Genomic DNA, 56,903 nt, shown 5'->3' on the forward strand with positions numbered 1-56,903 from the left:
TTTAGTCGCTTCGAGAGCATGGCATTCAATGCCATGCTGTTTGCTCAACCATCGCGCTTTGCCGGTCTCTTAAACGAGCGTGATAGCGCCCTGCCTGACCCTGTAGCCTCGGGATTAACCATGGACTTACGTCATCTGCGTTGCTTCCTGGCCGTAGCCGAAGAACTCCACTTTACGCGTGCGGCGCAGCGGCTCCATATCGAACAGTCCCCACTGTCGCGCACGATAAAAGATTTAGAAACGCACTTTGGCACTCGGCTTTTTGATCGACGGGGCATAAACGGCACACAACTGACAACGGCTGGCCATGCGTTGTTGGAAGCCGCACCGCGAATATTCATCGCCGTTGAACAAGCCAACAATCGGGTGCTCGCAGCACGCTCGGGATTTAGCGCAACGCTGCGCATCGCCTTGTCTGACGGGCTTCTGGTGCAGCGGCTGGCCACCCTGCTCGCGTGCTCTCGAGCACAAGAGCCTGAGGTTGAAATTCAGTTGTCAGAGGTGCCTCTGGCCTTACAAATCAAAGGGCTCAAACACGATCTTTTTGATGCAGGGCTTTCGTGTTCCGCAGCCATTGGCCACGGACTCTGCGCGCAAGCACTCTGGCACACACCGCTGGCCGTCGCCGTTCCATCACGCCATCCTTTGCTGGAGCACAAGCACATACCGCTGGATTTAGTCGTGAGCTATCCCTTGGTGCTGTTCCATTGCGAAGCTCAAGCAGGCTTGTATCAACATGTCGCCACGCTACTGAGCACGATCAATGCTCAGCCAAAAGTGATTGGGCGTGCTGTCAGCCAAGAGATGCTTTTGACCTTGGTTTCAGCGGGCTATGCCGTGGGTTTGGGTTGTGCTGAGAAGCTTGCGATCTACCAATCGAGCGATGTGGTGATACGACCTTTGGCCTGTGCTGTAACGCCCTTCACCACCTATTTATTGCGTGCTGCGCATGAGCCAAAGCCCCATTTGGCACGGTTTATCGCACGCGCATTGGCCCTTGCTGCTCAGCCATGCACTTAGGCTGTTTCCGAGACTTATAAAAGCTGATCTCAGACTTGCAGTATCTAACCCTAAAGCCGTTGATGCCGCTTATTGTGTGCCCGCGCGTGCGCATGCCTGAAAACATCAACAGACCTCTGAGGTCTGACCCCAGACCCAATAGGCACCCTCGCGACAGCATGATCACCCTGTTTGGCAGTCAACCTTATGCGTCTTGCTACCTTGTTTGCTGTCGCGTTCGTATAGGTGAAAACAAGAGTTCTGATTTTTGCGCCTTGGCCTTTGAGTTGTCGCCTCCGTGACGAATATCGGTTGCCAAGGTCGATGGGAGAAAGACCGATGAGCATCCCGCCTGATGAGTTACTCAACAAGGCCGCGCTCACCCGACTGACCGACATACCGTTGGTGGTAACGCTGGAGCAACTTCGCCCTTATGAGCTAAATCCTAGGGTCACTCGTAACCCACTGTACGACGACATCAAACTGTCGATTCGTGAGCGCGGGTTAGATTCACCACCCGCCATTACGCGCCGCCCCGGCGAGGCGTTCTACATCATCCGCAATGGGGGCAATACTCGCTTGGAGATCTTGCACGAACTGTGGGCCGAAACGCGTGACGAGCAGTTTTTCCGCATCGCCTGCAGGTTCAGACCTTGGCCAGCCCGCGGGGAGATTGTGGCGTTAACCGGGCATCTGGCTGAGAACGAACTGCACGGAAGCTTGAGCTTTATTGAGCGGGCACTGGGTGTAGAGAAAGCACGACAACTTTACGAACAGGAAAGCGGCGCTCCTATCTCGCAGGTTGGCCTCGCCCGCCGTCTGAGCCTGGATGGCTACCCGATACAACAATCCCATATCAGCCGCATGCGCGAGGCAGTGCAGTTTTTGCTGCCCGTACTCCCCAATGTGTTGTACAGCGGCCTGGGCCGTCATCAAGTGGAACGCTTGGTGATGCTGCGCAAAGCTGGCGAACGTGCGTGGAGATTACATGCAAAAAACGCCTCACCCAAAACAGCCTTTTCCACCGTGTTTCATGAAGTGCTGCAAACTTTCGACACTGATATGCGTGCGTTCTCTCTGATACGTATTCAGGACGAGTTGATTGGCCAGATGAGTGAATGGCTCGGCGTCGATTACGACTGGCTTGCGCTGGACATGAACACCATAGAACGACGCCAAGCCGCGCTACTGCAACAGCCCGCGGCCACAGGTGCCGCAATCGCGACCCCTGTCAAACCTCAATTAACCTCAAGAACCACTCAAAAGCCTTGCAGCCAGTCACAAGACACACAGGCCACGCGCTCAGTGCCTCGACCTGAACATTGGCATGCCCTATCAGACTTCTGGCATAACGTCGACGCCACCCTCTCTGCCTCTGACCTGCGTGTGCTGATTGCTCAGCTTGCTGCGCAAATCGCAGCCTCAACGCACGAGGCTGACTACATTGAAGCGACACCCACAGGGATTGGCTTTTGCTGTCGACAGAGCAGTGCTCCCAACCTGCAACTGTTGCAAATGCTCAGCGCGGAACACTGCCAGGCCATGACCTCACACACACTGCGCTCACTGCTGGTAGGCGTGTGCTCTACCGACAGTACAAGGCTGAGCGATGACAGTCTGATCAAACTGTTTCGTCTTATTCAACTGGCCCGCCGGTTGTTCGAACTTGAGCGCACCTAACGTCTCACACCTTCCCATCAACTTTGCCCTAAACATCAGGGAGTACCGTATGGCGCTACCTCACCCATTGAATCAAGCGGTGATTGCCCAAGCTTTGCACGACCTACGCACCGGGCAACTACGCCGTTGCAAGGCAATGGGGTTTGACGAGGATGGCTTGGCTGCGCTCAAACAACCTGATTTGGTCAGCGTATTGCTCAATGCGCGCGTCCCTTGGTGCACTGTCAGTGTTAACCGTGATGTTTTGCAGCGCTTGTTAAGTCAGGCGCAAGATGTAGAGCAAGAGATCACCACGATCGACCGCATGTTGCGTCTGGGCGCCAGCACCGAAATGATCAGCAATTTCTATGGGCTGACGCATCAGGAAGTAGCGCTGCGCCGCACGATTTTGGGATTACCCAAGCGCAAGGGCCGTCACCCAGTGCTCACTGAAACACAAGACTCAGGGCTATGGCATCACTGGAAAGCGGCTCTCAAAGCCAAATGGATTGCGCTTGACGATGACATGGCTCTGCTTGAGCGCACCCTTGAACTGGCCGAACAATTGGGGCACCCGGCCTCGGTCATCTGGGCAACGCTGCACAGTTGGATCACCCAAGGCCTGCTCTGACGCGATTAATGCTCAGCCCTCGGAAAATATCCCCGGGGGATAGGCCACCGGATAGCGGAAACAAACCCTGACGCATTGTTTGCTGAGGATGGCGCGTGACGTTGCCACGCTGGGTCGCGAACTTAACCGGAAGCCTACTATGCACGCCTCGCTGCCCTACCTTCTCGTAACAGGTCTCGCCCTGTCAGCCAGCGGCTGTACGACATCCCTCCCTTGCGCCTCGCAACCGGTGGCTAACCCTCCGGCCTTGCGCGTTATTCGGCACGGGCGCTACACCCTTGAGGATGTGCGCGCACAGACCACGGTGCAGGATCAGCCTTACCGTTTCAACGGCCCCTGCGGAGAACCTCATGACTCGTTTATTGCTACTCGCGGCGCTGAGGCTGCTCGTGCCTGACGCCAGCGCACAGACGCAAGGCTTGTGCGAAGGCATCAGCAGGGTGCAGGCCGTGACCACTGCCCCGCTGTCAAATGAGTCGCTGGCCCGCAGTTGGGCGCTCACACCTGAGGAGTGGACGCGTTACCAACAGTTGATGCAAGGCCCGCTCGGCGTTTACTCCCCCCATCTTGACCCGCTCAGCGCGCTAGGCATTGAGGCGCAATCAGACGCTGAGCGTCAGCACTATGCCCAGTTGCAAGTTCAAGCCGAGTCACGTCGAGTACAAAAACTGCTGGTTTACCAGCGCGCCTACGATACGGCCTGGCAAAAGCAGTTTCCGGATCTGCTACCCGTGAGCCTGCCTGACACTGCCCCTGAATTGGACAGTGTTCAACGCTCCCGTCGCACTGACCGACCTGCGTTATTTGTTAAAGCCAACTGCCCGCTCTGCGTGCAAAAAGTCAAAGGCTTGCAGGCGCAAGCCACTGCGTTTGATCTCTATCTGGTAGACAGCGATCAAGACGATTTCAAGGTGCGCCAATGGGCACGTCTGGCCGGTATTGATCCGATCAAGGTTCACGAACGGGTCATCACACTCAACCATGACGACGGTCTTTGGTTGTCCCTTGGTTTGCCGGGGCCACTGCCTGCGCTGGTACGCCAAGTGAGCGGGCAATGGCAACGTCAATAAGAGTGCGCTGGGCACTGGCTTTAATCGTGAGCTTTGCTGTTACCGCATCGTGGGCGCAGATACCCATTGCCTATCAACTGGCGGGCCGTCAGGGCGGTGTTCCCGCCACTGTTCTGTACGCCGTTGCCCTTCAGGAAAGCGGTCTGAGGCTACGCCAACGTCACGCGCCTTGGCCGTGGACGCTCAACGTTGCGGGCACTGCACGTTACTACGCAACCCGCAGGCAGGCCTGCTCTGCACTGCTCATGGCCTTGCGACAACATGCGGCAAAACGCATTGACGTGGGCTTGGCCCAGATAAACCTCGGTCATCAGCGACGCCATTATCAACACCCTTGCGAGTTGCTGAACCCGTATCTCAACCTGACCATTGCCACGACCCTCCTGCGTGAACAGCGCCGGGCCGGTGAAAGCTGGCTCCCTGCCATTGGCCGCTATCATCGCCCAGCAGGCGGTGCCGCCGCGGCCAAGTATCGGCGCAGTGTGCGCAAGCATTTGGCCCGGTTGTACTCACCTTCATCCACCACAGGTAGCCGACCATGAACCCTTTATGCCTCGTTACATTTGTGGCGCTGGCGCTGTCTAGCTTCACGGTTGTTGCAGTTGAGCCCCGGACCACTCGCTATAGCGAAGCCGACATGCTGCCGGTGAACTCAACAACACTGACGCCGGGCCAAGTGCAGGCCCGTTTTCATTCAACACCAGGGCTGCCAGCCATTTTTTTGATCGGCGATGATGCGCGTTCACGCAATTGGCTTAAAAAGCGCTTGCAGGTGCTGCAACGCCTTAGGGCTGTCGGGCTGGTGGTTCACGTTGACTCAATCGCAGGCCTTGAGCACTTACGTAGTTTGGCCACTGGGCTGACACTGGCACCCGTCGCCGCTGATGATCTGGCTGAGCGCATCGGCGTAAAGCACTACCCCGTGCTGATCACCGCCACTGCCATCGAACAATAACGCCGCAAAAGAATCAGGCCAAAGCTGCAATACGCCCAACAACGCGGAGCCCACGGCATTCCGATTGATTGCAGCACCCTGTCATCAAGCAACCCATGATCGGGACATGTCATCACTCTGGACGGCGCGTTCATGAACCCACGATTGATATCTCACTGCTCGTTAGCACTCTGTTTAAGTCTGATGGCAGCCACACCGTTCAACGTGGCCAGAGCCAACGAGCCTGCTCTGGAACGCACCCAATTGGCCCAGCTACTGCGCCAGCTCGACGCGCTTGAACGCCAGAGTGAATACAGCGCCGTGTTGGCCGCACATCCCGCGACTCGTTATCACTTTGATTACGAGCGTTTGCATCAAGACCTGCAGCGCATACGCGCGGGCATTGAGGGCTATCTGACGCCGCAGCGGGCCCAACCTCGCGACCCTGAGCAACTGCTGGGTAATTACCGCGATGAACCTGCCCCATGACTGCCGCTCAGTTAACAGCCTTTGAAGCGCAAGGCGGTTTCAAGCCTGCACAAATGGCCAATTTGCTGCTGTCGCTGCTGTTCGTTCTGCTGCTGCTGTGGGGCACATGGGCAATCCGCTCGACTTACAACGCTTGGGTCGAACAACGGTTAAGCACACGCGAGTTTTTTGAAGTGGTCATGCGTTTTTTCGCTTTGTACCTGCTACTGACGTACTTCCTGCTTTCCTGAACCTCAGAGGTGTCGCTATGAACAAACCTTCACAGCTTCATATTTTTGGCAGCGTTATCGGACTGCTCAGTCTTCCGTTACGTGCCTCTGCCCAAGGCCGATTGCCAACCCTGGAACTTCCCTCACGAGGTCTGGGCACCGGAATCCTGCAAACCCTGCAAAACTACGGCTATGACATCATCCTGCTGATCGCGCTGCTGGTGGTCGCCTCGATGTTTATTGGCGTCAGTTACCACGCTTATGTCCGCTATTCCGACATCCATGCTCGCCGGGCGACGTGGGGCCAGTTTGGCCTGACGGTGGCTGTGGGCGCGAGTCTGTTAATGGTTGGCATCTGGTTGCTGACCAAAGCCACCGAGATTTTGTGATGTCACCCCGCCTCGATGTATCGAACAATGGCACTGTTACATTCCTGCCTCATCGACTGAACCGCCAACCCATCGTGGTGCGTGGTTTAACCGCCGACGAGTTGTGGCTGTGCGCTGGTCTGTCAGCGGGAGTCGGGCTGCTGGCGGGCCTGATTGTGGCGTGGCTATTGAGCAGCATCGCGGTGCTGCCAACACTAATGATTTTCAGCATAGGCGCAGGGGTGTATGGGTCAGGTGGTCAATTGCGCCGTTATAAACGCGGGCGGCCCGAAACGTGGCTGTACCGTCAGTTGCATTGGGCGATGGCACGCCGCTGTCCGTGGTTGATGCGGCGTGGCAATCAAGACGTACTGATTACTCGCTCAGGCTACTGGAGCACTCGTCGGGGGTTGGTATGAGCTGCTTCAAAAACGAGATTCAACACCTGCAGGCGCACGTCAGAACCTTACGTCTGGGCTGCGGGGCCTTGTTCATCATCATGCTGATGCTGGGGATCGGCTGGTGGAGCGCCCCGCATGACCTGACCCTGCATATCCCGCCAGATTTACGCTCAGGCAGCACACGCAAATGGTGGGACATACCGCCCGAGTCGATCTACACCTTCGGGTTTTACATCTTCCAACAACTCAACCGCTGGCCAGGTGATGGCGAACAAGACTACCCCCGCAATCTGCATGCTCTGTCAGCGTATCTAACGCCCCATTGCCAAGCCTTCTTGCAAAAGGATTACGAACATCGTCGCAGCACAGGTGAGTTAAAAAATCGCGTGCGCGGGGTCTATGAGATTCCGGGCAGAGGCTATGGCGATGACCCGCACAACCGGGTACAGGTGATCAGCCGAGACAACTGGGTCGTGCACTTGGATGTCAGTGCCGATGAGTATTACGGTGCCGAACAGGTTAAGCGGGCGTTGGTGCGTTACTCCCTCAAAGTGGTGCGCCATGATGTCGACCCCGAGCACAACCCGTTTGGACTCGCACTGGATTGCTACAGTCAAGCACCGCAGCGTATCGCAGCGGCGACGCCCCCCTCAGCGGAGGCTTCATGAAGCGCTTGGCGGGCGCTGTGCTTGCGGGGTGGCTCGTGAGCTGGGCACCTTTGGGCTCAGCAACCGAGGTCATTAACTGGGAGCGCCTGCCCTTGGCCGTGCCGTTGGTGGTGGGCCAGGAGCGAGTGATATTCGTTGAACGTAATGTGCGTATCGGTGTGCCGGCGTCACTGGCTGAGCGGCTGCGTGTGCAAAGTGCTGCGGGGGCCGTTTATTTGCGGGCATCAGCACCTTTTGAATCTGCTCGGGTGCAGTTGCAAGACGCCGACACGGGGGAGCAAATCCTGCTGGATATAACAGCTAAAGCTGCCACTCAGGGGCAACCCCTACTTGAGCCGATCAAAATCGTAACCCCAGCGCTCAAGCTCTCAACGGATGAATCATCGGACAGCCCGCCGGGGTCTACCCCCGCGCCAGTCGTCTTGACACGTTATGCGGCCCAAAGCTTATACGCACCGTTACGCACCGTCGAAGCACTGCCCGGCGTACGGCGGGTACTCCTGCATCGAGACCTTAATTTGGGCACATTGCTGCCAAATTTGAGCGTCAGTGCTACTGCTTTGGCGGCCTGGCGGTTAGGCGATTACTGGGTGAGCGCCGTTCGCCTGCGTAATAACTCACACCACTGGCTGGCACTTGACCCTCGTGAGTTACAGGGCCATTTCACAACAGCCACCTTCCAGCATCCGTCTCTGGGCCCGCACGGCCGGCCTTCAGATACGACGGTGCTTTACCTGATTACTCAGGGCCATGATTTAAGGCGCTCGCTGTTACCCGCACTCAGCCCCTTCGATGCAGCACTTAACCTGCCCCATCCGGCGAGCGCCGCTCATGAGCAATAACCGCAGGCATAAGTGGTTAATCATTCCCGCGCTGGGACTCTTGATCTTCGTCGGTCTAAAACTGATGGCTGGCCGTGTACCAGATGCAAAGCACGAGTTCGAGCCAGCCTCTTCGCTGACCACAGAAGAAACTAACAGCCTAAACATTGAAGGCGATACGCCCCATGACACCGTTGCCACGCTGGTCGCTCAAGTGAAACAACTGCGCAACGAGCTACAAACCGCCTTGGATGAGCGCAATCAGCAAAAAACCGACAGCGAACGCCAGCAGCGCGAGCAAACCATCGATCTGCGTATTCAACGTGCGCTGGCGGCGGAACATCAACACCTGCTGCAGGAGCGCAACGCAATCGCCAACGACCAACAGCAAACCCGAGGCTTGCTGCTGGATCTGCAGCAGCGACTCGACAAGCTCGTACAACCTAAGGACTCCGTTGATCTGCCTATCGGTTTGGGGTTGCAAGAGGGCGATAACCCGTCCAGCCCAAACGATGACGTGCGCTGGATCGAACCACTGGATACCAAACCACAAGAACGCAACGGCCCAAGCCCTTCTGCGTACAGCTTCGCAAATCACCCAACCATGCCCGACGCCAGCGCCAGCGCCAGCGATGCAACAGCAACAAAACCGGTTTACACCGTGCCTGCCAATGCCACGTTGATGGGCGCTGTAGCAATGACTGCACTGATTGGGCGGGTGCCGGTCGATGGCACGGTTAACGACCCTTATCCATTCAAAGTGTTAATCGGTGCACAGAACCTCACCGCCAACGGCATCGACCTGCCTGGGATTGCTGGCGCCGTGGCCAGCGGTACAGCCACCGCAGACTGGACACTGTCCTGCGTGCGCGGGCAGATCCGCTCAATCACCTTCGTATTTCAGGACGGAACCATCCGTACCTTGCCGGAGCAAAACACCCCTACACAGCTCACTGGCAGTAACGACTCAATTGAGGGCGGGCTGGGGTGGATCAGTGATCCTTATGGGGTTCCCTGTGTCTCGGGGGCCCGGCGTAGCAATGCGCGGCAGTATTTGGGCACGCAAGCGCTGGTGACTGCTGCCGGGGCTGGAGCCGCCTCGTTGATCAAGTCTAGTAGCGGGTCGGCATTTGTCAGTAATGCTAATGGCTCGCTCGGCAGCGTCGGCATTACCGGTAACGAAGCGATGGGCCGCATTCTGGGCAGTGGTGTTCAAGAAATGTCGCAGTGGGTCAACAAGCTCTACGGCCAAGCTTTCGCCGCTGTGTACGTAGCGCCCGGTGCCAAAGTTGCCGTGCACATCGAGCAGCCGTTGGCCTTGGACTACAACCCGATAGGTCGTAAGGTCGATTTCACCCTCAGAGGCTCCCATGTCAAAGAACTGGACTAATACAGGCGCATGGCTGTTGGTGGCTTGCACATTAACGGGATGCGCAACCAGCTCACAAAAACTGCTCAGCCATGATGGGCAGACGATGGATACCCTTTGGTGGCAGCAGACCGGCGACACTGGGCAATGTCAACTGATGGAGGCGCGCCTCACTCTACGACGCCCATTGCTCGATCACAGCGCGACGCTTGATCCTGGCGCTTACACACGCACGGCCCAAAACGAAATTTTGCGTCAGTTTAAGCGCCTGCCCAATCCTGATTTGGTGATGTATGTGTTCCCTCATCTGGCGGGCACTGACCCTGTTCCCGTGCCGGGCTACAGCAGCGTGTTCCCGCTGTACCAGCGCGTGCAATACGCACTGCCAGGTGAGCGCACCGAGGACTATTGACATGCAAAAACCCCTTTCATGGCGACCCAAAGCACCCGCAACCCAAGCCGATGAGCAAGCCCTGTACGATGTCGCCCCCTCGTTTGTAAACCTGCTGCCGTGGGTTGAATACCTGCCCGAATCACAAAGCTTGTTACTCGATGACGGCCAGTCCGTTGCTGCCTTTTTCGATCTCACGCCGGTCGGCACTGAAGGTCGAGAACAGGCATGGTTGCTACACGCACGAGATGCTCTGGAAAATGCCTTGCAAGACAGTTTTGATGAGCTGGACGATCATCCGTGGGTGGTTCAGTTGTATGCGCAGGACGAAACCGATTGGGACAGCTACCTGCACACGCTTCACGATTACGTACAACCGCGGGCACGCGGCAGCGCTTTTAGCGACTATTACCTGCGTAGTTTTGCCCACCACTTATGCGCGATTTCCAAGCCCGGCGGTTTATTCCAAGACACCACCCTCACCCACCTGCCTTGGCGCGGACACAATCGACGTGTGCGCATGGTGGTCTACCGTCGTGTCGCTTTAGCACAGAGCCCGCGCGGCAACCCGCCCTGCGAGCACGCGCTGAACGCTGTTTGTGAGCGTTTGAGCGCAGGGCTTGCCAACGCTGGCGTTCAGACAATGCGCATGCAAGGGGCTGCGATCCACGCCTGGCTGCTGCGTTGGTTCAATCCCCGGCCCACTGCGCTCGGCCCTTGCATCAAAGACCGGGAACGCTTCTATCAGCTAGCTGCCTACCCGGAGCCCAGCGATGAGGAAGCGCTAGCGCTGGCCAGTGGCACCGACTTTTCACAACGTCTTTTCTTCGAACAGCCACGCTCAGATGCCGACACCGGAACGTGGTTTTTTGACGGGCTGCCTCACCGCGTGATCGTGCTTGACCGTTTGCGCACCCCCCCGACCATCGGCCACATGACTGGCGAAACGCACAAAGGTGACGCGATCAATACAGTGTTTGAGCAACTTCCCGAAGACGCTGTGATGTGCTTGACGCTGGTTGCGATACCACAAGACAGTTTGGAATCGCACCTGAACCACCTGAGCAAAAAATCGGTGGGTGAAACCTTGGCCTCGGAACAAACCCGGGCTGATGTGCAGCACGCCCGGACGTTGATCGGCAGCGCGCACAAACTGTATCGCGCCTCACTGGCTTTTTACCTGCGCGGTCAAAACCTGACAGAGCTGGACACTCGTAGCGAGCAGTTGGTCAATGTTTTGCTCAGCGCTGGCTTGCAACCTGTGCGTGAATATCACGAAGTTGCGCCCCTCAACAGCTATCTGCGCTGGCTGCCAGCCGTGTTTAACCCCGAGCTGGACAAACGCCACTGGTATACCCAACTGATGTTCGTCCAGCACGCGGCCAACCTCGCCCCTGTCTGGGGGCGCGGCCAAGGCACTGGGCACCCTGGGATTACCCTCTTCAACCGCGGCGGTGGTCTGATGACCTTCGACCCTCTCAACAGGCTCGACCGACAAATGAATGCTCATTTGTTTTTGTTCGGGCCAACGGGTGCCGGCAAGTCTGCCACCCTCAATACCCTGCTCAACCAGATCACCGCACTGTATCGCCCGCGCTTGTTTATTGTCGAAGCCGGTAATTCGTTTGGCCTGTTTGGCGACTTTGCCAAACGCTTGGGCTTGAGCGTGCACCGAATCAAACTCACCCTCGGCTCAGGGGTGAGCCTGGCACCGTTCGCTGACGCTCACCGTCTGGTGCGCACGCTAGATGCACAAGAAGCTGACGAACAACGCGATGTGCTGGGCGAGCTTGAAATTACGGCTCGCCTGATGATTACCGGAGGCGAAGACAAAGAAGAGGCTCGTCTGAGCCGGGCAGATCGCAGTTTGATTCGCCAGTGCATACTCGATGCAGCCCACTATTGCGCCACGCTCCAGCGCACCGTGTTGACCGAGGATGTGCGTGATGCTTTGCGCGAGCGCAGTAACAACCCCGAGCTGCCACAAACTCGCCGCGCACGTCTTCAAGAAATGAGCGAAGCGATGGACCTGTTCTGCCAGGGACTGGACGGTGAGTTATTCAACCGACCGGGCACGCCGTGGCCAGAAGCAGACATCACCATTGTCGACCTGGCCACCTTCGCCCGCGAGGGCTACAACGCGCAGTTATCCATCGCTTACCTGTCCCTGCTCAACACCGTCAACAATATCGCCGAGCGTGATCAAATGCTCGGCAGGCCGATTATCAACGTCACTGACGAAGGCCACATCATTACCAAAAACCCGCTGTTGGCCCCTTACGTTGTCAAAATCACCAAGATGTGGCGCAAGCTTGGGGCGTGGTTCTGGCTGGCAACCCAAAATCTGGACGACCTGCCCAAGGCCGCCGAGCCGATGCTCAATATGATCGAGTGGTGGATTTGCCTGTCCATGCCGCCCGATGAAGTCGACAAAATCGCACGCTTTCGCGAACTCTCCCCGTCCCAAAAAGCCTTGATGCTCTCTGCACGAAAAGAAGCGGGTAAATACTGCGAAGGCGTGATCCTCTCCAAATCAATGGAGGGGCTGTTCCGAAGTGTTCCGCCGAGCCTGTATCTGGCCATGGCCATGACTGAACCTGAAGAAAAAGCCGCCCGCTTTGCTTTGATGCAAACCCACGGCATCAGCGAGCTGGAGGCCGCAATGCGGGTGGCCGAACAGATTGACCGAGGGCGCGCAATTGAGCCATTGCCCTTTGAGATTCCGGGTAACGATACCGCTCTGAACGACCTTAATTGACGCAACAATCCGGCAACCACGGTGATCCATTTGTTTGCCATTTGACGCCCAATCTGATGATCAACTGCTCGCTTTCTTGCTTGCAGGATCACCTCATGACTGCCTACTTCGGTACCCTGCGCATCAGCCTGTTGGTCGGGCTACTGGCTCTGCCGCTGTCCGCCTTGGCACTTGATAGTGTCGATATCGTCGCCTCTGTCACCTCACTAGATTGCTTGGCCTATCGCATCGTTGGCCTGTGTTTTTGGTTGTTCTGTGACGACATCGAATGCACGGTTCGCCTTTCGCCCAAGATCCGCCACTACGTGCCGGATGCAGTGGTTTCCAGCTACAGCAATACAGGGCAAAACCCTTGGCAAGAACTCAGAATGCTGAGCCCTGCAAATCCCACAGCCCAAGGGGGTGGCAACGCAACGTCGGGCGACAGCCACGAAAACGCCTTGGCCAAGTTCAAAAACGCAGACGTCATTGGCCATCCCGGCGGCTGGTTATTAAGTCAGCTCGCGGGGCAGTCCGGCTACACCTGCCCCGGTGCGGGCATAGCCTTCATGCCTTACCTGTTGAGTGCCTTCGACACGCTGGCCTGGCGCTACAACATCCCGGAGAAGTTTTTTCCTGATGCCTGGATCATCCTGCGCCGCGAGATTGGCAGTCGTTCAAACGAAAATCTATGGGGCACGGTGTATCCGCGAGGTGGCTTTTTACATCAGGTTGACGACTATAAGGCTGGCGCGGTGGTTGCCCAACGAGCGGCCGACATTGTCACGCGGCGCGGCCAGATACACGTCTACCAGCCACTGCTGGCCAAGGCGAAGGACGGCTACTGGCCTGCAGGCGCCGTAGTGGAAGGCGATGCGAGCACAGGAAAGTGGCAAGAGCTGGCACCTGTACGCGCTTCAGACTGCGCGGTATTCCCCAATAATCATCCTCACACACAGGCTCAACGGGGTGATTACGCTTGGGCGCTCTGGCGCCCTTACACCTGCTGCGAACGCCGTGGCCAGATCTTCTTGGGCAGCATCGACTTTCCAAAGCCAGCACCATGAACAGCGCGCCATTCAACACGTTGCTAATAGGCCTATTGCTCGTCACCAGCAACGTTCTGCCCGCCCAAGACCAGGGGAGTAAAAACAACGTCAACGCCCTGAGCGATGAGGTGTTATATCGCATTGGTGGCGGTCAAGCGGTGTCGATGGGCGCAGCGGCGACCATGCACAACCTCGGTATTGGTGCTGGCTGGAATACCCCGTTGATGTGCGGGAACCTGGACCTAAGCACCACCGTACAAAACCAGCTCAATGGTGCGACCAAAGGGTTTCAATCAATCATGGGATCGGTCATTCGAAACGCTAGCCGTTCAGTTGCTTCGTTGCCGGCAATGATCATTCAACGGGCAGACCCCGGGCTTTATAACGTGTTAACCAACGGCATTCTTCAAGCGCGTCTGGATTTCGACAGATCGAAAAAAAGTTGCCTAAACATGGCAAACCGCATGGCCAACATCGCGCAAGGTCAACTCGGCTGGGCCCAACTGGCCCAAGGCATGTCACTGAGCAAATCTGTTACCAGCAAAGATGCGGTGGCGGCTGTCGATAAATCTGAGCAAGAACGTGGTAACAGGGGTGTGCCTTGGATCGGTGGTCAGTATGCAGGCGGGACAGGACAAGCCCCGATCACCCTGATCAGCGATGTCAGTCGCGCGGGTTACAACTTGCTAAATGGTCGCAACGTCGATGATCGCTCACCCATCAGCAGTGTGGCGTGCGGCAATCGCATGAGCTGCCAAATATGGCCCTCCCCTCAAGCCGCTATCGACTTTGCTACACGGGTGCTGGGCGATCGAGAAGAACGCACCTGCGACAGTTGCATCAAAACCCAATCCACCCCCGGCGTCGGGCTATCGCCGCTGATTCAGGTCGAATACGAACTGAAACTCCAAGTGTTTCGAACTCTGGTCGGTAGCAGCTCTCGCCCCGACCAAGGCCCATTACGTGAAGCCAGTAGCCAAATGCTGCCCATCACCCGGGGCGTGATTGAAGCATTGCGTGACGATCCTGACCGCGAGTTGCTGACCCAGCGTCTGGCCTCTGAAGCCGCCTTGGCTGGCGTTCTGGAAAAGGCCCTTATGCTGCAACGCATTCTGCTGACGGGCAGTAAGGAGCCCAATGTCGCAATCAACCAACTGGCCCTGAGTGCTATTCGTCACGAGAGCGATGCATTAGCCCAAGAAATCGACAACCTCAAAACTGAGTTGGAGCTGCGTAAAACCTTGGCAGATAACACAACCATGATGCTGATTGAACGCCGCAACGCCCGCAGCAACGATTCACGCGCAATTTACGAAGGCGACCCGGTGCGCAATCGGCTGGACGACATTCAGCGCTCCCCGAGCGGAGGTGGTCCACCATGAATCTCACATTACTACTCAAGCGCTCACAGCATCACGCAGTGATCCAACAGGAAGCCTGTCGTGCCGCTCTATACCAACGACTACCTTGAGTATTACCTGACGCTGCAAGGCTGGATCATCAGCAATGGTATTTGGGATTTGCTAGTCACCAGTGGCGCCATTGCGTTGCCGTTTTTGGCGATCATCGTGCAAGAGTGGTTCGGCGCACGCAACGAAGGTGCTCACAAAGGCGAAAAAGGGCTGGTGTGCGCACAGCGCATCGAACATCGCGTATGGGTCGCAATCGTCGTGATTATGTTCGCCTGCATGCCCTTGATTCCAATCAACCTGAACACTTTGCACTACGACGCATCCCGCGCGAATCAATGTCAGCTCAGTGTTACCACGCCGCAACAAACGCGCTGGGCGAAGAGTTTTATCACACTCAACAATCAAAGCGCTCAAGTGCCCGTGTGGTGGTTTTTTATGCACTCAATGTCCAAAGCCATCACGGGTGCTGCCGTCGCAGCAATCCCTTGTGGCACAGACCTGCGCCAGATACGCATGGACCTTGATGAGCAGCACATCCGCAATCCGCTGCTGGCTCAGGAAGTCGCAAATTTCAATCAGGCTTGCTATGGGCCGGCGCGGGCCAAACTGTTCATGAAGCAACCAAGCTTGAACGAGTCGCAACTGAATGACGTCAACTGGATTGGTGCACATTTTTTCATGAACACACCCGGTTACTACGACGCCTATCACGCAACAATCCCGCTCAGTGCATGGCCTTATGACCCACTTCGCGATGGTGGGTTAGCGGATCTGAACGCAGCAGGCGGGTACCCCGCTTGCAACCAATGGTGGGCAGACAGTCATAGAGGCTTGCGAGCTCGCCTGCTAAAGCAAGTAGACCCGGACTTGCTGTTACGCATCCGACACTGGGCTGGGTTTCTTACTCAAGAACAAACCGATGATGCCGTCATTCGTCACCTCGTTTCTCCCCGCCAACAACTGATGAACAAGGGTTCGAGGTATACCGATTATGGCGGCCAACTTGCTATGAACCCGCAGACACTTGGCGCAAACAATTCAGGGCAAACGTCAGGTTTGTTTCCGATCGTGGACGTGGTGCGCCAAACGCTGCCCTTGGCGCTATCACTACTAAAAATGGCTCTGATCGTAAGCATTCCACTGATGTTGCTAATCGCGACCTTCGACCTCAAGTCGTTAGTGACGGTCAGTAGCATTCAGTTCGCGCTGTTTTTTACCGATTTTTGGTTTCAATTGGCGCGTTGGGTAGATAGCGCGCTGAACCAGACGCTCTACGGCTGGAACTCGGCGCACAACGACTTCAACCTGCTGATGGGTTTGAACAATTCATTTGGGGACATGTTGCTGAATATAGTCATGCTGACAATGTTTTTGGTGATACCCGCTCTGTGGATGGTCAGCCTGACTTGGTGCGCACTACGAGCTGCACACACGATCCACAGTTGGGCAGACATCACTAAAAAAGCGAAATGAGCAGACGACAAAGGCACCTAAACATAGAGGTGGCTGCGGGTATTTTAAAGAGTCAATAAATAATGAACTGAGCTTTAGAGTAAAGCGAAGGCATCCGACCATGACTTTTCACACTGTTATGTGTGAGTCATATTCGTAAGAAGATAAGAAAATGGCAGGGGCGGCTGGATTCGAACCAACGCATGGCAGGATCAAAACCTGCTGCCTTACCGCTTGGCGACGCCCCTGTATCTGTCCCAAGCCGTTTAAGCACCTGAGTAAGAATGCGCGCAATTTACCAAAACTTTTGTGACATGGGAAGACAAAAAAACAAAAAAACAATTTAAAACAGCTACTTAAGCGCAACAGGGTTATGTGTGCATTCCGAGGGCTGTAACCTGACCGGCAAAAGGGCTTAGGTCAACGACTTAAACCCCCGGTACAGAAACGAGCTTTTCATCACCCCAAGCAAGAGGCCTCCATGACAAACACCCCTACCTTCTTCCCTGATGCAGACCCTGAATCCATCTCCTCCGACGTCGCTGGGTTCGGCGGCCTATTGGTGTCTACTCAAATTCCTACACGAGCAGACGGCAGCCTGGAACTCGGCGGCATTATCGAGCAAAGCGAATGCACCTTGCAGGCGCTCAAAGTAGCACTGGAAAATGCAGGCAGTTCCATGCAACAGGTGTTGCATTTGACCATCTACCTCACCGACATGTCTGACCGCGCAGCCTTCAACGAGGTTTATCAGCGATTCTTCAGCAAGCCTTGGCCAGTTCGTGCTGCCATCGGCGTAGCCGCATTGGCCGTAGAAGGTATGCGCGTTGAAGTCACTGCAATGGCAGCCAAGGGTTAAATTTGAACCCTTGCTCATCAGGCGTCCCCCACCCCTGACCATGTGCATGAACGCTTTTCAGTAGCAGCCAGTGCGTGCGAACACTCGGCTGCGCTGATCAAGCAGGTAATAAAGTGCTGTACTCACAAAACAAACGCACCACACTCGCATGGCACATCGCTATCTCGTCGGATATCCTCCTTGCACTTCAATCCGAACGTTCAAGGACGACTCATGCGTAAGCTGTTTCATGTATGGCTAACACTGACCTTCATTTCGATACTCTTCTACCTCCCCTTCTATATGTTCTCCAATAACGCTTTGGACGCTGTAGAGGAACTCACCCCTCAGGATCTGATCCCGATAACAGGGACACGCTATGACGATCCCGAACGTAAGGCTCAGATCTGGAAATCCCTTGGCATTGATTTATCCAAGGAGTTGGCTGATGCCCTTGAAGACAACGAGCGACTTGAGCATGTCGAATTCAACTACGTCGAGGGGCCACAAGCGCGCAATTTACTGCTTTCCACCGGCCTGCGCATGGTAGAGGCAAAAGCTGACATCAAGGGAGGACATCAACTGGCAATCATCTTTGGCGTTCAACCCAAAGTGTTTCTGCGTAGTGCTGCTCAAGTTCACGGAATTCTTTCCCTTCAAATCAGAGGCGGCGAACGTAGTGCTGACCTCATAGAAGATGACGATGCCGAACTGTATGTGTTCACTCTGTTCGAGGCGTCCGGCAAGGCCGGTGCGCAATCAGTTGATCGCATGGTCAAGCGCTACGAACTGCAACTTGCTCAGCAAACCGCACGCGAACCCGCCCCGCAGGTGACCTCCAACCCTCCAAGTTCGGCACCTGAACCAAGCAAGCAGCAAGCTGCGCAGGAATATTTTCAGAAAGCACTGGAGCAAGGTAACTGGACATCCGAGCCAGTGGCACCCGCGCCAGAAATAGAGGATGCGGCCCGACCCGACCAAACACCACAACCTCAACAAATCCTGAGTGGGACTCCTGCCGGAAACCCTAGCCCAGACAAGATCATCATCTTCCAATACGACGGCCAGCCGGCGTACTGCGCAGATGAAGGCGTTGACGGACCAAACTGTCGCGGAGATGCAGCCAGCTGGATTGGTCAGGGGACCTATAAAGACTACATGGACCCACAAAGCTCTATTTGCATCGCCGCAGAACCAGGTTGCACACTGCCCAAGTACTTTCCAGCCGACATTCGTGGCTGAGTTTTTGACAATCATGCGGCGCACCGCGATCTTGCGCCGCGCTTCGCCGCGTATTAATCCTTAGCATGACCAAAGCTTAATACATGAAAATTTGTAAAGCATAGGCTGGAGATGTCTACGGTGCCGGGGGCAGTCCAAAGTGTACTCCTACGGGCCGCAGCAGCAGTAACCAAAGCAGCTAAACCATTCCTAGCGTCGTTGTAAAATTTACTAACTGAATGAAGGGTCGGCCGCCGTGCCCAGTGGGTATAGCGGCCGACCGTATGGCCGCTACTGTCGGCGTGCGTTTAGCAATGCCTCAATAGCCCGCGGTGGCGAACCGGCTGTGCGCGGATATTCGATCAGGTTTACGCCAAGCATCTGCCCTGCATCGAGTAGCAGCCCGCCCGCGGCAGGTGTCGTGCCCGAGGACGTCGTGCCTTCAAGTACCGCATCGAGGTTGTTGAGCGCTTGCTTATACGAAATGCCTTGGGCCTTATCGAGGAAGGCAATGAAGTCCTTGTAGTCCTTCGAATTGGTGTCCAGGATCGACGCCTTCAGGCCAGTAACGTAGTACTCGTATCTGAAGTTGAAGGTGATTTTCTCCACTGAGGTGCATGGCGACGTGAACGCTTGTTGTGACGAATCAACGGACAAGTAGTAGTACTTGATTTTCGGAAAGTAGACAGTCGTATCTCCAGAGCTGTCCGTGGGAACCGCCTCATGGCACTGCGCGAGGATCGCAGTCTCGTACTCGCGGGATCGATCGTCCCAGCTCGCACGCAGGCTGCTGCCCACTCCCTGGATGAAGGCCGTAACGTCCGCAATCACCGCTTCTGGCACGACGGCTGCATCGAAGACGAGCTTCAGGAACGCTGTGTTGAACTCAGCTATCACCTGGGTGAAGGAGTAGGTTTCGGTTGTGACGCGATAGTTTGTTAAACCGCCAGCCTTAACCAGCATTAACTGCATGTAGTGCGTCACCGCTGCCGACCATTGAGTCGTCGGCTTGATGTCGCCTGGCAGCACTTGCGTAGGATTATTTATCAGGTACTGGAAGACCTTGATGCGCAGCGTAGCGAAGAAGTTGGATACTTTATCGCAGACTGCTCGACCCGTTTTGAACTCCGCATTTGAGTTTACGAATGAGCTCGACAGGTTTACGAACGAGATTAGGCCGTCCGAGTCTTGAAAGGCCGTTTGGTCGTTGTCCCCCAGTGTCGACAGCGATAGCACCGAGTCGAGCATCTCGTGCGGACTGGCCAACTGAGTTTGCACGAGCGAGGATGCCACCACACGCACCGGCGGGTAGGCCGCGGGAGCCTGACAGACTACAGTGTTGGTCGACTCACCAGGGGTGAGGAAAGCGGGAATGCTGCCATTCGGTATCCAAATATATGTGCCCGTAGGACGGAACTCTACGTGGTTTGGATCCACGGGCTGCATTCCGTAAGGCTTAGTACCGGTGACCGGCGTTTCCCCACCCCAAGACTGGGGCGGATTCGTCGACACCGGCACCCACCAGGAGCCATCCGGTAGGGCCAGTACTTCATAGTGTTCGTGATGTTGGTTAGACCAACTCCATTGGGCGGTCACGTCGCCATACTGACCATGATTGCGCTGCCAGACACGAACTTGTGGCCAGTCTTTAATCATTGTTCCAGGAACGTAGAGGGTACGAGGCATGATGAACTCCGTGTAGATCAATAGTTCGATTAGGTATGCCTGCACAGTCCCAGTCTGATCGAGTACCGAAGGAACGCGTTGAGCAGGCCAACTGAGCATCGTACGGCTGCGTCGGACCGACAACGGCACCGATGCCGTATTGACAGAGTTGCTTCCTCAATTTTTTGAGTCGACAACTGCCTTGTCCTGCAGATCTTGCGCTATTAACGGCCAGCACAACGCGATCTGAGTTGTGTCGCTCAGCTCGAGCTTTCTCAATACGTTTTCCCGATGTTTGCGGACAGTCAGGTCGCTAATGCCTAGGACGCGTGCGATGCGCTTGCTGCTCAAGCCTTGAGCGACGAGGCCGGCGACAGTGACCTCGCGAGTCGTTAGCCGAGCGGCCAGCGCCTGCATGATGGGTCCAATGCGGGGGGCACCATTTGCGGTGCAGCCGCCAGTACAAGCGCGATCAGCTCCACAGCATTGCGCGCTTGAAACTTCCGTAGCAAGTTGCCACGGTGTTTCCGCACCGTGTGCTCTCCGATGCCAAGCTCTCGGGCGGTCTGCTTACAGCCTTGTGCTCTCAACATGCAGGAGAGTACGTCTGTCTCTCGGGTTGTGAGGCTCAGTCCTTGAACTGTCGTGTGTCGTCCCTGCTCGATGACCTCTGCTCCTGCAGGAAATTGTTGCTTCATGAAAGGCCGTCTCGCACAGAGTGCGGTCGGGCTGCCGGCGACTGTTCAAGCCACAATGCAGGAGAAACGGGACATCCGCCGTTAGGATCACGAACCGGATGATCACTAGAGTCAGCGATTCAAGCCCGCAGTTGGAGAACAAAAAACAGTAGCTGAATAAAGGTACCTAGAAACTGGATCATTGCTACTGCTCAGCAGTTGACAAATGGAGGAGTGCCGCCAGTGGCGCCGATGGCTTCAGCAATGTGCTCAGAACGAGACTGTCTGAAGGAGTCACAGATATAGAAGCCAGTAGAGTTCGGGCCAGATGCCGCAACAGTTCAATTCCACAGAGCTAGACTGGCTACTGGCTACTGGCTATTGAGTCGCTATTCAAGCGCTTTTCTTGTCCATCAACTTCAGCTGGGGGAGCCATGATGATCTTAGGAGTTCACTCGAGCCGATGAGGCTAGTCGCGGCAAGTCTTTTTGAGAGAGGCGCGGTCCCAGACGTTCATCAGGATTCGTTTGAGGTGAGCGAACAACATTTCGACCTTTTTACGCTCATGGCGAGAGCACACGTATTGCGGTGTTGCCGCAATTCGCCGAGCAACATTGCGTGCCGCCTCATGGACGCTACGGGCGATTGTTCGGAACGAGGTATTTGGGCAGCAGCGCTCTTTCATCGAGCATTTAGAGCAGTCTGTTTGCCGTGATCGAAAGATGATGGTGTCGGCTTTCGTGACATCTGAGCGCTGGTTCTTGAAGGCCCGCCACTCGCTACGCAGGGCGTGCCCCGTGGGACAACGATATTCCTGCGCTTCTTCACTCCATTGAAAATCACTGATCGAGAGGCTCTCGTTCTTACGCTCAGTTTTGTCCCAAACCGGCACATGCGGCTTGATTTCTTTTTCGTCGACCATCCAGACCAACATCGGTGCGATCCAACGAGAAAGCGGATCAGTCAGTGACAGGCGCTTGGACAGTGCTTCGGCCAAGACTTCTTCATCGAGTGCTTCAAAGTACTCACGGACGGCGCGAGTACTCAGCGACGGATCGCTCCAGTTAATCTCTTCATTTCCGGGTACTCACGTTGCCGACTGGCGTCCGCCTTGATGACGCTCGCATCCACAGCAAAACCTTCGCCTTTAACCAAGCCGGCGCCCAGGCAGCAGCACTTCATTGAACAACCATCGAAACAGATCACTGTCCCGAAAACGGCCGTGTCGGTTCTTGGAAAAGGTCGAGTGGTTGGGGGCTTCATCTTCAAGGCTCAATCGGCAGAACCAGCGATATGCCAAGTTCAAATGGGCCTCTTCGCACAACCGCCGTTCTGAGCGAATGCCGTAGCAATAGCCCACGATCAGCATGCGAATTATCAGTTCAGGCTCAATCGACGGACGCTCGATTGGGCTATAAAAGTCGGCAAGGTAATGGCGTAGATCGCTTAGATCGAGGCATCGATCAATGTTGCGCAGGAGGTGATTGGCTGGGATGTGATCTTCAAGGTTGAACGAGTAAAACAGTCGCTCCTGCCCACTCGATAACTGTCCCATCATGCTGCGTGATCGCCCTCTAGCCAATGAAGAGATTTTGCTGGAGGTTAGCCAGAGGAGCTACTTTTTCAACAAAATCGGTCGAAAGCAGACTGCCCGGACTACAAGGCAAGCGACACGCCCTCCTTTCTCAAATGGGGCTCCAGTTTACGAATTAAAAAGGCTACTTGCGGAAGCGATCCCAAAAATTGCGGAAGTGATTGTCAAATCGCAGGCATAAAAAAACCCCGTAGACCTGAATCTACGGGGCTTTTAATATGGAGGCCGAGGCCGGAATCGAACCGGCGTGGGCGGATTTGCAATCCGCTGCATAACCATTTTGCTACTCGGCCATTTATTACCGAAAACCCAAAAGAATTTTCAATAACAAAAAATTTTCTTTCGCGAAACTATCGCTCTAAGCGTTTGATTCTTCAGCCTTTAAGATACTGCCCTTGGCTGATGGCGCGCATTATGTACTAGATGTCGAGAGCTGGCAACCCCCTGAATTCTAATAATTTTTGGTGAATGCAGAATGTCCGTTTCTTGCCATTAATGACAAACCTACAGGCGAATGAAAAAACAACGTGTAATAAGCCTCCCAAAATACGTCCAATGCTAGAGCTCCGCCGCCACTCTCAAAATTCCTACCGCCCCAGACACCTATACCTTCAACCGAGCAAGAAGCAGCCGACATTAAATGCATGAGTCGCCACGTAAAGTCTCGCCGCCGTTAACGAACGGACTGACACAACTATTGGAGCTTTACGATGAAGAAAATATGGATGACTGCCGCTGTTGCTGCAGTAGCTTTAGCGACCAGTGGCTGCATGAGCCACAATGTCAGCCAGCCTACAGCTCCGATTGCCGGTTCTGTCACAGCAGACCTGAAAGCAAACATTGAAGTCGGCGGTAAAATCACTGGCCAATCCTCATCCAACATTCTGTTTGGCGTGCTAAAAATCAGTGGCGACAGTGAGTTCGCCGATGGCGTGACTTACGACGGCGCACCCAGCCCAGCATTCAGCTTGCCGGACCCTGTGTCTGCGACCAAAGCAGCGGCTGCTTTCAATGCTGTCAAAAGCTCTGGAGCTGACCTGATCGTTGCACCACGCTATGCGGTGTCGATCGAGGATTACCTGGTCTTCAAAAAAGTGAATGTCACAGTCACCGGTAACAAAGGCACTATCAAAAACATCCGCTAAGCGCAGAAATGTTCCAGGCTTGTTATATCGCTTAAGTCGCTCGGCCTGATTCCCCAGTCAGGACATACCCAACTGCAGCAGAGCCCCCTAATGATCCGCCGCAGTTGCGAACGACCAAAAGCCATAGCAACCTGGTTCGGCGGGACGCGTGTCGTCCCGCCACCTACTTTCAAATCACAACATTGCGCACAAATCGCACAACTGATTTACCTTCATTTCGGTAAGCATGCGGTTGGTTGCTCGCATACATATAGAACTCCCCCTCGCTGAAGCGTAAGACCTGCCCCCCCATCTCTAAGGTTAAACGGCCTTCAAATACATAGAGCTGCTCGCTCCAGCCTTCAGCATCTGCTTCCGACAGGTATTGCTCTCCCGGCGCAAGGCTCCATTCCCATAACTCAACCTCTCTGGTTGCAACAGCTTTGGCCAACAGCACAGCCTTGCTTCCAGGCAACTCACCGCTCCAGGCCACTTCATTGATCCGGCTTGGGTCGGGCGAGCCTGGTGCTTGGATTAGGTCGCTGAACGCTACATCCAAGGCTTCGGCAATACGGTCAAGGGTGGTCAAACTCACGTTTTTCTCGCCAGCTTCAATTGCCACTAGCATACGTCGGCTAACACCGGACTGTCCCGCCAGCGCACTCTGACTCAAGTGCGCGACCAACCGCAGGCGGCGCACGTTCTGACTCACGTGTTGGAGAACCGAGGCGCGCTGAGAACTTTCTTTGGGCACTATATTGCTCACTCTATGGGGCTGCGCAGTATACTGCTCAGCTTTGGCGCATTGTGCGTCTCTCCTCCAGTAGCGTGCAAGGTCGTGACGCCTTTGAAACCTTCAATTTTTTTGTCTTTGACTTCGCGATTCAGCAAAGCTGAATGCGTACTAATCCTCATCACTATGGTGTGGGGGGTAACTTTCCTATTAGTGCAACATGCACTAACCGCCAGCGGCCCCATGTTTTTCGTTGGACTGCGATTTGCGGCAGCGGCAGGCATTGTTTCACTGTTCTCGATTCGTAGCCTGCGTGGCATGACGCTATTTGAACTCAAGGCTGGCTTTTTCATCGGGGTTGCAATCATGCTCGGCTACGGCTTGCAGACGGTTGGCCTACAGACCATTCCAAGCAGCCAGTCAGCATTCATCACGGCGCTCTATGTTCCTTTCGTTCCGCTCCTGCAATGGCTCGTGCTAGGGCGCAAACCCGGTTTAATGCCGAGCTTGGGCATCATGCTGGCCTTTGCCGGCTTGATGTTGTTATCGGGACCCAATGGTGCCTCTTTGAATTTCAGTCATGGAGAAATCGTCACACTCATCAGCGCTATTGCCATAGCGGCAGAAATAATCTTGATCAGTGCCTATGCAGGCAAAGTTGATGTTCGACGCGTCACTGTCGTACAGCTTAGTACAGCATCAATTCTGGCCTTCTTGATGATTGGACCTACAGGCGAAGCCATTCCCGATTTCTCGTGGCTGTTATTAGTCAGCGCTGTGGGCTTGGGTGCAGCCAGCGCTGTTATTCAAGTCGCCATGAACTGGGCTCAAAAAAGTGTTTCACCTACACGTGCAACCCTTATCTACGCAGGAGAACCCGTATGGGCCGGGATCGCAGGACGCCTTGCAGGCGAGCGATTGCCAGGTATTGCGCTGGTCGGTGCGGTATTGATTGTTGCAGCCGTTATCGTGAGTGAGTTAAAAACAAAAGGTAAAGCACCTGACGCGCCTCAAGAGAAGCAAGGCGACGAAGCATGCAACTGATGCTAAAACTCAACGTTCAACACCCAAACGCACACCCGCGAGCGCTTATATAAGGATGATGCTGAGCAATCCTATTTCTGGTTTGCACACATTTTGTAGGATTCATCTACAGCGTCGCTGTTGGTGATCTACAAGTCGCCACGTATGATCGCTTACAAACTCCTGCAGATTAGAAGCCTATGTCCCTGATAGTTCTACTGCTTCTGCCCTTTATCGGCAGCTGTCTGGCGGCTGTTTTGCCGCACAACGCGCGTAACAGTGCATCCCTGCTAGCTGGTGTGATTGCCTTGGTTGGCACCATTCAAGTTGCATTGCTCTATCCGCAAATCGCCCATGGTGGTGTGATTCGTGAAGAGTTTATGTGGTTGCCCAGTCTCGGCCTGAATTTTGTATTACGCATGGACGGGTTTGCCTGGCTATTCTCAATACTGGTACTTGGCATTGGCACGCTGGTGTCCTTGTATGCGCGCTACTACATGTCTCCCGAAGACCCAGTGCCACGCTTTTTCTCTTTTTTTCTAGCCTTTATGGGCGCGATGCTCGGTTTGGTTATTTCGGGCAACCTGATCCAGATCGTTTTTTTCTGGGAGCTGACCAGTCTTTTTTCATTCCTGCTGATTGGTTATTGGCACCACCGTTCCGACGCCCGACGTGGCGCTTACATGGCGCTGATGGTTACCGGTGCAGGCGGATTATGCTTGCTGGCAGGGGTTATGCTGCTCGGCCATGTCGTGGGCAGCTATGATTTGGATGCCGTGCTCGCCGCTGGCGACCAAATTCGTGCCCACAGTCTCTATCCAATCCTGCTACCGCTTATCTTGCTTGGCGCACTGAGCAAAAGCGCGCAATTCCCGTTTCATTTCTGGCTCCCTCATGCCATGGCCGCACCGACACCGGTGTCGGCTTACTTGCACTCCGCAACCATGGTCAAGGCCGGTGTATTTCTCTTAGCAAGGCTGTGGCCTTCTCTGGCTGGCAGTGAAGAATGGTTCTGGATTGTCAGTGGCGCAGGTGCCTGCACCTTGGTGCTCGGCGCGTATTGCGCAATGTTTCAAAATGACCTCAAAGGCCTGTTGGCTTATTCGACCATTAGCCACTTGGGCTTGATCACACTGCTGCTGGGCCTCAACAGCCCGCTGGCAGCGGTCGCTGCCGTGTTTCATATCCTTAACCATGCAACGTTCAAAGCGTCGCTGTTCATGGCCGCAGGCATCATCGACCACGAAAGTGGCACCCGCGACATCCGCAAGCTAAGCGGTTTATTCAAATTGATGCCTTACACCGCGACGCTGGCGATGGTCGCCAGCGCCTCAATGGCTGGTGTTCCGCTGCTCAACGGTTTTCTGTCCAAAGAGATGTTCTTCGCCGAAACCGTGTTCATCAACTCCACCGCGTGGGTTGAGATTGCCCTGCCTGTGATCGCAACCATTGCAGGCACCTTTAGCGTGGCCTACGCACTTCGGTTTACCGTCGATGTGTTTTTTGGCCCGCCCGCCACTGACCTGCCGCATACCCCGCACGAACCCCCACGCTGGATGCGAGCCCCAGTTGAACTGTTAGTGTTCACCTGCCTGATGGTCGGGATTTTCCCGGCACAAACGGTAGGCCCGCTGCTTGCTGCGGCCGCACAGCCGGTTGTAGGTGGCGAGCTGCCTGAGTACAGCTTGGCGATCTGGCACGGTTTAAATGCTCCGATGATCATGAGCCTGATCGCGATGTCTGGTGGCATCGTGCTCTATGTCTTGTTACGCAAACAGCTCAAACTTGAGCGCTTCCCTCTGCCTCCGCTGATTAAATACTTCAACGGCAAGCGCTTCTTTGAGCGCAGCCTGGTTGTGATCATGCGTGGAGCGCGCCGAATTGAACGGCGCATCGGCACACAACGCTTGCAAACCCAACTGTTCTTATTGATTTTGGCCGCAGTGATTGCAGGCCTGATCCCAATGATTTACAGCGGCTTGAGCTGGGGTGACCGTCCTAAAATCCCCGGATCGATTGTATTCGTGACGCTTTGGCTACTCGCAATCATCTGTGCATTGGGTGCAGCTTGGCAGGCTAAATATCACCGTCTCGCAGCCCTGACGATGGTCAGTGTCTGTGGCCTGATGACCTGTGTGACCTTCGTTTGGTTTTCTGCCCCTGACTTGGCTCTGACCCAATTAGTAGTAGAAGTGGTAACCACGGTGCTAATTCTGCTCGGTTTACGCTGGCTGCCGCGCCGAATCGAAGAGGTTTCACCCCTGCCGGGTAGCTTACGCAAGGCGCGGGTGCGTCGTTTGCGCGACTTGTTGCTGTCAACAGTGGTCGGCGGCGGTATGGCGTTGCTGTCTTACGCGATGCTGACCCGCCAAACCCCCAACGATATCTCTTCGTTCTACCTCAGCCGCGCACTGCCGGAAGGCGGTGGCAATAATGTGGTGAACGTGATGCTGGTGGACTTCCGGGGCTTTGATACCTTGGGTGAAATCACCGTACTGGCCGCTGTCGCACTGACAGTGTTCGCCCTGCTCCGTCGTTTCCGTCCGCCCAAAGAAAGCATGCAGCTACCCGCCCAGCAGCGCTTGCTGGCCAAAGACGTGGTCACAGATTTGATCAACCCGCGTAGCGCCAGTGATACCGCATTGGGTTTCATGATGGTTCCGGCGGTGCTGGTACGTTTGCTGCTGCCGATTGCCTTTGTGGTGTCGATGTATCTGTTCATGCGCGGCCACAACCAACCGGGCGGAGGTTTCGTTGCGGGGCTGGTGATGTCCGTGGCGTTTATTCTTCAATACATGGTCGCGGGCACCCAATGGGTCGAAGCCCAAATGAGCCTGCGCCCGCTACGCTGGATGGGCACAGGCCTGTTGTTCGCGACATTGACCGGTTTGGGGGCCATTGCGTTGGGTTATCCATTCCTGACCACGCACACACTGCACTTCAGCTTGCCGCTGCTGGGTGATATTCACGTGGCCAGCGCGTTGTTCTTTGACATTGGTGTTTACGCTGTCGTTGTGGGGGCCACGCTGCTGATTTTGACCGCATTGGCTCACCAATCGGTTCGTGCCCATCGCCCAAGCAGTCAACCTGCCCTACAACCCAAGACCGGAGCTGCCTGATGGAAGAAGTCATCGCTATCGCTATTGGGGTGTTGGCCGCGTCTGGCACTTGGCTGGTTCTGCGCCCGCGAACCTTTCAGGTAGTCATGGGCCTTTGCCTGCTGTCTTACGGGGTCAACCTGTTCATCTTCAGTATGGGCAGCCTGTTTATCGGCAAAGAGCCTGTGATCAAAGACGGTGTCCCCCAAGACCTGCTCAACTACACCGACCCGCTGCCTCAGGCATTGGTTCTGACCGCTATCGTCATCAGTTTTGCCATGACCGCGCTGTTTCTGGTGGTCTTGCTCGCTTCACGAGGCCTGACCGGCACCGACCACGTAGATGGCCGGGAGCCTAAAGAATGAATTTGATGCCGCATCTGATCGTCGCACCCATTTTGCTGCCGCTGCTGACCGCAGCCTGCATGCTGTTGCTGGGTGAGAAACATCGTCCACTCAAAGCCCGTATCAATCTGATTTCAACCCTGATTGGCCTCGGCATTTCGGTGTTGTTGCTGTTGTGGACTCAACAACAAGCCTTACCGGCCTCAATTGGCGTTTACTTGCCGAGTAACTGGCAAGTGCCGTTTGGTATCGTGCTGGTCGTTGATCGCTTATCCGCGATGATGCTCGTGTTGACCGGCATCATCGCCAGTTGCGCCCTGCTATTTGCTATGGCGCGCTGGGACCGGGCCGGAGCCAGCTTCCACGCGCTGTTTCAAATCCAGCTGATGGGTTTATACGGGGCATTCCTGACCGCAGACCTGTTCAATTTGTTCGTGTTTTTTGAGGTACTGCTAGCGGCTTCCTATGGGTTGATGCTGCACGGTTCTGGCAAGTCTCGGGTTTCTGCGGGCTTGCATTACATCTCGATCAACCTGCTGGCGTCGTCGCTGTTTTTGATTGGCGCTGCCTTGATTTATGGCGTAACCGGCACGCTGAACATGGCCGACCTAGCGCTCAAAATCCCACTGGTGCCAGAAGCAGATCGCGGTTTGCTGCATGCTGGCGCGGCCATTTTAGCGATCGCCTTCCTGGCAAAGGCCGGTATGTGGCCGCTTAACTTTTGGCTGGTGCCGGCTTATTCCTCAGCCAGCGCCCCGGTTGCCGCGCTTTTCGCCATCATGACCAAAGTCGGGATCTACACAGTGCTGCGACTCTGGACACTGCTGTTCTCCGGGCAAGCGGGCGCGTCGGCCTACTTTGCCAGCGACTGGTTAATCTACGGCGGCATGGCGACCATCGTTTGCGCTGCCATTGCCATCCTTGCAGCCCAGCGCCTTGAACGTATGGCCAGTCTGAGCATCCTCGTCTCCGCGGGTATCCTGCTGTCTGCTGTTGGTTTCGCCCAACCTAACCTGACCGCCGCCGCGCTGTTTTATCTGGTCAGCTCCACGCTGGCTTTGAGTGCACTGTTCCTGTTGGCCGAGTTGATTGAACGCTCGCGTTCATCCACAGAAGCCCCTATGGAAGAAGATGTCGAGCCATTGCCGAGCCTGCTTGAGCCTCAGATACCTCCACGCGGCACCAACTTGGACGACGACCAAAAAGTGGTGGTTGGCCAAATCATTCCTTGGGCTATGGCCTTTCTGGGCTTGAGTTTTATCGCTTGCGCCCTGCTGATTATCGGGATGCCACCGCTGTCAGGGTTTATTGGCAAGCTCAGCCTACTCAACGCGCTGCTCAATCCTGCAGGTCTGGGTAATCAAACTGAGCTACCTGTTTCAACAGCATCCTGGAGCCTGTTGGCGCTGCTGATTCTCTCGGGCCTGGCTTCGCTGATTGCCTTTTCGCGCATGGGTATCCAACGCTTCTGGACACCGCTAGAACGCCCATCGCCGATACTGCGGCGCATCGAGTGTGTGCCCATCGTGTTGCTGTTAGGGTTGTGCGTGGTGCTGACCTTTAAAGCCGAGCCTGTGTTGCGTTATACCCAGGCCGCCGCTGACACTTTGAATAACCCCGAGCGTTACGTCATGGCGGTGATGGGCTCACGCCCGGTGCCAAGCCCTGAAGCTAAAGCCGCAATGCAAGAGGTGCAACCATGAAGCGCCTGTTCCCGGCCCCTTGGCTGTCCCTGGCTTTGTGGTTACTTTGGCTGCTGCTCAACCTGTCATTAAGTGCTGGCAATCTCTTGCTGGGTGCGGCGCTGGGCTTCCTGGCCCCGCTCATGTTTGCGCCATTACGGCCGCTGCCCATTCGCATTCATCGCCCGTGGGTAATTATCAAGTTGTTTTTCCTGGTGGGCCGTGACGTGGTGATGTCCAATATCGCCGTGGCGTGGGGGGTGCTCAGCGCTGGCAAAAATCCGCCGCGCTCAAAGTTCATCAAGATCCCTCTGGACTTACGAGACGCCAACGGGCTGGCAGCATTGTCGATGATTACCACGGTGGTGCCCGGCACCATTTGGTCAGAGTTGGCGCTTGATCGCAGTGTGTTGCTGCTACATGTGTTCGATCTGGCGGACGAAGCGCAATTTATTGAGCACTTCAAGTCAGCCTATGAACGGCCTTTAATGGAGATCTTTGAATGAGCCCCCTCCTCTCCAATGCCATCTTGCTCAGCCTGTTTATTTTCAGCTTGGCGATGGTGCTTACCGTACTCAGGCTGTTCAAGGGGCCATCAGCACAGGACCGGGTTTTAGCACTGGACTACCTCTACATCGTAGCCATGCTGATGATGCTGGTACTGGGGATTCGATATGCCAGTGACACCTACTTCGAAGCCGCACTGTTGATTGCTCTGTTCGGCTTTGTCGGCTCATTTGCGCTGGCCAAATTTCTATTGCGTGGCGAGGTGATCGAATGAATTCAATCAGCGAGTTATCGCTTTGGATCGAAATTCCAGTGGCCGTGCTGCTCGTTGTCAGCAGCCTGTTTGCCTTGTGTGGTGCCGTGGGGTTACTGCGCCTTAAAGACTTCTTTCAACGCATGCACCCGCCGGCACTGGCCTCAACCATTGGCGCTTGGGGCGTAGCACTGGCGTCGATCCTTTACTTCTCGGCGCTCAAGTCAACACCGGTATTACACGCCTGGTTGATCCCTATTTTGCTGGCGATCACGGTGCCAGTAACCACCTTGCTGCTGGCTCGTACGTCTTTGTTTCGTAAACGCATGGCAGGCGAAAACGTCCCGGCTGAAGTCAGCAGCGGTGGACGTAGCGAGAATGGCAGCTGATACAGCAAGGCAGTGCGTTTTGGTAAACCTTGCTTGCTCGCGGCTGTTGCGAGCAAGCAACTACCTGTCGTACTTACATCCAGCCCAACCAACTCCAATACGTCGCCCCAAATAGCAACATCAGCCCATAGCCTACCGCCGTCACAATCAGCCCGACCTTGGCGAACTGTTTGGCCGTGAAGGTTTGGGTGCCCAGACACACCATGTTCTGCGGCGCGTTAATCGGCAGGATAAACCCGTAGCTGACAACAAAACCCAGCAGCATGGTCATCCCCAGTCGATTGAACTCCCCAGGTAAGCTCTGCAATACGGCGATCAAAATCGGCAACAAGGCCGAGGTTAATGCCGTTGCACTGGCAAAACCCAAATGAATCAAAATCAAAAACGCACCCAAAATCGCAAAAATCCCCAGCGGCCCGACCTGATCCAGCCCCGTGTTCGATACCACTTGTCCGCCCAGCCATTGCCCAGCCTGAGTGGTAAGCAACGCGGTGCCCAAGCTGATCCCTACCCCGAACACAATCACCGTGCCCCACGGAATACGCGACTGCACGTCCTTCCAAGTCATCACCCCATAACGTGGCAGCAATAAAAACACCAAGCCGGCGTAGGTCGTAGAGGTGGTGTCAAAACTGTGTAGTTTGCCCTCAGTGGCCCATGCCAGCAGTAAGGCCACAGACACTGCCATCAAACGCTTTTGTGGGGCCGTCATAGGCCCTAGTTGCGCAAGCGATTGCTCAACGGCTTCTTTGCCACCGGGAATACTGTCGCTTTCGGGCGGGAGCATTTTGAGCACCACAAACAGCAACACTGCCGACATGATGATGGCCCACGGCGCCCCCGCAATCAGCCAGTCGAGCCAATTCACCCGTTGGCCGAGCATCTTGTCCATAAAACCCACTGTCAGCAGGTTTTGCGCCGCAGCGGTCTGAATGCCTACGTTCCAGATACTGGTGCCTTGAGCCACAACAATCATGATCCCTGCGGCAATGTTCGAGCGCTTATCCACGCCAAATGCCATGATCACGCCCATCATGATAGGCACCACGCACGCACTGCGGGCAGTGGCGCTGGGTACCACCAAACTCAGCAAAATGGTAACCGCGATGGCTCCCAGCAATATCCGTCGTGTACTGGTGCCAATGCGCGACAGCGTCACCAGCGCAATTCGTCGATCCAGCCCCGTGTGGGTCATGGCCGCGGCAATAAACAAAGCGCCTGCCACCAACGCCAATGCGGCATTGGAGAAGCCGGTCAAGGCCATCGTGATGCCTGCTGAAGTGCCATACAGCTGCGATGGGTCTTGCAAGGTGGGCGCCATGCCGATCAAAAACGCCATCAGTGACGTAATCATGATGGCACTGGCTTCGTAAGACACCGCTTCGGTGATCCACACCACCACGGCAAACGCCAAAATTGCCAGCATGCGATGGCCTGCAACTGGCAAGTCAGCGGGCAATGGCAACAGCAATACGCCGACCATGACCAAAACAGCAATCACCAGGCCTAAAGGCAGCTTCAATCTCGTCGTATCAGGCGCGGGGGTGGTTGCGGGCGAACTCATGGCTATCTCCTTGTGTTTAACCACGTAGAGGCCAGCCCACGAGCGACCTCTACAACTCGCTCGAAGCATAGGCCAAGCCCGCCCAACAGGTTTTGATACTTGTCAGCTGAACCGCTAAAGCTCACGGCAATGTTGGCCCTGTTTATTGAATTCGATAGTGAAACGTATTGCGTACGCCCGGCACGCTTACCGGCTGGCCGTTGACTACGCGCGGCTTATAGCGAAAGGTCGCCGCCGCCACTAACGAAGGCCGAATAAAGGCCGGGTGGCAGTTGCCCACTACCTTCGGCGCCTCAACCTTGCCCTGCGGCGTGACCGAATACTCAACCGTGCAATCGCCTTCAAGGCCCTTATCCAACGCTCGTTGAGGGTAGTCCGGCGCTTGCTTACTGATCGGCAAGTACTGTCGAATGTCCGCTGCATCAGCCTGCTCAGCGCGACGCGCGTTATCTGCCGCCGCTTTGGCCTGCTGATCGGCCTGAGCCTGTTGGCGTTGTAACGCCTGCTCCTGAGCATGTTGCTCAGCGACTTTTTGTTGCGCAACACGCTGCGCTTCCTGCAGCTGTTTTTGTGCCTCCACCCGTTTGCGCGCCAAAGCGGCCTGCTCTAGCTTGCGGGCTTGTATTTGCGGGTCGGGCGCAGGCTTGATCACTTCAGGCTTGGCTTCGACCACAGGGGGCGCCGCCGTCGGTATCGGCTCTGGCGCAGGTGTTGGCGGCGCAACCACAGGCTCGGCAGGCAAGGTTATCAAGCGCGTTTTCAACACCGTTGGGGCGCTGACCGGTTGCTGTTCAATCGTCCAGCCCAGCGCCAGCAATGCCACCACCGCACTGTGCAACGCAACCGTGAGCGCCAAGGCTTGACCGTTGCGCCACAGTTTTGCCCAAGGCACCCCAGAGGCGTCCTGCAACGGGGCGTAGATTAAGGCCGCGCTCATTGTGGGGCCTCGGTCACCAACCCTAAATTGGCCACACCGCCCTGTTGCAGTGCGGCCATTGCCTTGACAACGCTGCCATAGCCGGCCTCATTGTCCGCACGGATATACACCTGCGTATCCGCATTCTGCGCAACAACTTGACCAATTTTGGCTTGCAACTCGTCAAGGCTGACGGCGCTGTCCGTCTGGTTTTTGGTGTCCAGTTCGCTGCCCAAATTCCAGTAGTAACCGCCATCTGCCTTAACCGACAGGGTCAGAATTTTTTGTTGGCTGTCATTGACCAACGCTTCGCTGGCGACTTTTGGCAATTCGATTTTCACCCCTTGGGTCAACATGGGTGCAGTCACCATGAAGATCACCAGCAGTACCAACATCACATCGATGTAAGGCACCACGTTCATTTCAGCCTTGGGCCCATGTTTACGCTGTGGTCGAGCGAGCATTTTCAAACTCTCCTTTAGGCAACCGCCGACATGTTGCGCGAACCGGCATGCGCGCTGCGGTACAGGCGCATCTGTACCTCATTGCCCAAGCTGTAATAACGCGTCAGCAAGGTCTGACCACGGGACGAGAACCGGTTATAAGCAATGACCGCCGGGATCGCGGCAAACAAACCGATAGCCGTGGCGATCAAGGCTTCGGCAATGCCCGGAGCCACTGTCGACAGCGTGGCCTGCTGAACCTGCGACAAGCCGATGAAAGAGTTCATGATCCCCCACACCGTGCCAAACAAGCCGATATACGGGCTGACCGACCCCACCGTGGCGAGGAACTGCAAACCTTTTTCCAAGCGCACTTCCTGTTCGCTGATGGCTACATACAGTGCACGCTCAACCCCTTGCATGACGCCATCAGCATCAATACCTGGCTGCTGCTTGAGCTGCGCATATTCACTGTAAGCCGCCGTAAATACCTGTTCGGCCCCCGCGTCTTCATGGGCCAGGTCACGGCTCTCGCGGTATAGGGCATTCAGTTCACCCTGTGCCCGAATGCGCTGAATGAACGCGTCAATATCCCGCTCGCTGCGACGCAAAACTGCACTGCGCCGCACAATCAAAAACCAGCTCAACAGCGAGGCGGCGAGCAAAATCAACATCACGGCCTTAACCAAAAGGCTGGCGTCGGTGATCAGGCCCCAAATCGTCATGTGCTCCATTGTTGCTTGCATGCTGTACTCCTTGTTTAAGGCGGCGCCATACCCAGAGAGCAGGCGCATAAAAGGGATTCAACCCCATTGAAGTGACCGGCTGATGACCGGATTAAGGCAAATGCAGGGCTTTAGCCACTTCAGCCCAAGGGATGTATTTGTAGTTTTGGGCTTGCTCGGGCATGCGTTTACGACCGTCCTGCACCACCAACATGCCTTGGCTCCACGGGCCGCCAAGGTTGGCCGACGTCACTTCAAGGCCATCGGTTTCTGAGGTGCCATCAATCCCGGCCTCGGCATTAATGCCCACGCGAAATGCACCGCGCAGGGCAAAAGGTGGTTCAGCGTCGACAACCACATAGCTGTCGTTGCCTTGACTGGAAATCACCAGATAGTTGTCTTTTTCGGTCTGGTACAGCGCCAGCCCTTCAATATCGTCGTGTACTTGCTCACCGACCTTGATCACGCTGGTCAGGGTCGCGGGTTGATCCGCTCGTGCGTCCAGCGTCCATACCGCGACGTCCTCTTCACCCAAAAACAAGCGCTGACGCAGGTCATCCGCTACGCAGCCTTCAGGCTGGGTCGCCACTTTGAACTGGCGCACCAACTCGCCCTCTACCTTGTTGTTCTTGGCGAACAGGCGGTGCTGTACGAACGTGCCGTCTTTATCGTTGGCAAAACTGTAAATGTCCCCCGATGGCGCTTTGAACAGGCACAGACCATAAATGTCGTTGACCGGTGTTGCGATCTCACCCGCTTCGCGCACCTCGCCCGTTGCTCGATCAATGCTGAATACGCTTAAGCTGTTGTGATCGCGATTTGTGGCCACCGCCAGATCCACCGTTTGCTCGCCCAGTGAGAAACCCGGGCGCACATCTACGTTATTCAGCCGTCCTACCGACAGGTGCTGCACGCGCCGCCCTTGCAGGTCGTAGACTTCCAAACCGTTCTTTTTGTTGGTGCCCAGTACGCGGCTCATGGCCGGGTGGGTGGGGTGAACCCAAATCGCGGGGTCATCCGCCGCGTCCCCCTGACTCACTACCGGCTCGCTTTGCACAGCAGGTTTTACCAGTGGCAACACCACTGGCAGCTTCACGGGCGTGGCTGTCCAGTTCAGCGCGCCTTCAAACAGCTGGCTGTTATTGCCATCCTGCACCAGCACCTGCAGCCCTTGTGACGTTTGGCGAACAGCCAATTGTTCCGGCTCAGCCAAACCATCAAGCGCCAGGCTGGCAACAGGCGACCACTGTTTGCCCTGCTGCTGATAAAGGTGTAATTGCGCAGCATCCGGATCAAGCCCCAGCATGCCACCCGGCACCAACGCCATAGCGCCTGCTGATTTTTTCACCTCACCAAAAGGCTCGATCATCGCCACCGGCACACGTGAAACATCAGCCTCCGGGTGTGCCGGGTACGCCCACCAGCCGATGTTTTCTTCGTTGACGAACAGCGTCTGTGCGCCATCATCCACTTGGCAAAACTCAGCGTTAGGCGGCAATGGCAGGCTGCGAACCAAACGCGGCTCGGCCAGTTGTTTAGCATCAGCTGCTACCAACCATTGCTCACCCTTGCCCTCTTCGCCCACGGTGAACAGGTACACATTGCTGGCGTCATCGCGATACAGGCACACCCCGTTAACGGCGTAATCACGTTGCGGCAAATACGATGGGGGTTGCCACGTGTGATCGGTTGGATTGAGCCCCAACACCACCACTTGCTGCTTCTTCTGATCGTTGCTCACCACCAGCATCTGCTCACCCAGCTCGCGGCTGTCCAGGCCCGCAAATGAGCCAGCGACACGGCTCAGGGTTTTGCCCTGCTTGTCGAGCAGCAACAGGCCTTCACGCTTGCTCACAACCAGTCGTTGATCGTCTGCGGCATTTGGCAAGTACATCGCGGCCTGAGCTTTACTGGTTGCCAAGGGCTTTAATGTCGGGGCGCTGACAGGGGTTGCTGCCTGCGCGCTGCTGGCGGTCAAACACGCGAGCAAAGGCAGCAGTGGCACACGGCGTTTAAACAAGACGTTCATGGGTATTTATCCTTTCCAAGGCCCGCAGTCAGCGCGGGCCCATGCTTAAAAATGGGTGAAGGTCAGGCCCAGCGAATAGGTGGGGCCGTACTCTTCGTATTGGTTGTTGTAACGGCTGTTGCCGCTGTAGACGAAGTACGGCTGATCGGTAAGGTTCTGCGCCTCAAAACTGACTTGCAGGTTTTTGGTCAGCGAATAGCGGGCGCTGAAATCGACAAAGGTCTGCGCGTCAACGTGCAGGTCATGGGCCTTGTCGTTGATCCCGGCCAATTCATAGAGGTACTGCGATTTGTAGTTAGCTGACAGGCGCAGGCTGAGCTTGTCGTCTTCCCAGCCCAGCATCAGGTTGCCAACGGTGTCGGACTGATTCGGCAAGTTGATGTCGCGCTTACGCTCCCTGCCGACAGCCGCGTCATAGCCTTTAATGCTGGCGTTAGAGCGGCTAAACGTGGTGTTCGCGCCCACCAGCAGGCCGTTCCAGGGCGCGGGCAGCCAGTCGAACTTTTGCGAGTACGCCAGTTCCAGCCCGTACAACTTGGCGCTGTCGCCGTTGGCGTAAGTGTGGGCTTGGGTGAAGTCGACCCAATCGCCAGTGCCCGCCAAGTCGTTGTTGTAGACGAAGTTTTTGATGTCTTTGTAAAACAGAAAGGCCGAGACCGTGCCCGCTTGCCCCATGTAATGCTCGATGCCCAAGTCGAAGTTGCTCGACTCCAGCGGCTTGAGGTCAGGGTTACCAAACGTCGCTTCGTCGTCATCAATGACAAAACCCGGCGCCAATTGGCCGAAGGTCGGGCGTACCACGGTGTTGGTCCATGCCGCCCGCACTTGGGTGTTTTTATCCAACTGATAGCGCGCATGAAGCCCTGGCAACCAATGGTGGTAGTCGCGTTGGGTATCTTGTGCTTCAAACACCCCATCGCGCACTCCGGTGCCCTTGGCTTCGAACTTGGTGCCTTCGTAGCGCATGCCAGCGATAAAACGCCAGTCATCCACATCAATGGTGTTCATCAGGTACGCAGCGTTGATGTCTTCTGTGATCTTGAAATCATTGGCCCGTGACTCTTGTTCGTCGTAAAAGTCACCCGAATTCAAACCACCGATAAGGTCCTTGATGGCACTGCCACTGATACCCGGCCCGAACTGACCAAGTTGGTAGTGCACGTTGCCTTTTTTGAACTGGGTGAGGTTAAGTTGCTCATCACTGAAGCCCAGATCAGAAAAGTCCTCATAAACCCAGGCATTAAGGTCATTGTCCTTGTTGCGACGGCTGACCTTGCCGCCGAACTTGACCTGCGAGGCATAACCATCAACGTCATAGTCACGGGCAAGATCGAGACGGATGTTTTTCTCGGTGTCCTGCGTGTTTTGCTCCTCCCAATCAACCTTGTCCAAGGTGAAGTTGGCCGGGTCATAGAACGCTTGACCAATAATAGGTCGCGGTTTTTGAGTGTCGTAAAAACCACTGTCAGGAAGGCTTGAGTTGCCCTTGAAGGTGGCGCCGGCTATGTGACCCGGGCTGTCCTCACTGGACTTGCTGTAACCGGCCCGACCGCTCAAAGTCCAGAGCCCCATCGTGCGCTCGCCGCCCAACACGTAAGACTGAATTTCTTGGGTTTCTTCGCGCTGTTTGAGTTTGCGCTTGACCTTAGCCTTGCCCAACTCACCTGCGGCTTGTGGGTTGGCGAATTCGATACCTGTCGAGTTGCGGGTTTCGCTGTCTTTGTAACGGCTGTAAAGCGTGCGCAAATACAGGCTGGTGTCGTCGTCGGGCTTGTAATCAAAGTTCAAGCCACCACCGGTGCGTTCGCGGCTGATGTCGTACACCCGCTGCTCAAAACTGTTCAGCCGGGCACCATCGTTGAAGTCCCAGTCGCCCCCGGTTTCAACGTTATCGGAACCGAAGTCACGTTTGTTCCAGCTTAAGGCGGCGGCCACGCCAAAGTTGTCGATCCCATCCCCAAGGCTGAAACGGTCACTGATCGCGCCGGACACTTTGGGACTGGTTTGGTGGCTATTTTTGTTGTAACCCGCCTCGGTGGTACCGGTGTAAAACAGCCCCTTGTGGTCGAAGGCTGACAAACTTTGAACATCCACAGTGCCGCCCAGCGAGTTGGCGTCCATGTCCGGGGTCAGGGTTTTGATCACCGACAACGACTGCACCAACTCTGAAGGCAACACATCGAGGGCCACAGCACGACGGGCGCTTTCAGGCGATGGCACCAAGGTGCCGTTGATGGTCACACTGTTCAGGTCAGGGCCCAAGCCGCGCACGCTGACAAAACGCCCTTCGCCCTGATCGCGTTCAACGCTGATACCCGGCAAGCGCTGTACCGCCTCGGCGACGTTGGCATCGGGCAGTTGAGCCACGCCATCGGCATGCACCACGCTTTCGATACTGTCCGACTTGCGCTGCTCTTTGAGCGCCTGATCAATACTGGCGGCCTGCCCCACCACATCGACATGCTCGGTGGCACCCACGGCATCAGCAGCGTTCAGACGCTCACTGGCAATCGCCAGAGCCAGCGCACTGAGCGTAAAACCTACCCACTGTGACTTACTGCGACACGTGTACATGTTTATCCCCCCACAGAATCCCTACCGGCCGGGCAAATGGCCCAGCAATCTGGAAGCGAAAATTAGGGAGCACGTATGACAGTGCCGTGACAGGCCTGGGCGCCAAACCACGAAATAGCCGGTTTTGGCAGGTAAATGGTCGACAAATGAGCTGATTTGACCTTTAGCCCCGCTCGGCGCTGACGCAGAGTGCAATGGATTACAGGGTGGCTTTAAGGGTCTATACCCACTGTTTTCGAGCCAAGCGTGGGCAAGGCAAAAACAGGCCGGGGAGCCGCGTTTACGTGTTGTAAATGAGCATTGCGAGCCTGTTTTCAACGCTGCATATCCGCGCGCAGATACATTTCCAACAGCACTTAGCGCCGCCCGCGACAGCGATAGCAAGGTCAAGGTTTAAACACTGTTGGGGGAATGACGCCTGAGCTGATTCGACCTACACATCTTGTAACATCGCTGTCACACGCCTCTGTTCTGCTGACCGGTAATACGCATCGGTAGAACTGTTCATGACTTGGCTAAACGTACTTAAACACCACCGCTGGAAGCTATCGCTGCTGGTGCTCGCGGCCAATATCGGCTTGTTGCTCAACGTTGCATTCGGCACACCCAAAGCCCTCAGTGAATGGCAATGGCTGGATATCCTGGGCGAAGGCGGGACTGCGCTGTTCCTGCTGTTTTGGCTCGTACTGGTGCTTAAAAGTCGCCCGGCAGGTCGCGTCACCAACTACCTGTCGGTGGGTTTGAGCTGCATGTTCTTTTCATGGTGGATCGACGTGCTGGACGAGTTTATTCGCTTGCCTAAACACATTGGCTGGGATCACTGGCTGGAGTCCGGGCCAATGCCGGTGGGCATGATTGTGCTGACCATTGGCCTGTTTCACTGGCACCGCGAACAACTGGCCATCAGCCAACAAATGGAAAAGCGCGAGCGCGTGTTCCGCGAACATCGGCTGTTCGACAAGCTCACCCCGCTGGGCGGTGCTGATTACCTTAAGCGCCAAGTCAGTGATTGCCTGGCACAAAGCCGTGAGCAGCAACAACCACTGTCGTTGCTGGCGCTGGACCTCGATAACTTTGCCGCGATCAATCAACAGTACGGTCATGGCGAAGGTGACGCCGTGTTGCAAGCCCTCAGCCAGTTGTTGCTGCTTAACCTGCGCCAACACGATCTACTCTGCCGGCTGGCCGGCGATCGCTTTGTGGTGCTGCTGCCCAACAGAGGTGAAAGTCAGGGCCGATTGCTGGCACTGGAACTGCAACAAGCGGTACAGAGCCTGGCGCATAAAACCCGTCAGCATGGCGAGCGGGTGTATTTATCCGCCAGTACAGCAGTGGTCATGGCGGTTGATGAAGCCCCCGATGGCCTGCTCAAACGCCTGAATCTCGCACTGGCTCGGGCCAAGCCCCCCCGAGTCAAACGCGCATGACCGTCGTAACCCGCTGGTATGAAGCCGACAGCCGCTTTATTCCAGGGCATTACCAACCCGCTACGCTGATTGATCTGGCGCTGTCGCGAGACATCGACAGCCATCGACTATTGCGCGGCACAGGCCTGTTTTACGACGACATTGTTGCCGGGCACACCCGCCTCAGCGCGCAGCAGTTTTTCAGTTTGATCGGCAATGCTCAGCGCTTGCTTGAGGCCGATGACAGCAGTTTTCTATTTGGCCAGCGCCTGTTGCCAGGGCATTACGGGGCCGCCAGTCATGCCTTGCAACACGCGCAAAACTTGCATCAGGCGCTGGACACCGTCACCCACCATCGCGCTTTACTCAGCCCCTTACTGACGCCACGCCTGCTGCTCGATGATAAATACGCTTACGTGTATTGGCTCGACAGTTGCGGGGCACAAGAGCAACTGCGCTTTGTTCTGGAGGCCAGCATGACCTCATTGATGGCCATGACCCAGTGGCTCAGCGGCGAGCGCCTGCCTTGGGAGTGCAGTTTCACTTACCCCGAACCCCGCTATGTGGAGCAGTACTGGGTACACCTTGGGGAGAACAGCCAATTTGGCTGCCAACTCGACATGATGCGCATCCCACGGGAATACCTCACCCGGACGTGGCCAAACGCATCGGCCATTGCGCGGCAAGTGGCCCTGCATCAAGCACAAGACCAGCTGCAAACACTGGGTTTTAGCGCCAGCTTGCTCGACCGGGTTTACGTTTACCTGCGTGACAACGCTCAGCACACCCCCAGCCTTGAGCAGGTTGCACAGCATTTTTCAATGAGCCAGGCCACCCTCAAACGCAAACTGAACAAACACGGCACTCACTTTCAGGCCCAGCAAGACCTGGCGTGCAAACACGTGGCGTTGTACCTGTACCAAATCAAAGGCCTGAGCAACGAAGCCGTTGCCGAGCACCTCAATTTCAATGACGCCGCCAACTTTCGCCGCTCACTCAAACGCTGGACAGGTTGCACGCCTAACCTGATCCGCCAGTTGTTTAGCCTTGATTGAGATTTGGGCTGCCTGAGTTTTCGACGATTGCGTCGCTTTGCTCTACTCGTCAACAGCTCCACGAGGGATTGCTAACCCGCCAAGGCTCGCAACTTCGCCAGCTCATCCGCGGCCAACGGGATGCCCGCAACCAGCGACTTGGCGCGCTCCTTGAAGCGGCGATCACCCGGCATACGCTCAAGGCCGACAGCGTGCATTTGGCGCACCAGCTCTGCACTGCGTTGGGCAAAGCTGTTGCCACCGGATTTGGTCGGGTCGATAACAATCAGCAACTGCCCCGTCCACGGGGTTTGCGCGCCGGGGTGTTTCTTCCAGTCGAACTCGAACGAGAAGTTACCGCCGGTCAGTGCTGCCGCCAGCAGTTCGACCATCATTGACAAGGCCGAACCTTTGTGGCCGCCAAAAGGCAGCAAAGCACCGCCGTCGAGAATGTCCTTGGGGTTTTGCGTCGGCTCGCCGTGCTTATCAACCCCCATTCCCGCAGGCAACGAATGGCCTTTACGGGCCGCAATTTGCACGTCGCCGTGGGCGATCGCACTGGTGGCCAGGTCGAACACAATAGGGTCGCCATCGGCACGCGGTGCTGCAAAAGCGATGGGGTTTGTGCCAAACAAAGGTTTTTGCGCGCCGTGGGGCACCACGCAGGTCATGCTGTTGACCACGCTCAACGCCACCAAGCCTTCTTCAGCAAACGGCTCAACATCGGGCCACAGCGCTGCAAAGTGGTGCGAGTTGCGAATGGCCAACACGGCAATCCCGGCGCTGCGGGCTTTTTCGACTAACAAGCTACGCGCGGCAGCCAACGCGGGTTGAGCAAATCCGTTGGCAGCGTCCACACGGATAAAGCCCGAGGCCACATCTTCAACAATCGGGGCGGCCTGCCCATCGACCCAATCGCTAGCCAACGATGCCAAATAGCCCGGAATGCGGAACACGCCGTGGCTATACGAGCCATCACGCTGGGCCCGCGCACAGTTGTCCGCCAACACCTGCGCTACGTCTGAGGAGGTGCCATGACGTTCGAATATTCGTTGTAACAAAGCGGTGAGTTCAACGAGGGAAAGCGACTCCACGTTAGGCGTGGCAGTGTCGGACTGAGTCATGCGGGCGCTCCAATCTAGTTTTTATTGTGCTGTGCAACGGTGAGGCCAACTATCCTGCGATGACAGTTAGCTGTCAAATATTGACTTCATGACAGAAAACATTCACTTTCTGCAACGCGCTGAAATAAAAACAGGAAAGCAGCCGTGAGCCAACCCATCAAGCAACGCCTTGAAAGCAGTCTGTCGACCGCCTCCCCTTCGGGTCGGGCGATTGCCAGTTACATGCTGGCCAATCTCTACGAGTTGCCGTTTCAGACCGCCGCAGACATTGCCAGTATCTTGGGCGTCAGCGAATCCAGTGTTGGGCGCTTTTGCCGCTCGCTGGGCTACAGCCATTTCAAAGAACTCAAAAACGACCTCAAAGATGACTTGGGCGATGGCCCGTGGTTGGTCGGCGATCGCCTGCAAGAGTTTCGCCAACAGTCAAGCCAAAGCCCGCAAGCGCTACCCCGTAGTTTTGAGCTAGAAGTCGCAGCGCTGGTCAAGGTGTACGAATACAGCCTCACACCGGAATGGCAAATTGTCAGCCATCGTTTGGCCACTCGGCGCAAAGTCTTTATTGCAGGTTTTCAGACCGAACGCGGGATCGCCGCGTCCATGGTTCACTTGTTGCAATACCTGCGCGATGGCGTGCAATTGGTGGATGGCGCAGCCGGGCATTATGCCGACGTGCTGCTGTGCCCTGCCGATGACTGTGCGCTGGTGGTGTTTGAAGCCCGCCGTTACTCGCGCCATGCCCAGCATTTGTGCCGCAAGGCACGTGAAGCGGGCATTCCCGTCACACTGGTGACCGATACGTTCTGCGATTGGGCCGACCAGTACGCCGATGAAGTGTTTCGCGTACCTACCGAATTCAACCTGTTCTGGGAGTCCACGGCGGCCATGCTGTCGCTGGTTCACCTGCTGGTCAATGAAGTGTGCAAACAACTGGGACCCGACGTTGAAAAACGTCTTGAGGCAACCGCGGCCTTACACAATGAGTTCGTGGGTTACACATCCTCACCCGGGCCAAAACAATAAAACGAGGTGTTAGATGAAAAACGTCATTCGCTTTGCCAGTGCATGTGCAATGGTTGTCGCCGTAGCGTCCAACGCTCAGGCCGACAAACTGACAATCGCCACGGAAGGCGCCTACCCTCCGTTTAACTACGTTGACTCAGACAACAAACTGCACGGTTTTGATGTCGACATTACCAACGCGGTGTGCGAACGCATGAAGGCTGACTGCACGATCGTGGCTCAGGATTGGGACGGCATCATTCCAGGGCTCATGGCGAAAAAATACGATGCCATTGTCGCTTCGATGATTGCCACCGATGAACGCAAACAAAAAATCGCTTTCACTAATCACTACTACCGCACCCCGCTGTCGATTGCCGTCCCTAAAGACTCAGACATCACCGATGCACAAACCAACTTCAAAAGTAAAACCATTGGCGCTCAAGGCGCAGCGACCCAAGGTATTTACGCCGAAGATCACTACGAAAAAGCGGGTGCCGACTTAAAGCTCTATCCAACATTGGACGAAGCCAACGCCGAGTTGTTAAACGGTCGCATTGACGCCGTGATTGCTGACAAATTTCCGTTGCTCGAATGGGTCAATAAAACCGGTAAAGACTGCTGCAAGATGCTCGGCGACGTAGATGGCACGCTGGCAGACGCTTCGATTGCCGTGCGCAAAGAAGACAGCGCACTGCGTGAACGTTTCAACAAGGCATTGGACGAGATCGTGGCCGACGGCACCTATAAAAAGATCTCCAGCCAGTATTTCGACTTCGATATTTATTAAGCATTAAGTCACCCGTCCAAGGCTCACACCAAGGACTTCCCTGCCCCAGTACCTTGCCCTGCGCACTCAGTGTGCGCAGAGGCTGAATGTCGGCCCAATTTTGCCCGGGGATTCGAGCATGCTCGATCAACTCTCACTTCTATCTTTCGCCAGTGGCGGCTGGGGCTCGGCCTTACTGGCCGGAGCGCTGGTCACCATTGCGTTGGCCTTGAGCTGCTTGCCTATTGGTTTGCCGTTGGGTCTGGCGGTCGCATTGGCTGCACGGTCTAAAAACCGCTGGATGCGCGCGTGGGCCACCACCTTTTCCACTGTGTTTCGTGGTTTGCCCGAGCTGTTAACGCTGCTGATTATTTATTACGGCTGTCAGATCGCCGCGCAAAAAATCCTCGCCATGATGGGTTACGACGCTCAGGTCACCATCAATACCTTTGTCGCTGCGATGGCTGCATTCAGTCTAGTTTTTGCTGCGTTCTCCAGCGAGATTTGGCTGGGCGCATTTAAAACCGTCCCCAAAGGTCAGTTTGAAGCCGCCTCGGCGCTGGGTCTGTCCAAGTTCACGACCTTTCGCAAAGTGGTGCTGCCGCAACTGGCGCGCATCGCCCTGCCAGGCCTCTCGAACAACTGGCTGTCACTGCTCAAGGACACCTCACTGGTGTCGACCATTTCGCTGGTCGACCTGATGCGCCAAACCAACTTGGCCGTGAGCGTGACCAAGGAGCCGATGCTGTTCTACACCGTGGCCTGTTTCGGCTATCTGTTTTTCTCGGCGATCTCGGGACGGCTGTTCAGCTTCCTTGAGCGCTACTTCAGCCGCCATCAACGGAGTGCACGCCCATGAGCCTGGCTGAACTACAAAACATGCTCCTTAACCCCGACTTGCTTGAGCGTTACGGCCCGCGTTTTATCGACGGGCTGTTAGTCACCGGCAAACTGGTGGCCATTTCCTTCACGCTGGGTGCGCTGCTCGGCTTGCTGATTGCTTTGGGGCGTTTGTCCAACAACCGCTTTTTACGCAGCTTCACGGGTGCCTACGTTTACTTCTTCCGTGGCTCCCCGCTGCTGGCGCAGTTATTTTTGCTGTATTACGGTCTTGGCTCGTTCAAGAGCTTTTGGCAAGACGTCGGTTTGTGGTGGTTTTTCCGCGATGCGTGGTTTTGCACCCTGCTGGCCTTCACCCTGAACACAGCGGCGTATCAGGCTGAGATCCTGCGCGGCAGCATATTGTCGGTCGCCCAAGGGCAGCGAGAAGCTTGCAAGGCACTGAACCTCTCGCGCTGGACCACCTTTCGCAAAATCATCCTGCCGCAATCGCTGCTGGTGGCTATCGGCCCATTGGGTAACGAGTTGATCCTGATGATCAAGGCCAGCGCCATTGCCTCGCTGGTCACCATTTATGACCTGATGGGTGTGACCAAAATGGCATTCTCACGCAGCTTCGATTTTCAGGTCTATCTGTGGGCTGCTGTGCTTTACCTGCTGATCGTCGAAATTGTGCGTCGCAGCCTGAAACTTATAGAAGGTCGTCTCAGCCGACATTTGCACTAAGCCCATTGTTCGGGCTGCGACCAAGCCCCTTGTTTAAGGATGTATTTATGCACTGCGACACTATTGTTCTGGGCGCTGGCATTGTCGGCGTCAGTACTGCGTTGCACCTCCAGGCACGGGGGCGCAACGTGGTGTTACTTGACCGCTCACAACCGGGCAGCGGCACCAGCCACGGCAACGCCGGGTTGATCGAGCGCGCCAGTGTGATTCCTTATTCGTTCCCGCGTGAACTCTCGCGCTTGCTGCGTTACAGCCTCAATCAGCAATCCGATGTGCGCTACAGCCTTAAACACCTGCCTAAAGCCGGGCCTTGGCTGCTGCAATACTGGCGCCAATCCAGCCCAAAAGGGTTGGCCAAAGCCACGCATGCCATGCTCCCGCTGATTGAAAAATGCGTCAGCGAACACGACCTGTTGGCCGAACCCGCTGGCATGACAGATCTGATTCACGACAGCGGTTGGATTGAGGTCTATCGCACTCAAGTCGACTTCGATAAAGCTCAGCGCGATGCGGCGGCGCTGGTCGAGTACAAGCTCAACTACAAGGTGCTCAATCAGCAGCAGGTTCACGCACTCGAACCCGGCTTGCACACCGATGTGATCGGCGGCATTCATTGGCTCGACCCCAAAACTGTCAGTGATCCGGGGGGGCTGACGCGAGGATACGCCGAGTTGTTTATTAAGCGTGGCGGCACTTTTGTGATTGGCGATGCCACAAGCCTGCGCCCGACTGCTGGGCAATGGCAGGTGGACAGCCACAAAGGGCTCATTGTGGGCAATGAGGCCGTTATCGCGCTGGGCCCACAAGCCCGGGAAATTTTCGAGCCGCTGGGTTATCGCATTCCGTTGGCAATCAAGCGTGGCTATCACATGCACTACGCCGCTAAAGACGGGCACACCATGCAGCATCCCATTCTCGACTCGGTGGGCGGTTATGTACTGGCACCGATGGTCGGCGGCATTCGTCTGACCACAGGCATTGAATTCGCTGACAGTGATGATCCTATCAACGAGATCCAGTTGCGCCGTTGTGAAGAGCGGGCGCAACGCTTGTATCCATTGGGTGAGCGGGTGGATGCAGAACCTTGGCTGGGCCGCCGCCCTTGCCTGCCTGACATGTGCCCGGTCATCAGCCCGGCCAGTCGTCACAAAGGTTTGTGGTTTAACTTCGGTCACGCCCACCACGGCCTGACATTGGGGCCTGTCAGTGGCCGCTTGTTAGCAGAAATGATGACGGGCGAATACCCGTTTACCGATCCAACGCCTTACAGCGCTGAGCGCTTTTACTGATCTCTGGAGACACACCATGAACGTCCAACCTGTTTATGTTCACAGCGCCGTGTCTCCAGCCACCGACCCTCGCAAGGTGGTGGTGGATATCGCCGGTTTGAACAAGTACTACAGCGCCTTTCATGTGCTTAAAGGCATCGACCTGCAAGTGCGTGAAGGCGAGCGGATCGTCTTGTGTGGGCCGTCAGGCTCGGGCAAGTCGACGCTAATTCGCTGCATCAATCGTCTGGAAATTGCCGAAAAAGGCAGCATTCTGATCAACAACACCGACCTGTCACAGCCAAGCCGCGAGGCCGCCAAGGTACGCAGCGAGATCGGCATGGTATTTCAGCACTTCAACCTGTTCCCGCACATGAGCGTGCTCGATAACTGCATCTTGGCCCCCATGTCGGTGCGGGGTTTGTCGCGCAAAAAAGCCATCGAGCTGGCGCAGCACTTTTTGAATAAGGTAGGCATCGCCAATCAGGCTGACAAATACCCCAGCCAGCTGTCAGGCGGCCAACAGCAGCGCGTGGCCATTGCTCGAGCCCTGTGCATGGAGCCAAAAATCATGCTGTTCGACGAGCCGACTTCCGCGCTGGACCCAGAAATGGTCAGTGAAGTGCTGGACGTGATGGTCAACCTCGCGGGCAGCGGCATGACCATGCTGTGTGTGACCCACGAAATGGGCTTCGCCCGCCAAGTGGCTGAACGCGTGTTGTTCCTTGATGGCGGCATGATCATTGAAGACTCACCGCCCAATGAGTTCTTCAACGCACCCAAAAGCCCACGGGCCAAGGCCTTTCTTGCGCAAATTGTGCATTAAGCCGTTGGAGCTGCCGTAGCCTGCGATCCCTAAAGATCAAAAGATCGTAGGCTTCGCCAGCTCCCATGTGCTGTCCCCTGTCGAGTTTCATGTTCTGAACACGTATTGGGCTGGTAAGGTGTGCGCCGACTTTTCGTGGCCCGCTAACCTTATGCTGGCTGCTGCATTTGCGTTTTTAGCTGTGAGACACCCGCCACATGCCCGAACCCATCCCTCTTAAAGATCACGAAACCGAAAAACGCTTGGTTAATAAAAGGCTGATCGCGTGTGCCGCACTGGTGCTGGCAATAAGCTGCACGTTAGTGGGCCGGCTGTATTTTTTGCAAGTCATCGAGTTTGATTACAACTCCACGGTGTCCGAAAACAACCGGGTGCATGTGCTGCCGATCCCGCCTGAGCGCGGCTTCATTTACGACCGTAACGGCGTATTACTGGCCGACAACCAGCCCAGCTTCAATATGACCCTTACCCGCGAGCGGGCCGGTGATACCGACAAAGTGCTGGATTCGGTGATCAGCATTTTGCATTTGCCCCAAGACGAGCATGCCGTGTTCGCCAAGGCGATGAAGCAGGCGCGTCATCCGTTTGATCCCTCGACGTTGCTGTACGAACTGAGCGAAGAGCAAATCGCACTGCTGGCAGTCAATCAGTACCGCCTGCCCGGCATTGAGGTTCAGGCGCAGTTTGTGCGCCATTACCCGCAAGGCGATCACTTTGCGCACTCAGTGGGCTATGTGGGCCGCATCAATGAGAAAGAAGCCAAGCAAGTAGACGCGACCGAATACCGCGGTACGCAATCGATTGGCAAAACCGGTATCGAACGGTTTTATGAACACGAACTGCACGGCCATGTTGGTTTTGAAGAAGTCGAAACCAACGCCCAAGGCCGGGTCATGCGTGTGTTGCGTCACACCCAGGCAGTGCCGGGCAAAAACATCGTGCTGAGCCTGGACATCAAACTCCAGGAAGCCGCCGAAGATGCCTTGGGCGATCGTCGCGGCTCAATCATCGCGCTAGACCCAAAAACCGGCGAAGTGCTAGCGATGGTGAGCAAGCCCAGCTTTGACCCCAATCTGTTTGTGACGGGCATCAGCACCAAAGACTACTCGGGGCTGCGCGACTCCATCGACAAACCGCTGTTCAATCGCGCCTTGCGTGGGCTGTACGCGCCAGGCTCAACGATCAAACCTGAAGTGGCGATTGCGGGCTTGGACAGTGGCGTGATTTCGGCGTCTACGCGGGTGTTCGACCCCGGCTATTTTCAACTGCCCAATGTCGATCACAAATACCGCAACTGGAACCATAGCGGCGATGGCTGGGTAGACTTGAACGCGGCCATCATGCGCTCTAACGACACCTACTTTTATGATTTGGCCTCAAAGCTGGGCATTGATCGCATGCACGACTACCTGTCGATGTTTGGCGTTGGGCAAAAGGTGTCGCTGGACATGTTTGAAGAGTCGCCGGGCCTTATGCCTTCACGCGAATGGAAACGCAAAACTCGCCGCCAAGCGTGGTTTCCCGGCGAAACCGTGATTTTGGGAATCGGCCAAGGCTACATGCAGGTCACCCCATTGCAACTGGCGCAAGCCACAGCACTGATTGCCAATAAAGGTGTCTGGAACCGCCCGCATCTGGCCCGCACCATAGATGGCACACCGCCAGTAGACGAGCACCCAATGGCCAACATCGTGCTCCATGACCCCAAGGAGTGGGATCAGGTCAACCATGCCATGCAATTGGTGATGCACGACGCGCGGGGTATCGCTCGCGCGTCGGCCCAAGGTGCGCAGTACCGAATTGCAGGCAAAAGTGGCACGGCGCAAGTGGTGGCGATCAAACAAGGTGAGCGTTACAACCGCCTGAAAACCGCTGAGCGCAATCGCGACAACGCCTTGTTTGTGGGGTTCGCTCCGGCCGATGACCCACAGATTGTGATCTCGGTGATGATCGAAAACGGTGAGGCCGGTGGCCGTGTGGCAGGCCCGGTGGTGCGTAAAGTCATGGACGCCTGGTTGCTGGACAATCAAGGCGCCCTTAAACCACACAACTCCACACACACGTAGAAACCGTCAGCCCCTCTTCGAGTAAGCTCGGCCCCAATGAATCACCTTGCCGTCTGAGTTACGGCGGCTGCGCCTGCGAATGTCGCCTCGTTTTGCTCGTGTAGTCGCTGGCGTAGGCTTCGAGCTTTTGATAGTTAAGGATTGGCGCCGACTGTAATCCCATCACAGTCGGCGCCAGCGCCTATCTACGGGCTAATAGCGCGCATCCACCGGTTTACCGCCATTGGGCCAGTCCTTGACCTTGTCCGGGAAGTCAGGCCGTGGCTTGTGGGAGAAATACTCAGCCACGTCCACTGCGTCCTGATCCGATAAGCCGCCTTGCCCCAATGGGAACTGTTCGTGGAAACCTATCGGCATGTTGCGTTTGACGAATGCAGCCGCCGTGTAGGTACGCGCCATGCCTGCCCCGATATTGAACGATTGGTCACCCCACAGCGGCGGGAACACGAAGCTACCGTCGGCATGTTTTAAGCCCTCGCCGTTTTCGCCGTGGCACACCGCGCATTGCTGGGCATACACCACCTCGCCGTTTTGCAGGTTGGGCTTGATGCCGGGATCAACCTTGCCCACTCCCCGCCCCTCCACCTTGTCACCGGGCTGCGTGTTCATCTTCATCCACTCAAAATACGCCACCATCGCCTGCATGTCGGGTGAAGTGACGGGCAATGGTTGGCCATCCATCGAGCGTCGAAAACAACCGTTGATGCGCTCTTGCAGGGTGACGTCCTTGCCTGCACGGGGCGCATAGCTTGGGAAGAACGCCGACACTCCGACAAAAGGCGAGCCATCAGCCACGGTGCCAGCATTCAAATGGCAACTGGTGCAGTTGAGCGCATTGCCAACGTTGTTTGGCAGCAGCGCTTTGGTTTGCAGGTGCAGGCGCATGCCCCGCACCACTTGGTCGGCATTCGAGGCGGCCAACAGATTGGCCAGCCGCGGCGTGACAAACGCCGTAGAGTCCGTCGTTTGCGGGTTGAGTTGTTTGCGCATTTTGGCCACTTGCGCCGGTGTGACCCTAGGCGCTTCATTGCCCCAACTGGTGCGCACAAAACTCAGTATCTCGGCGATTTCATCATCGGCCAGCCGGGCAAAACCGGGCATCGTGTAGACCCGCGGATGGGCCGCGGTTTCAGGGGTTTTCCAGCCGGTCAGGGTAATGTGCAGCAGCGAGGCGGGGTTGGCCGCGGTGATGCTCGGGTTGCCATTGAGCGGCGGGAACATGCCTTTTACGCCCCCGCCATCAGGGCGATGGCAATCGGCACAAAACTGCGTGTAGCCCAAGCCTCCACGAGTGCTGAACAAGGTGTCCGGCGCCACAACAGGGGCGCTGGCCACGGCAGGCATCGGCAAGTCGTCCTTGCCCGGCGGCAGTGATTTCAGGTAAGTGGCAATGGCCGTCAAATCGGCGTCGGTAAAGTGCTGAGTGCTGTGGTGAATCACGTCAGCCATATTGCCCGACACTGTGGCAAACCGATTTTGTCCGGTCTTGAGCAACTGTACCGTGTCTTCCACAGTCCACAAATTTCGCAGGCTGAGGGCACGCCACTCTTCGACGGTTTCGCCAGCCAGATAGTGTTTGCCACTGCGGCCCGCATCACTCATGGCCTTTTCTTGAAAGGCAATGCCGCGCGGGGTATGACACGAGCCGCAATGCCCCAGCCCTTGCACCAGATACGCACCCCGGTTCAGTTGCTCGGTTTTGTCCGGGTCGCTGGTAAAGGGTTGGTTATCGACAAAGGCCCAGTTCCATAGCGCAAGCCCCCAACGCTGGTTAAACGGGAAACCCATGTCGGCTTCAAGATTAGTCAGTTTGACGGCTGGAACTGCTTGCAACAGGTAGGCGTACAACGCGCGCATGTCGTCTTCGCTCATCTTCGCGTAAGACGGGTATGGCATGGCTGGGTACAGGTTCTGCCCTGCCGGGGTGACGCCCTCACGCATCACGCGGTCGAATTGCTCAAAGCTGTACTGACCAATGCCGGTGTCGGCGTCTGGTGTGATGTTGCTCGAATAGATCGTGCCCATCGGCGTTTTCAATTCAAGACCGCCCGCCATCAGCGCCCCACCCTTGGCGGTGTGGCAGGCAATGCAGTCGCCCAACTGGGCAACGTATTTACCGCGTTCAAGCAGCGTTTGGGTTGAGATTGGTTCGGGGGCCGTTGCCGGGGGCGGCTCACTGGCATGGGCTTGATACGTACAAAACAGTGTCAAGCCCACAGAGGCCAAACGACTCAAGTTAAAAACCATTGCATTATTCCTTTAAGGCGCCGGCCTGGGGTTGTCCCCTCAGCGCGGGCCGTGCTCGTTTTTGTTATGTACTCCTCACCACATGCTTGTAACTGTTTTTAACCAGACAGCATTTGACCCGAGTCATGCCCCAGCCAAACACCTATGGTCCCGGAGCGCTCTAAGCTAGTTCCAAAACGGTATTTTCCCCTTCTATTTAAAGCACTTAGATTCACCCCACCGGACAACCGAACCTTTGTTTCATGCCCCTTTAGAACAACTAAAACAAGGTTACGCCCATGACCGTTCGCACACTGTTGACTGCTCTTTCATTCGCCGCTTTTAGCGTTGGCGCTCAGGCTGCTGATGTGACCATCGGTTACATCACAGGCATCGACCCCACCAAGTTGGCTATGGCCCAAGGCAGCTACGACAAGGCGATTAGCCAGAAGATTGATTGGCGCCGTTTTGATGCAGGCCCGGCGGTGGTCGCAGCACTGGCGTCTGGTGATGTCCAAATCGGCAATTTGGGCTCAAGCCCTCTGGCCGCTGCAACTTCACGGCAGGTGCCGCTGGTGACATTTATCGTCACCGCGCAAATCAAGGGGTCTGAAGCACTCGTGGTGCGCAATGGCAGCGGCATCAATGGCCCGCAAGACCTGATCGGCAAAACCATTGCCACACCTTTTGTGTCGACCTCGCACTACAGCCTGTTGGGTGCGCTCAAACACTGGAACCTGCAACCCAACCAAGTGAAAGTGGTGAACCTCAGCCCGGCGCAAATCACTGCGGCCTGGAAGCGTGGCGATATCGACGCAGCCTTTACCTGGTCGCCTGCGCTGGGCGAAATCCGTAAGACCGGCAAAGTGCTGACCGATGCAGGCCAAGTCAGCGAATGGGGCGCGCCCACTTTTGAGGTGTGGGTAGCACGCAAAGACTTCGCCGAGAAACACCCCGAAGTGGTAGCGCAATTCGCCAAGGTCAGCCTCGATGCCATCGCCGACTACAACGCGCATCAAGCCGCGTGGACTGCAGAATCAGAACCCGTGCAAAAAATTGCCAAATTGACCGGCGCCAATGTCAGCGATATCCCGGAGTTGTTGCAGGGCGCGCACTTTCCATCCGCACAGGAGCAAAAGTCGGCGCAACTGCTCGGCGGTGGCACCGCCAAGGACATTGCCCAAACAGCGCTGTTTCTCAAGGAGCAAGGCAAAATTGAAAGCGTACTGCCTGACTATTCAGGGTTTGTCAGCGACCACTACCTGCCGGAGTAAAAACGCGCTAATTCGGCAGGCTTGAAGGTCAATTGCGCAGCCTTACTCAGCAACGCTCAGGCTGCGGTTGACTGATGCCGTTTTAGCCCTCGAAAAAAACACACTGCGAGAGGAACCGGCTTACACAATTTACAAAGCCGTGAAAGAAATAACCCCGCGACATTGATAGCAATTGCGCAGCATCCACAATGATGGGATATTCGCGAATGTGAAATATTCTCATTAGAATCCTATGCAAACATCCCCTGCTCTACTGCTCGTCGAAGACGACTTCAGGTTGCGCCATGACCTGGAGCAACATCTGCTGCAACGTGGTTTTAACGTGACAACCTGCATTGACGGTACTCAAGGCTTGAGTGCCGTGCAGGCCAAACGCTTTGATCTGGTGCTGCTGGACATCATGCTGCCCGGCATGGATGGCCTGAGCCTGCTTGAAGCACTGCGCAGCCAGCAAAATGTGCCCGTGATGCTGATGTCTGCGCTGGGCAACGAGCAAGACCGAATCACCGGGTTTACCCGTGGCGCAGACGATTACTTGCCTAAACCGTTCAGTCTGGCTGAGCTTGATGCGCGTACCGATGCCCTGCTGCGGCGCATGTCGATGCTCAAGCAAGCGCCTGTTCAGCACCCGGCCGGGCCATTGGATTTTGATGAGGCGGCTCAAGATGTCATCCATAACGGCCACGCTGGCGGGCTGACCCACTCCGAATACCGTTTGCTGGTCACGCTGCGCGAACACAGCGGCGAACCCTTGAGCAAAGCGTTTTTGTATCAGCACGTGCTGCACCGGATTTACACCCGGCTGGACCGTGGGCTGGATGTACATGTGTGCAACCTGCGACGCAAATTAGCGGCCATTGGCGTGCAGCACCTGCAAATCCAGGCCATACGCAGTCAAGGCTACATTTTGGTTGAGTCAAAGCCCCTCTAATGCGCCGTCATCCGTTGCTGTGGAAACTTGCGCTGTTGCAAGTCAGTTTTTGCTTGCTCCTGACCTGGATCATCTGGATTTGGGGGCTTTCGAGTGAGCGAGGCACTTATTTCTTAACCCCATCTGATCGCGATTATTTGAGTGACTACGCACAACAGGCCGAACGCATTTGGCGCGATCAACACAACCAAGCGCTGGAACGTTTTACCGAACGCTTGTCCGCCAAGGAGCAAACGTGGGTGGCCGTGCTGGGCCCACATCTTGAAAGCTTGAGCAACACGCCGATTACGGCGGCTAACTATCAACAGTTGACCTTTATGCGCAAGCTCGACTGGCCCATGAGCCGCCGTCTGCAAGATGAACTGCCTTACGTGAGCATTCCGTTCCCGCAGCATCCCGAGCAGGGGCAATTGGTCATTCAGTTACCCGAGCGCATGCTGCCCAGCGGCCTGACGCCCTGGACTCACGTGCTCAGCCACGGCGTGATACCCACCCTGTTTGCCGCCCTGCTCGGCCTGTTGCTGTACCGACATTTGGTGCTACCCCTTAGCCACTTGCGCGACCGGGCAGATGCCTTGCGCGCTGACGATCTGGACAGTGAGGCGCCGCTGCCACTGATGGCGCGGCGTGACGAACTGGGCGAATTGGCTCACGCGTTTGAGCACATGGCCAGCCGTTTGCGCACCAGTCTGAACCAGCAGCGGCTACTGCTGCGCACCCTGTCCCATGAGCTGCGCACGCCGTTGGCACGTCTGCGTATCGCCCATGACAGCCACTTGCCATCCCCCCAATTACGCCAACGGCTGGATCGTGAAATCGACGATATGCAGCGGCTACTGGAAGACACCCTGAATCTGGCCTGGATGGACACTGAACGCCCACAACTGGCGAGTGAACCGGTGCTGGTGTTGTCGGTATGGGAGGCACTGTGCGAAGACGCTTGCTTCGAGAGCGGCTGGTCACCCGAGCGACTGCCTTGCCTGCTGGGCACCGAGTGTTGCGTCAATGTGCACCTAGACAGCTTGGCCCAAGCACTGGAAAACCTGCTGCGTAACGCCATTCGCTATTCGCCCCCCACAGGCAAAGTCACCCTGCACGGTTGGCGTGAAGGTGATGCTTGGCACCTGTGTTTGCAGGACGAAGGCCAAGGTGTCGCGCCCCAAGACCTGAACACCTTGTTTGTGCCTTATCAACGGCTGCACGGCGCTATCGGCGAAGGTTTTGGCTTGGGGCTGGCGATTGCGCAGCGCGCCATAGAGCTGCAGCAAGGCCGTTTATGGGCCACCAATGCCTCACCTGGCCTGTGCATGCACTTGCTGTTGCCAGCAGCCGATCCGCAGAAGTGTTTAGAAAGTT

General features: G+C 56.1%; 52 protein-coding genes, 2 tRNA genes and 1 pseudogene (1 of these 55 only partly in view). 40 read left to right on the top strand and 15 right to left on the bottom strand.

Annotated elements, in window-relative coordinates; translation table 11 throughout:
* The first annotated feature begins 120 nt into the window (after window positions 1-120).
* The 18 genes from ACZRJQ_RS13095 (at window position 121) to ACZRJQ_RS13180 (ending at window position 16,680) form a co-directional block, all read left to right on the top strand.
* Window positions 121-1,020: a LysR family transcriptional regulator gene (locus tag ACZRJQ_RS13095; protein WP_463978767.1), complete on the top strand. Its 900-nt coding sequence runs from the start codon at window positions 121-123 to the stop codon at window positions 1,018-1,020.
* Window positions 1,021-1,338: 318 nt separating this feature from the next.
* A complete protein-coding gene (locus ACZRJQ_RS13100) occupies window positions 1,339-2,679 on the top strand; it encodes a ParB family protein (protein ID WP_463978768.1) in 1,341 nt (446 codons plus the stop codon).
* A 49-nt stretch (window positions 2,680-2,728) separates the two neighbouring features.
* Window positions 2,729-3,289, top strand: a complete 561-nt coding sequence (locus ACZRJQ_RS13105) for a DUF2857 domain-containing protein (RefSeq protein WP_463978769.1) — start codon at window positions 2,729-2,731, stop codon at window positions 3,287-3,289.
* 350 nt (window positions 3,290-3,639) lie between these two features.
* Window positions 3,640-4,359, top strand: a complete 720-nt coding sequence (locus ACZRJQ_RS13110; protein WP_463978770.1) for a TIGR03759 family integrating conjugative element protein — start codon at window positions 3,640-3,642, stop codon at window positions 4,357-4,359.
* The gene (locus ACZRJQ_RS13115) at window positions 4,344-4,901 is read left to right on the top strand and encodes a transglycosylase SLT domain-containing protein (protein ID WP_463978771.1); all 558 of its coding nucleotides are present in this window, start codon (window positions 4,344-4,346) and stop codon (window positions 4,899-4,901) included. The genes ACZRJQ_RS13110 and ACZRJQ_RS13115 overlap by 16 nt, the downstream gene beginning before the upstream one ends.
* Complete coding sequence (locus tag ACZRJQ_RS13120) at window positions 4,898-5,314, top strand: integrating conjugative element protein (protein WP_463978772.1); 417 nt, start codon at window positions 4,898-4,900, stop codon at window positions 5,312-5,314. The genes ACZRJQ_RS13115 and ACZRJQ_RS13120 overlap by 4 nt, the downstream gene beginning before the upstream one ends.
* Before the next feature lie 132 nt (window positions 5,315-5,446).
* Complete coding sequence (locus ACZRJQ_RS13125; protein WP_463978773.1) at window positions 5,447-5,782, top strand: integrative conjugative element protein, RAQPRD family; 336 nt, start codon at window positions 5,447-5,449, stop codon at window positions 5,780-5,782.
* Entirely contained in the window at window positions 5,779-6,012 is a 234-nt protein-coding gene (locus tag ACZRJQ_RS13130; RefSeq protein WP_463978774.1) for a TIGR03758 family integrating conjugative element protein, read from the top strand. Before ACZRJQ_RS13125 ends, ACZRJQ_RS13130 begins: the two co-directional genes overlap by 4 nt.
* Window positions 6,013-6,029: 17 nt before the next feature.
* Window positions 6,030-6,380, top strand: a complete 351-nt coding sequence (locus ACZRJQ_RS13135; RefSeq protein ID WP_463978775.1) for a TIGR03745 family integrating conjugative element membrane protein — start codon at window positions 6,030-6,032, stop codon at window positions 6,378-6,380.
* Window positions 6,380-6,778, top strand: a complete 399-nt coding sequence (locus tag ACZRJQ_RS13140) for a TIGR03750 family conjugal transfer protein (RefSeq protein WP_463978776.1) — start codon at window positions 6,380-6,382, stop codon at window positions 6,776-6,778. Before ACZRJQ_RS13135 ends, ACZRJQ_RS13140 begins: the two co-directional genes overlap by 1 nt.
* A complete protein-coding gene (locus ACZRJQ_RS13145; RefSeq protein WP_463978777.1) occupies window positions 6,775-7,428 on the top strand; it encodes a PFL_4703 family integrating conjugative element protein in 654 nt (217 codons plus the stop codon). The genes ACZRJQ_RS13140 and ACZRJQ_RS13145 overlap by 4 nt, the downstream gene beginning before the upstream one ends.
* Window positions 7,425-8,270: a TIGR03749 family integrating conjugative element protein gene (locus ACZRJQ_RS13150; protein ID WP_463978778.1), complete on the top strand. Its 846-nt coding sequence runs from the start codon at window positions 7,425-7,427 to the stop codon at window positions 8,268-8,270. The genes ACZRJQ_RS13145 and ACZRJQ_RS13150 overlap by 4 nt, the downstream gene beginning before the upstream one ends.
* Window positions 8,260-9,639, top strand: coding sequence for a TIGR03752 family integrating conjugative element protein (locus ACZRJQ_RS13155; protein WP_463978779.1), 1,380 nt, complete (start codon window positions 8,260-8,262; stop codon window positions 9,637-9,639). The genes ACZRJQ_RS13150 and ACZRJQ_RS13155 overlap by 11 nt, the downstream gene beginning before the upstream one ends.
* Window positions 9,620-10,030, top strand: a complete 411-nt coding sequence (locus ACZRJQ_RS13160) for a TIGR03751 family conjugal transfer lipoprotein (RefSeq protein WP_463978780.1) — start codon at window positions 9,620-9,622, stop codon at window positions 10,028-10,030. Before ACZRJQ_RS13155 ends, ACZRJQ_RS13160 begins: the two co-directional genes overlap by 20 nt.
* Complete coding sequence (locus ACZRJQ_RS13165) at window positions 9,912-12,767, top strand: conjugative transfer ATPase (protein ID WP_463978781.1); 2,856 nt, start codon at window positions 9,912-9,914, stop codon at window positions 12,765-12,767. Before ACZRJQ_RS13160 ends, ACZRJQ_RS13165 begins: the two co-directional genes overlap by 119 nt.
* A 95-nt stretch (window positions 12,768-12,862) precedes the next feature.
* On the top strand, window positions 12,863-13,813 hold the full coding sequence (locus tag ACZRJQ_RS13170; RefSeq protein ID WP_463978782.1) for a TIGR03756 family integrating conjugative element protein: 951 nt from the start codon (window positions 12,863-12,865) through the stop codon (window positions 13,811-13,813).
* Window positions 13,810-15,177, top strand: coding sequence for an integrating conjugative element protein (locus tag ACZRJQ_RS13175; RefSeq protein ID WP_463978783.1), 1,368 nt, complete (start codon window positions 13,810-13,812; stop codon window positions 15,175-15,177). Before ACZRJQ_RS13170 ends, ACZRJQ_RS13175 begins: the two co-directional genes overlap by 4 nt.
* 60 nt (window positions 15,178-15,237) lie before the next feature.
* Entirely contained in the window at window positions 15,238-16,680 is a 1,443-nt protein-coding gene (locus ACZRJQ_RS13180; RefSeq protein WP_463978784.1) for a conjugal transfer protein TraG N-terminal domain-containing protein, read from the top strand.
* 152 nt (window positions 16,681-16,832) lie between these two features.
* On the opposite strand, the gene ACZRJQ_RS13185 is transcribed toward ACZRJQ_RS13180, so the two are convergent.
* Window positions 16,833-16,907: transfer RNA gene (locus ACZRJQ_RS13185), tRNA-Gln, on the bottom strand.
* A gap of 233 nt (window positions 16,908-17,140) precedes the next feature.
* Between ACZRJQ_RS13185 and ACZRJQ_RS13190 the strand changes: the two genes are divergently transcribed.
* Window positions 17,141-17,518, top strand: a complete 378-nt coding sequence (locus ACZRJQ_RS13190; RefSeq protein WP_463978785.1) for a RidA family protein — start codon at window positions 17,141-17,143, stop codon at window positions 17,516-17,518.
* A gap of 213 nt (window positions 17,519-17,731) precedes the next feature.
* Window positions 17,732-18,739 carry a hypothetical protein gene (locus tag ACZRJQ_RS13195; protein ID WP_463978786.1) on the top strand — a complete coding sequence of 336 codons (1,008 nt, stop codon included), beginning with the start codon at window positions 17,732-17,734 and terminating at the stop codon, window positions 18,737-18,739.
* A gap of 270 nt (window positions 18,740-19,009) precedes the next feature.
* Here ACZRJQ_RS13195 and ACZRJQ_RS13200 read toward each other — a convergent pair whose 3' ends face one another.
* The 5 genes and pseudogenes from ACZRJQ_RS13200 to ACZRJQ_RS13220 all read right to left on the bottom strand — a co-directional run bounded on the left by ACZRJQ_RS13200 (window position 19,010) and on the right by ACZRJQ_RS13220 (window position 22,947).
* Window positions 19,010-20,404, bottom strand: coding sequence for a hypothetical protein (locus ACZRJQ_RS13200; protein WP_463978787.1), 1,395 nt, complete (start codon window positions 20,402-20,404; stop codon window positions 19,010-19,012).
* A gap of 156 nt (window positions 20,405-20,560) precedes the next feature.
* Window positions 20,561-20,800 carry a response regulator transcription factor gene (locus ACZRJQ_RS13205; RefSeq protein WP_463978788.1) on the bottom strand — a complete coding sequence of 80 codons (240 nt, stop codon included), beginning with the start codon at window positions 20,798-20,800 and terminating at the stop codon, window positions 20,561-20,563.
* Window positions 20,776-21,081: a LuxR C-terminal-related transcriptional regulator gene (locus tag ACZRJQ_RS13210; RefSeq protein ID WP_463978789.1), complete on the bottom strand. Its 306-nt coding sequence runs from the start codon at window positions 21,079-21,081 to the stop codon at window positions 20,776-20,778. The genes ACZRJQ_RS13205 and ACZRJQ_RS13210 overlap by 25 nt, the downstream gene beginning before the upstream one ends.
* A 496-nt stretch (window positions 21,082-21,577) precedes the next feature.
* Window positions 21,578-22,618, bottom strand: a pseudogene (locus ACZRJQ_RS13215) (transposase); the annotation flags it as partial.
* 255 nt (window positions 22,619-22,873) lie between these two features.
* A tRNA-Cys gene (locus tag ACZRJQ_RS13220) sits at window positions 22,874-22,947 on the bottom strand.
* Between the two features lie 417 nt (window positions 22,948-23,364).
* On the opposite strand from ACZRJQ_RS13220, the gene ACZRJQ_RS13225 reads away from it, so the two are divergent.
* Complete coding sequence (locus tag ACZRJQ_RS13225) at window positions 23,365-23,799, top strand: hypothetical protein (protein ID WP_463978790.1); 435 nt, start codon at window positions 23,365-23,367, stop codon at window positions 23,797-23,799.
* A gap of 169 nt (window positions 23,800-23,968) precedes the next feature.
* Here the strand turns inward: ACZRJQ_RS13225 and ACZRJQ_RS13230 are convergent, their stop codons facing one another.
* Window positions 23,969-24,532 (bottom strand): helix-turn-helix domain-containing protein, encoded by a 564-nt coding sequence (locus tag ACZRJQ_RS13230; protein ID WP_463978791.1) that lies wholly within the window; start codon window positions 24,530-24,532, stop codon window positions 23,969-23,971.
* A gap of 15 nt (window positions 24,533-24,547) precedes the next feature.
* Between ACZRJQ_RS13230 and ACZRJQ_RS13235 the strand changes: the two genes are divergently transcribed.
* From ACZRJQ_RS13235 to ACZRJQ_RS13265, 7 genes are all read left to right on the top strand, one after another.
* Complete coding sequence (locus ACZRJQ_RS13235; protein WP_463978792.1) at window positions 24,548-25,555, top strand: DMT family transporter; 1,008 nt, start codon at window positions 24,548-24,550, stop codon at window positions 25,553-25,555.
* Between the two features lie 179 nt (window positions 25,556-25,734).
* On the top strand, window positions 25,735-28,653 hold the full coding sequence (locus tag ACZRJQ_RS13240) for a monovalent cation/H+ antiporter subunit A (protein WP_463978793.1): 2,919 nt from the start codon (window positions 25,735-25,737) through the stop codon (window positions 28,651-28,653).
* A complete protein-coding gene (locus ACZRJQ_RS13245; protein WP_003446102.1) occupies window positions 28,653-28,997 on the top strand; it encodes a Na+/H+ antiporter subunit C in 345 nt (114 codons plus the stop codon). Before ACZRJQ_RS13240 ends, ACZRJQ_RS13245 begins: the two co-directional genes overlap by 1 nt.
* Complete coding sequence (locus ACZRJQ_RS13250) at window positions 28,994-30,679, top strand: monovalent cation/H+ antiporter subunit D (protein ID WP_463978794.1); 1,686 nt, start codon at window positions 28,994-28,996, stop codon at window positions 30,677-30,679. The genes ACZRJQ_RS13245 and ACZRJQ_RS13250 overlap by 4 nt, the downstream gene beginning before the upstream one ends.
* Window positions 30,676-31,164: a Na+/H+ antiporter subunit E gene (locus tag ACZRJQ_RS13255; RefSeq protein WP_463978795.1), complete on the top strand. Its 489-nt coding sequence runs from the start codon at window positions 30,676-30,678 to the stop codon at window positions 31,162-31,164. The genes ACZRJQ_RS13250 and ACZRJQ_RS13255 overlap by 4 nt, the downstream gene beginning before the upstream one ends.
* Window positions 31,161-31,439, top strand: coding sequence for a K+/H+ antiporter subunit F (locus tag ACZRJQ_RS13260; RefSeq protein ID WP_463978796.1), 279 nt, complete (start codon window positions 31,161-31,163; stop codon window positions 31,437-31,439). Before ACZRJQ_RS13255 ends, ACZRJQ_RS13260 begins: the two co-directional genes overlap by 4 nt.
* Window positions 31,436-31,807, top strand: coding sequence for a Na+/H+ antiporter subunit G (locus ACZRJQ_RS13265; RefSeq protein WP_463978797.1), 372 nt, complete (start codon window positions 31,436-31,438; stop codon window positions 31,805-31,807). Before ACZRJQ_RS13260 ends, ACZRJQ_RS13265 begins: the two co-directional genes overlap by 4 nt.
* Window positions 31,808-31,880: 73 nt before the next feature.
* Here the strand turns inward: ACZRJQ_RS13265 and ACZRJQ_RS13270 are convergent, their stop codons facing one another.
* From ACZRJQ_RS13270 to ACZRJQ_RS13295, 6 genes are all read right to left on the bottom strand, one after another.
* Window positions 31,881-33,371 carry a DASS family sodium-coupled anion symporter gene (locus ACZRJQ_RS13270; RefSeq protein ID WP_463978798.1) on the bottom strand — a complete coding sequence of 497 codons (1,491 nt, stop codon included), beginning with the start codon at window positions 33,369-33,371 and terminating at the stop codon, window positions 31,881-31,883.
* A 142-nt stretch (window positions 33,372-33,513) separates the two neighbouring features.
* Complete coding sequence (locus tag ACZRJQ_RS13275; protein ID WP_463978799.1) at window positions 33,514-34,308, bottom strand: energy transducer TonB; 795 nt, start codon at window positions 34,306-34,308, stop codon at window positions 33,514-33,516.
* Complete coding sequence (gene tolR / locus ACZRJQ_RS13280) at window positions 34,305-34,751, bottom strand: protein TolR (RefSeq protein ID WP_463978800.1); 447 nt, start codon at window positions 34,749-34,751, stop codon at window positions 34,305-34,307. Before tolR ends, ACZRJQ_RS13275 begins: the two co-directional genes overlap by 4 nt.
* A gap of 14 nt (window positions 34,752-34,765) precedes the next feature.
* On the bottom strand, window positions 34,766-35,476 hold the full coding sequence (tolQ, locus tag ACZRJQ_RS13285; RefSeq protein WP_463978801.1) for a protein TolQ: 711 nt from the start codon (window positions 35,474-35,476) through the stop codon (window positions 34,766-34,768).
* Between the two features lie 91 nt (window positions 35,477-35,567).
* Window positions 35,568-37,484: a phytase gene (locus ACZRJQ_RS13290; RefSeq protein ID WP_463978802.1), complete on the bottom strand. Its 1,917-nt coding sequence runs from the start codon at window positions 37,482-37,484 to the stop codon at window positions 35,568-35,570.
* A gap of 45 nt (window positions 37,485-37,529) precedes the next feature.
* Window positions 37,530-40,058: a TonB-dependent receptor gene (locus ACZRJQ_RS13295; RefSeq protein ID WP_463978803.1), complete on the bottom strand. Its 2,529-nt coding sequence runs from the start codon at window positions 40,056-40,058 to the stop codon at window positions 37,530-37,532.
* A 506-nt stretch (window positions 40,059-40,564) separates the two neighbouring features.
* On the opposite strand from ACZRJQ_RS13295, the gene ACZRJQ_RS13300 reads away from it, so the two are divergent.
* A complete protein-coding gene (locus tag ACZRJQ_RS13300) occupies window positions 40,565-41,485 on the top strand; it encodes a GGDEF domain-containing protein (protein WP_463978804.1) in 921 nt (306 codons plus the stop codon).
* Complete coding sequence (locus ACZRJQ_RS13305) at window positions 41,482-42,519, top strand: AraC family transcriptional regulator (RefSeq protein WP_463978805.1); 1,038 nt, start codon at window positions 41,482-41,484, stop codon at window positions 42,517-42,519. Before ACZRJQ_RS13300 ends, ACZRJQ_RS13305 begins: the two co-directional genes overlap by 4 nt.
* 71 nt (window positions 42,520-42,590) lie before the next feature.
* Here the strand turns inward: ACZRJQ_RS13305 and ACZRJQ_RS13310 are convergent, their stop codons facing one another.
* Window positions 42,591-43,622 carry an Ldh family oxidoreductase gene (locus ACZRJQ_RS13310; protein WP_463978806.1) on the bottom strand — a complete coding sequence of 344 codons (1,032 nt, stop codon included), beginning with the start codon at window positions 43,620-43,622 and terminating at the stop codon, window positions 42,591-42,593.
* A gap of 144 nt (window positions 43,623-43,766) precedes the next feature.
* Here ACZRJQ_RS13310 and ACZRJQ_RS13315 point away from each other — a divergent pair, with 144 nt between their 5' ends.
* The 7 genes from ACZRJQ_RS13315 to mrdA all read left to right on the top strand — a co-directional run bounded on the left by ACZRJQ_RS13315 (window position 43,767) and on the right by mrdA (window position 51,116).
* A complete protein-coding gene (locus ACZRJQ_RS13315) occupies window positions 43,767-44,642 on the top strand; it encodes a MurR/RpiR family transcriptional regulator (protein ID WP_463978807.1) in 876 nt (291 codons plus the stop codon).
* A 13-nt stretch (window positions 44,643-44,655) separates the two neighbouring features.
* Window positions 44,656-45,411, top strand: a complete 756-nt coding sequence (locus ACZRJQ_RS13320) for a transporter substrate-binding domain-containing protein (RefSeq protein WP_463978808.1) — start codon at window positions 44,656-44,658, stop codon at window positions 45,409-45,411.
* Between the two features lie 118 nt (window positions 45,412-45,529).
* The gene (locus ACZRJQ_RS13325) at window positions 45,530-46,249 is read left to right on the top strand and encodes an ABC transporter permease (protein ID WP_463978809.1); all 720 of its coding nucleotides are present in this window, start codon (window positions 45,530-45,532) and stop codon (window positions 46,247-46,249) included.
* Entirely contained in the window at window positions 46,246-46,956 is a 711-nt protein-coding gene (locus ACZRJQ_RS13330) for an ABC transporter permease (RefSeq protein ID WP_463978810.1), read from the top strand. Before ACZRJQ_RS13325 ends, ACZRJQ_RS13330 begins: the two co-directional genes overlap by 4 nt.
* Before the next feature lie 47 nt (window positions 46,957-47,003).
* On the top strand, window positions 47,004-48,245 hold the full coding sequence (locus tag ACZRJQ_RS13335) for an NAD(P)/FAD-dependent oxidoreductase (RefSeq protein WP_463978811.1): 1,242 nt from the start codon (window positions 47,004-47,006) through the stop codon (window positions 48,243-48,245).
* A 16-nt stretch (window positions 48,246-48,261) separates the two neighbouring features.
* On the top strand, window positions 48,262-49,050 hold the full coding sequence (locus ACZRJQ_RS13340) for an amino acid ABC transporter ATP-binding protein (protein ID WP_463978812.1): 789 nt from the start codon (window positions 48,262-48,264) through the stop codon (window positions 49,048-49,050).
* 197 nt (window positions 49,051-49,247) lie between these two features.
* Window positions 49,248-51,116, top strand: coding sequence for a penicillin-binding protein 2 (mrdA, locus tag ACZRJQ_RS13345; protein WP_463978813.1), 1,869 nt, complete (start codon window positions 49,248-49,250; stop codon window positions 51,114-51,116).
* 192 nt (window positions 51,117-51,308) lie between these two features.
* Here the strand turns inward: mrdA and ACZRJQ_RS13350 are convergent, their stop codons facing one another.
* Entirely contained in the window at window positions 51,309-53,363 is a 2,055-nt protein-coding gene (locus tag ACZRJQ_RS13350; RefSeq protein WP_463978814.1) for a c-type cytochrome, read from the bottom strand.
* Between the two features lie 278 nt (window positions 53,364-53,641).
* Between ACZRJQ_RS13350 and tauA the strand changes: the two genes are divergently transcribed.
* The 3 genes from tauA to ACZRJQ_RS13365 form a co-directional block, all read left to right on the top strand.
* Entirely contained in the window at window positions 53,642-54,616 is a 975-nt protein-coding gene (gene tauA / locus ACZRJQ_RS13355; RefSeq protein ID WP_463978815.1) for a taurine ABC transporter substrate-binding protein, read from the top strand.
* A gap of 232 nt (window positions 54,617-54,848) precedes the next feature.
* Window positions 54,849-55,547: a response regulator transcription factor gene (locus ACZRJQ_RS13360; RefSeq protein ID WP_463978816.1), complete on the top strand. Its 699-nt coding sequence runs from the start codon at window positions 54,849-54,851 to the stop codon at window positions 55,545-55,547.
* Window positions 55,547-56,903, top strand: the 5' portion of a protein-coding gene (locus tag ACZRJQ_RS13365) for a HAMP domain-containing sensor histidine kinase (protein WP_463978817.1). It continues 2 nt past the right edge of the window; the window shows 1,357 of its 1,359 coding nt (coding positions 1-1,357); it begins with the start codon at window positions 55,547-55,549; only part of the stop codon is in view: it crosses the right edge, with 1 base visible at window position 56,903. Before ACZRJQ_RS13360 ends, ACZRJQ_RS13365 begins: the two co-directional genes overlap by 1 nt.

The organism is Pseudomonas sp. E315 (assembly GCF_055406205.1).

Bases quoted from the DNA above. Each gene is read 5' to 3' on its own strand.
- ACZRJQ_RS13240 (WP_463978793.1), top strand. From the start codon at position 25,735: ATGTCCCTGATAGTTCTACTGCTTCTGCCCTTTATCGGCAGCTGTCTG.
- ACZRJQ_RS13145 (WP_463978777.1), top strand. From the start codon at position 6,775: ATGAGCTGCTTCAAAAACGAGATTCAACACCTGCAGGCGCACGTCAGA.
- ACZRJQ_RS13110 (WP_463978770.1), top strand. From the start codon at position 3,640: ATGACTCGTTTATTGCTACTCGCGGCGCTGAGGCTGCTCGTGCCTGAC.
- ACZRJQ_RS13160 (WP_463978780.1), top strand. From the start codon at position 9,620: ATGTCAAAGAACTGGACTAATACAGGCGCATGGCTGTTGGTGGCTTGC.
- ACZRJQ_RS13105 (WP_463978769.1), top strand. From the start codon at position 2,729: ATGGCGCTACCTCACCCATTGAATCAAGCGGTGATTGCCCAAGCTTTG.
- ACZRJQ_RS13325 (WP_463978809.1), top strand. From the start codon at position 45,530: ATGCTCGATCAACTCTCACTTCTATCTTTCGCCAGTGGCGGCTGGGGC.
- ACZRJQ_RS13260 (WP_463978796.1), top strand. From the start codon at position 31,161: ATGAGCCCCCTCCTCTCCAATGCCATCTTGCTCAGCCTGTTTATTTTC.
- ACZRJQ_RS13140 (WP_463978776.1), top strand. From the start codon at position 6,380: ATGTCACCCCGCCTCGATGTATCGAACAATGGCACTGTTACATTCCTG.
- ACZRJQ_RS13225 (WP_463978790.1), top strand. From the start codon at position 23,365: ATGAAGAAAATATGGATGACTGCCGCTGTTGCTGCAGTAGCTTTAGCG.
- ACZRJQ_RS13210 (WP_463978789.1), bottom strand. From the start codon at position 21,081: ATGAAGCAACAATTTCCTGCAGGAGCAGAGGTCATCGAGCAGGGACGA.
- ACZRJQ_RS13155 (WP_463978779.1), top strand. From the start codon at position 8,260: ATGAGCAATAACCGCAGGCATAAGTGGTTAATCATTCCCGCGCTGGGA.
- ACZRJQ_RS13340 (WP_463978812.1), top strand. From the start codon at position 48,262: ATGAACGTCCAACCTGTTTATGTTCACAGCGCCGTGTCTCCAGCCACC.
- ACZRJQ_RS13350 (WP_463978814.1), bottom strand. From the start codon at position 53,363: ATGGTTTTTAACTTGAGTCGTTTGGCCTCTGTGGGCTTGACACTGTTT.
- ACZRJQ_RS13320 (WP_463978808.1), top strand. From the start codon at position 44,656: ATGAAAAACGTCATTCGCTTTGCCAGTGCATGTGCAATGGTTGTCGCC.
- tauA (WP_463978815.1), top strand. From the start codon at position 53,642: ATGACCGTTCGCACACTGTTGACTGCTCTTTCATTCGCCGCTTTTAGC.
- ACZRJQ_RS13135 (WP_463978775.1), top strand. From the start codon at position 6,030: ATGAACAAACCTTCACAGCTTCATATTTTTGGCAGCGTTATCGGACTG.
- ACZRJQ_RS13200 (WP_463978787.1), bottom strand. From the start codon at position 20,404: ATGCCTCGTACCCTCTACGTTCCTGGAACAATGATTAAAGACTGGCCA.
- ACZRJQ_RS13245 (WP_003446102.1), top strand. From the start codon at position 28,653: ATGGAAGAAGTCATCGCTATCGCTATTGGGGTGTTGGCCGCGTCTGGC.
- ACZRJQ_RS13255 (WP_463978795.1), top strand. From the start codon at position 30,676: ATGAAGCGCCTGTTCCCGGCCCCTTGGCTGTCCCTGGCTTTGTGGTTA.
- ACZRJQ_RS13165 (WP_463978781.1), top strand. From the start codon at position 9,912: ATGTGTTCCCTCATCTGGCGGGCACTGACCCTGTTCCCGTGCCGGGCT.
- ACZRJQ_RS13235 (WP_463978792.1), top strand. From the start codon at position 24,548: ATGGGGCTGCGCAGTATACTGCTCAGCTTTGGCGCATTGTGCGTCTCT.
- ACZRJQ_RS13335 (WP_463978811.1), top strand. From the start codon at position 47,004: ATGCACTGCGACACTATTGTTCTGGGCGCTGGCATTGTCGGCGTCAGT.
- ACZRJQ_RS13300 (WP_463978804.1), top strand. From the start codon at position 40,565: ATGACTTGGCTAAACGTACTTAAACACCACCGCTGGAAGCTATCGCTG.
- mrdA (WP_463978813.1), top strand. From the start codon at position 49,248: ATGCCCGAACCCATCCCTCTTAAAGATCACGAAACCGAAAAACGCTTG.
- ACZRJQ_RS13270 (WP_463978798.1), bottom strand. From the start codon at position 33,371: ATGAGTTCGCCCGCAACCACCCCCGCGCCTGATACGACGAGATTGAAG.
- ACZRJQ_RS13120 (WP_463978772.1), top strand. From the start codon at position 4,898: ATGAACCCTTTATGCCTCGTTACATTTGTGGCGCTGGCGCTGTCTAGC.
- ACZRJQ_RS13295 (WP_463978803.1), bottom strand. From the start codon at position 40,058: ATGTACACGTGTCGCAGTAAGTCACAGTGGGTAGGTTTTACGCTCAGT.
- ACZRJQ_RS13115 (WP_463978771.1), top strand. From the start codon at position 4,344: ATGGCAACGTCAATAAGAGTGCGCTGGGCACTGGCTTTAATCGTGAGC.
- ACZRJQ_RS13190 (WP_463978785.1), top strand. From the start codon at position 17,141: ATGACAAACACCCCTACCTTCTTCCCTGATGCAGACCCTGAATCCATC.
- ACZRJQ_RS13170 (WP_463978782.1), top strand. From the start codon at position 12,863: ATGACTGCCTACTTCGGTACCCTGCGCATCAGCCTGTTGGTCGGGCTA.
- ACZRJQ_RS13125 (WP_463978773.1), top strand. From the start codon at position 5,447: ATGAACCCACGATTGATATCTCACTGCTCGTTAGCACTCTGTTTAAGT.
- ACZRJQ_RS13250 (WP_463978794.1), top strand. From the start codon at position 28,994: ATGAATTTGATGCCGCATCTGATCGTCGCACCCATTTTGCTGCCGCTG.
- ACZRJQ_RS13175 (WP_463978783.1), top strand. From the start codon at position 13,810: ATGAACAGCGCGCCATTCAACACGTTGCTAATAGGCCTATTGCTCGTC.
- ACZRJQ_RS13100 (WP_463978768.1), top strand. From the start codon at position 1,339: ATGAGCATCCCGCCTGATGAGTTACTCAACAAGGCCGCGCTCACCCGA.
- ACZRJQ_RS13310 (WP_463978806.1), bottom strand. From the start codon at position 43,622: ATGACTCAGTCCGACACTGCCACGCCTAACGTGGAGTCGCTTTCCCTC.
- ACZRJQ_RS13330 (WP_463978810.1), top strand. From the start codon at position 46,246: ATGAGCCTGGCTGAACTACAAAACATGCTCCTTAACCCCGACTTGCTT.
- ACZRJQ_RS13195 (WP_463978786.1), top strand. From the start codon at position 17,732: ATGCGTAAGCTGTTTCATGTATGGCTAACACTGACCTTCATTTCGATA.
- ACZRJQ_RS13265 (WP_463978797.1), top strand. From the start codon at position 31,436: ATGAATTCAATCAGCGAGTTATCGCTTTGGATCGAAATTCCAGTGGCC.
- ACZRJQ_RS13275 (WP_463978799.1), bottom strand. From the start codon at position 34,308: ATGAGCGCGGCCTTAATCTACGCCCCGTTGCAGGACGCCTCTGGGGTG.
- tolR (WP_463978800.1), bottom strand. From the start codon at position 34,751: ATGCTCGCTCGACCACAGCGTAAACATGGGCCCAAGGCTGAAATGAAC.
- ACZRJQ_RS13305 (WP_463978805.1), top strand. From the start codon at position 41,482: ATGACCGTCGTAACCCGCTGGTATGAAGCCGACAGCCGCTTTATTCCA.
- tolQ (WP_463978801.1), bottom strand. From the start codon at position 35,476: ATGCAAGCAACAATGGAGCACATGACGATTTGGGGCCTGATCACCGAC.
- ACZRJQ_RS13130 (WP_463978774.1), top strand. From the start codon at position 5,779: ATGACTGCCGCTCAGTTAACAGCCTTTGAAGCGCAAGGCGGTTTCAAG.
- ACZRJQ_RS13290 (WP_463978802.1), bottom strand. From the start codon at position 37,484: ATGAACGTCTTGTTTAAACGCCGTGTGCCACTGCTGCCTTTGCTCGCG.
- ACZRJQ_RS13205 (WP_463978788.1), bottom strand. From the start codon at position 20,800: ATGCAGGCGCTGGCCGCTCGGCTAACGACTCGCGAGGTCACTGTCGCC.
- ACZRJQ_RS13150 (WP_463978778.1), top strand. From the start codon at position 7,425: ATGAAGCGCTTGGCGGGCGCTGTGCTTGCGGGGTGGCTCGTGAGCTGG.
- ACZRJQ_RS13360 (WP_463978816.1), top strand. From the start codon at position 54,849: ATGCAAACATCCCCTGCTCTACTGCTCGTCGAAGACGACTTCAGGTTG.
- ACZRJQ_RS13095 (WP_463978767.1), top strand. From the start codon at position 121: ATGGACTTACGTCATCTGCGTTGCTTCCTGGCCGTAGCCGAAGAACTC.